At 59.9% G+C, this 57,671-nt stretch carries 48 protein-coding genes and 3 pseudogenes (1 of these 51 running past the window's edge); 31 read left to right on the top strand and 20 right to left on the bottom strand.

The window, feature by feature from the left end:
• The 5 genes from KHO23_RS11770 to KHO23_RS11750 form a co-directional block, all read right to left on the bottom strand.
• Positions 1-827: the start of an IucA/IucC family protein gene (locus tag KHO23_RS11770; protein WP_211611242.1), read on the bottom strand. Its footprint begins 1,081 nt before the window's first position; 827 of the gene's 1,908 nt are visible here — the first part of the coding sequence; it begins with the start codon at positions 825-827; its stop codon lies off the left edge, out of view.
• Positions 828-838: 11 nt separating this feature from the next.
• Positions 839-2,005 carry an NAD/NADP-dependent octopine/nopaline dehydrogenase family protein gene (locus KHO23_RS11765; RefSeq protein WP_236066808.1) on the bottom strand — a complete coding sequence of 389 codons (1,167 nt, stop codon included), beginning with the start codon at positions 2,003-2,005 and terminating at the stop codon, positions 839-841.
• Entirely contained in the window at positions 2,002-3,042 is a 1,041-nt protein-coding gene (locus KHO23_RS11760) for a PLP-dependent cysteine synthase family protein (protein WP_211611241.1), read from the bottom strand. Before KHO23_RS11760 ends, KHO23_RS11765 begins: the two co-directional genes overlap by 4 nt.
• The gene (locus tag KHO23_RS11755) at positions 3,029-4,399 is read right to left on the bottom strand and encodes a Y4yA family PLP-dependent enzyme (protein WP_236066807.1); all 1,371 of its coding nucleotides are present in this window, start codon (positions 4,397-4,399) and stop codon (positions 3,029-3,031) included. The genes KHO23_RS11760 and KHO23_RS11755 overlap by 14 nt, the downstream gene beginning before the upstream one ends.
• Positions 4,400-4,482: 83 nt before the next feature.
• Positions 4,483-6,720, bottom strand: a complete 2,238-nt coding sequence (locus tag KHO23_RS11750; protein ID WP_211611239.1) for a TonB-dependent receptor — start codon at positions 6,718-6,720, stop codon at positions 4,483-4,485.
• 171 nt (positions 6,721-6,891) lie between these two features.
• Between KHO23_RS11750 and KHO23_RS11745 the strand changes: the two are divergent.
• A pseudogene (locus KHO23_RS11745) lies at positions 6,892-7,170 on the top strand (IS6 family transposase); the annotation flags it as partial.
• 85 nt (positions 7,171-7,255) lie between these two features.
• Here KHO23_RS11745 and KHO23_RS11740 read toward each other — a convergent pair.
• From KHO23_RS11740 to KHO23_RS11720, 5 genes and pseudogenes are all read right to left on the bottom strand, one after another.
• Positions 7,256-8,836 (bottom strand): isocitrate lyase, encoded by a 1,581-nt coding sequence (locus KHO23_RS11740; protein ID WP_211611238.1) that lies wholly within the window; start codon positions 8,834-8,836, stop codon positions 7,256-7,258.
• A gap of 1,024 nt (positions 8,837-9,860) precedes the next feature.
• Positions 9,861-10,332: pseudogene (locus KHO23_RS35030) on the bottom strand (YncE family protein); the annotation flags it as partial.
• Between the two features lie 115 nt (positions 10,333-10,447).
• Complete coding sequence (locus KHO23_RS11730) at positions 10,448-10,804, bottom strand: chromate resistance protein ChrB domain-containing protein (RefSeq protein WP_236066806.1); 357 nt, start codon at positions 10,802-10,804, stop codon at positions 10,448-10,450.
• 36 nt (positions 10,805-10,840) lie between these two features.
• Positions 10,841-12,025 (bottom strand): chromate transporter, encoded by a 1,185-nt coding sequence (locus tag KHO23_RS11725; protein WP_268963887.1) that lies wholly within the window; start codon positions 12,023-12,025, stop codon positions 10,841-10,843.
• Positions 12,022-12,999, bottom strand: a complete 978-nt coding sequence (locus KHO23_RS11720; protein ID WP_211611236.1) for a chromate resistance protein ChrB domain-containing protein — start codon at positions 12,997-12,999, stop codon at positions 12,022-12,024. The genes KHO23_RS11725 and KHO23_RS11720 overlap by 4 nt, the downstream gene beginning before the upstream one ends.
• A gap of 149 nt (positions 13,000-13,148) precedes the next feature.
• On the opposite strand from KHO23_RS11720, the gene KHO23_RS11715 reads away from it, so the two are divergent.
• From KHO23_RS11715 to KHO23_RS11700, 4 genes are all read left to right on the top strand, one after another.
• Positions 13,149-13,424 (top strand): metal/formaldehyde-sensitive transcriptional repressor, encoded by a 276-nt coding sequence (locus KHO23_RS11715; protein ID WP_211611235.1) that lies wholly within the window; start codon positions 13,149-13,151, stop codon positions 13,422-13,424.
• Positions 13,425-13,432: 8 nt separating this feature from the next.
• Positions 13,433-14,722, top strand: coding sequence for a CDF family Co(II)/Ni(II) efflux transporter DmeF (gene dmeF, locus KHO23_RS11710; RefSeq protein ID WP_211611234.1), 1,290 nt, complete (start codon positions 13,433-13,435; stop codon positions 14,720-14,722).
• A gap of 3 nt (positions 14,723-14,725) precedes the next feature.
• Positions 14,726-14,923 carry a DUF1289 domain-containing protein gene (locus KHO23_RS11705; protein ID WP_211611233.1) on the top strand — a complete coding sequence of 66 codons (198 nt, stop codon included), beginning with the start codon at positions 14,726-14,728 and terminating at the stop codon, positions 14,921-14,923.
• Between the two features lie 198 nt (positions 14,924-15,121).
• Entirely contained in the window at positions 15,122-15,400 is a 279-nt protein-coding gene (locus KHO23_RS11700) for a hypothetical protein (RefSeq protein WP_211611232.1), read from the top strand.
• 90 nt (positions 15,401-15,490) lie between these two features.
• On the opposite strand, the gene KHO23_RS11695 is transcribed toward KHO23_RS11700, so the two are convergent.
• Both KHO23_RS11695 and KHO23_RS35025 read right to left on the bottom strand, forming a co-directional pair.
• A complete protein-coding gene (locus KHO23_RS11695) occupies positions 15,491-16,702 on the bottom strand; it encodes an MFS transporter (protein ID WP_211611231.1) in 1,212 nt (403 codons plus the stop codon).
• 111 nt (positions 16,703-16,813) lie between these two features.
• Positions 16,814-17,095: an efflux RND transporter permease subunit gene (locus KHO23_RS35025; protein ID WP_236066805.1), complete on the bottom strand. Its 282-nt coding sequence runs from the start codon at positions 17,093-17,095 to the stop codon at positions 16,814-16,816.
• A gap of 396 nt (positions 17,096-17,491) precedes the next feature.
• Between KHO23_RS35025 and KHO23_RS11685 the strand changes: the two genes are divergently transcribed.
• From KHO23_RS11685 to KHO23_RS11610, 16 genes are all read left to right on the top strand, one after another.
• Positions 17,492-17,740 carry a hypothetical protein gene (locus KHO23_RS11685; protein WP_211611230.1) on the top strand — a complete coding sequence of 83 codons (249 nt, stop codon included), beginning with the start codon at positions 17,492-17,494 and terminating at the stop codon, positions 17,738-17,740.
• 675 nt (positions 17,741-18,415) lie between these two features.
• Positions 18,416-20,788 (top strand): bifunctional salicylyl-CoA 5-hydroxylase/oxidoreductase, encoded by a 2,373-nt coding sequence (locus KHO23_RS11680; RefSeq protein ID WP_211611229.1) that lies wholly within the window; start codon positions 18,416-18,418, stop codon positions 20,786-20,788.
• On the top strand, positions 20,785-21,558 hold the full coding sequence (locus tag KHO23_RS11675; RefSeq protein ID WP_211611228.1) for an SDR family NAD(P)-dependent oxidoreductase: 774 nt from the start codon (positions 20,785-20,787) through the stop codon (positions 21,556-21,558). Before KHO23_RS11680 ends, KHO23_RS11675 begins: the two co-directional genes overlap by 4 nt.
• The gene (locus KHO23_RS11670) at positions 21,555-22,112 is read left to right on the top strand and encodes a MarR family winged helix-turn-helix transcriptional regulator (RefSeq protein WP_211611227.1); all 558 of its coding nucleotides are present in this window, start codon (positions 21,555-21,557) and stop codon (positions 22,110-22,112) included. Before KHO23_RS11675 ends, KHO23_RS11670 begins: the two co-directional genes overlap by 4 nt.
• A 26-nt stretch (positions 22,113-22,138) precedes the next feature.
• The gene (locus KHO23_RS11665; RefSeq protein WP_211611226.1) at positions 22,139-22,990 is read left to right on the top strand and encodes an enoyl-CoA hydratase family protein; all 852 of its coding nucleotides are present in this window, start codon (positions 22,139-22,141) and stop codon (positions 22,988-22,990) included.
• 19 nt (positions 22,991-23,009) lie between these two features.
• Complete coding sequence (locus KHO23_RS11660; RefSeq protein WP_407946051.1) at positions 23,010-24,200, top strand: acyl-CoA dehydrogenase family protein; 1,191 nt, start codon at positions 23,010-23,012, stop codon at positions 24,198-24,200.
• Positions 24,197-24,640, top strand: a complete 444-nt coding sequence (locus tag KHO23_RS11655; RefSeq protein ID WP_211611224.1) for an acyl-CoA thioesterase — start codon at positions 24,197-24,199, stop codon at positions 24,638-24,640. Before KHO23_RS11660 ends, KHO23_RS11655 begins: the two co-directional genes overlap by 4 nt.
• Positions 24,637-25,032: a RidA family protein gene (locus KHO23_RS11650; RefSeq protein ID WP_211611223.1), complete on the top strand. Its 396-nt coding sequence runs from the start codon at positions 24,637-24,639 to the stop codon at positions 25,030-25,032. The genes KHO23_RS11655 and KHO23_RS11650 overlap by 4 nt, the downstream gene beginning before the upstream one ends.
• A gap of 79 nt (positions 25,033-25,111) precedes the next feature.
• Positions 25,112-26,752 carry an AMP-binding protein gene (locus KHO23_RS11645; RefSeq protein ID WP_211611664.1) on the top strand — a complete coding sequence of 547 codons (1,641 nt, stop codon included), beginning with the start codon at positions 25,112-25,114 and terminating at the stop codon, positions 26,750-26,752.
• 114 nt (positions 26,753-26,866) lie between these two features.
• Positions 26,867-27,544 carry a glutathione S-transferase gene (locus tag KHO23_RS11640; RefSeq protein WP_211611222.1) on the top strand — a complete coding sequence of 226 codons (678 nt, stop codon included), beginning with the start codon at positions 26,867-26,869 and terminating at the stop codon, positions 27,542-27,544.
• A gap of 191 nt (positions 27,545-27,735) precedes the next feature.
• On the top strand, positions 27,736-29,235 hold the full coding sequence (locus KHO23_RS11635; RefSeq protein WP_211611221.1) for a DHA2 family efflux MFS transporter permease subunit: 1,500 nt from the start codon (positions 27,736-27,738) through the stop codon (positions 29,233-29,235).
• 46 nt (positions 29,236-29,281) lie between these two features.
• Positions 29,282-29,641, top strand: coding sequence for a nuclear transport factor 2 family protein (locus KHO23_RS11630; RefSeq protein ID WP_211611220.1), 360 nt, complete (start codon positions 29,282-29,284; stop codon positions 29,639-29,641).
• 132 nt (positions 29,642-29,773) lie between these two features.
• Entirely contained in the window at positions 29,774-30,607 is an 834-nt protein-coding gene (locus KHO23_RS11625; RefSeq protein WP_211611219.1) for an AraC family transcriptional regulator, read from the top strand.
• Between the two features lie 223 nt (positions 30,608-30,830).
• On the top strand, positions 30,831-32,516 hold the full coding sequence (locus KHO23_RS11620) for a phospholipase C (RefSeq protein WP_211611218.1): 1,686 nt from the start codon (positions 30,831-30,833) through the stop codon (positions 32,514-32,516).
• 117 nt (positions 32,517-32,633) lie between these two features.
• Entirely contained in the window at positions 32,634-34,070 is a 1,437-nt protein-coding gene (locus KHO23_RS11615; RefSeq protein ID WP_211611217.1) for a cytochrome-c peroxidase, read from the top strand.
• A gap of 353 nt (positions 34,071-34,423) precedes the next feature.
• Entirely contained in the window at positions 34,424-35,344 is a 921-nt protein-coding gene (locus KHO23_RS11610) for an SDR family oxidoreductase (RefSeq protein ID WP_211611216.1), read from the top strand.
• Here the strand turns inward: KHO23_RS11610 and KHO23_RS11605 are convergent.
• Positions 35,326-37,260 carry an NHL repeat-containing protein gene (locus tag KHO23_RS11605; RefSeq protein ID WP_211611215.1) on the bottom strand — a complete coding sequence of 645 codons (1,935 nt, stop codon included), beginning with the start codon at positions 37,258-37,260 and terminating at the stop codon, positions 35,326-35,328. The two genes, KHO23_RS11610 and KHO23_RS11605, sit on opposite strands and share 19 nt — an antisense overlap.
• A 919-nt stretch (positions 37,261-38,179) precedes the next feature.
• Here KHO23_RS11605 and KHO23_RS11600 point away from each other — a divergent pair.
• Positions 38,180-38,599: a DUF995 domain-containing protein gene (locus KHO23_RS11600; RefSeq protein WP_211611214.1), complete on the top strand. Its 420-nt coding sequence runs from the start codon at positions 38,180-38,182 to the stop codon at positions 38,597-38,599.
• 429 nt (positions 38,600-39,028) lie between these two features.
• On the top strand, positions 39,029-40,096 hold the full coding sequence (locus tag KHO23_RS11595; protein ID WP_211611213.1) for an SGNH/GDSL hydrolase family protein: 1,068 nt from the start codon (positions 39,029-39,031) through the stop codon (positions 40,094-40,096).
• 9 nt (positions 40,097-40,105) lie between these two features.
• Here the strand turns inward: KHO23_RS11595 and KHO23_RS11590 are convergent.
• From KHO23_RS11590 to KHO23_RS11580, 3 genes and pseudogenes are all read right to left on the bottom strand, one after another.
• Positions 40,106-40,204, bottom strand: a pseudogene (locus KHO23_RS11590) (carbohydrate ABC transporter permease); the annotation flags it as partial.
• 27 nt (positions 40,205-40,231) lie between these two features.
• The gene (locus KHO23_RS11585; protein WP_211611212.1) at positions 40,232-41,593 is read right to left on the bottom strand and encodes an MFS transporter; all 1,362 of its coding nucleotides are present in this window, start codon (positions 41,591-41,593) and stop codon (positions 40,232-40,234) included.
• 141 nt (positions 41,594-41,734) lie between these two features.
• On the bottom strand, positions 41,735-42,598 hold the full coding sequence (locus KHO23_RS11580) for a VOC family protein (protein ID WP_211611211.1): 864 nt from the start codon (positions 42,596-42,598) through the stop codon (positions 41,735-41,737).
• A 732-nt stretch (positions 42,599-43,330) separates the two neighbouring features.
• Between KHO23_RS11580 and KHO23_RS11575 the strand changes: the two genes are divergently transcribed.
• Positions 43,331-44,146 carry a dienelactone hydrolase family protein gene (locus tag KHO23_RS11575; RefSeq protein WP_236066804.1) on the top strand — a complete coding sequence of 272 codons (816 nt, stop codon included), beginning with the start codon at positions 43,331-43,333 and terminating at the stop codon, positions 44,144-44,146.
• Here the strand turns inward: KHO23_RS11575 and istB are convergent.
• Positions 44,133-44,903, bottom strand: a complete 771-nt coding sequence (istB, locus tag KHO23_RS11570; protein WP_093633797.1) for an IS21-like element helper ATPase IstB — start codon at positions 44,901-44,903, stop codon at positions 44,133-44,135. The two genes, KHO23_RS11575 and istB, sit on opposite strands and share 14 nt — an antisense overlap.
• Positions 44,900-46,534 carry an IS21 family transposase gene (istA, locus tag KHO23_RS11565; RefSeq protein WP_211611210.1) on the bottom strand — a complete coding sequence of 545 codons (1,635 nt, stop codon included), beginning with the start codon at positions 46,532-46,534 and terminating at the stop codon, positions 44,900-44,902. The genes istB and istA overlap by 4 nt, the downstream gene beginning before the upstream one ends.
• A 107-nt stretch (positions 46,535-46,641) precedes the next feature.
• Here istA and KHO23_RS11560 point away from each other — a divergent pair, with 107 nt between their 5' ends.
• Positions 46,642-46,857, top strand: coding sequence for a hypothetical protein (locus KHO23_RS11560; protein ID WP_211611209.1), 216 nt, complete (start codon positions 46,642-46,644; stop codon positions 46,855-46,857).
• Between the two features lie 1,250 nt (positions 46,858-48,107).
• Entirely contained in the window at positions 48,108-48,326 is a 219-nt protein-coding gene (locus tag KHO23_RS11555; protein ID WP_211611208.1) for a hypothetical protein, read from the top strand.
• Positions 48,327-49,003: 677 nt separating this feature from the next.
• Here the strand turns inward: KHO23_RS11555 and KHO23_RS11550 are convergent.
• Complete coding sequence (locus KHO23_RS11550) at positions 49,004-51,091, bottom strand: Na/Pi cotransporter family protein (RefSeq protein WP_211611207.1); 2,088 nt, start codon at positions 51,089-51,091, stop codon at positions 49,004-49,006.
• Between the two features lie 409 nt (positions 51,092-51,500).
• Here KHO23_RS11550 and KHO23_RS11545 point away from each other — a divergent pair, with 409 nt between their 5' ends.
• The 3 genes from KHO23_RS11545 (at position 51,501) to arsN2 (ending at position 52,799) form a co-directional block, all read left to right on the top strand.
• Positions 51,501-51,923, top strand: a complete 423-nt coding sequence (locus tag KHO23_RS11545) for an NUDIX hydrolase (protein WP_211611206.1) — start codon at positions 51,501-51,503, stop codon at positions 51,921-51,923.
• On the top strand, positions 51,920-52,183 hold the full coding sequence (locus KHO23_RS11540; protein ID WP_211611205.1) for a hypothetical protein: 264 nt from the start codon (positions 51,920-51,922) through the stop codon (positions 52,181-52,183). Before KHO23_RS11545 ends, KHO23_RS11540 begins: the two co-directional genes overlap by 4 nt.
• A 136-nt stretch (positions 52,184-52,319) precedes the next feature.
• Positions 52,320-52,799 (top strand): arsenic resistance N-acetyltransferase ArsN2, encoded by a 480-nt coding sequence (arsN2, locus tag KHO23_RS11535; protein ID WP_211611204.1) that lies wholly within the window; start codon positions 52,320-52,322, stop codon positions 52,797-52,799.
• A 387-nt stretch (positions 52,800-53,186) separates the two neighbouring features.
• Here the strand turns inward: arsN2 and KHO23_RS11530 are convergent, their stop codons facing one another.
• Positions 53,187-54,938: a methyl-accepting chemotaxis protein gene (locus tag KHO23_RS11530; RefSeq protein ID WP_211611203.1), complete on the bottom strand. Its 1,752-nt coding sequence runs from the start codon at positions 54,936-54,938 to the stop codon at positions 53,187-53,189.
• 1,345 nt (positions 54,939-56,283) lie between these two features.
• On the opposite strand from KHO23_RS11530, the gene KHO23_RS11525 reads away from it, so the two are divergent.
• Together KHO23_RS11525 and KHO23_RS11520 are read left to right on the top strand one after the other, a co-directional pair.
• On the top strand, positions 56,284-57,135 hold the full coding sequence (locus KHO23_RS11525) for a hypothetical protein (RefSeq protein WP_211611202.1): 852 nt from the start codon (positions 56,284-56,286) through the stop codon (positions 57,133-57,135).
• Positions 57,136-57,398: 263 nt separating this feature from the next.
• The coding region (locus KHO23_RS11520) for a DUF1326 domain-containing protein (protein WP_211611201.1) at positions 57,399-57,671 on the top strand (273 nt) is incomplete at its 3' end.

Genomic DNA, 57,671 nt, shown 5'->3' with positions numbered 1-57,671 from the left:
GCATGGATCGGCAACGGCAGCCACTGACGTGCGTCGAGATCCCTGGCCTCCAGGCCCTCTTTCCAGCGTGCCAACAACTGAGGGAACTGCGCGGCAAACCAGTCGTGATAGCTGTCGACGTGCGGCATCCGCTCGATATACGCCATGTCCGCCCGCAGCGCGGCGATACGCACGTCGACCCTGGCGTTGAACTCCGGCGACAGCGCGGCCACCTCGGTCGCGTTCAGATCCGGCTTGCTCTTCCAGGTGGGATAGAACGGATGACCTTCGAGCGCCCCCCACTGATCGAGCAACACGGCGGCATCCCGCACGCTCATATGCTTGCGCAGGTAGTGGATCAGACCACGATCGCCGGCCGCGTCGATATGCGCGCGCAGATCCGTATCCCATGCGTCGCGATAAATACGGGCGAGCGCGTCGTTCTCGATACTGTTGGCCATGTCCGATTTGAGTCCGGCCACGCCGTCGTCGCTCGGCGCAAAATCGAAGCTCGGCCGAAGCAGGTCGATCAGTTGATCGGAACCTTCGATCGCGGTGCGCGCGCCGTTAGAGTCGATCAACGTAATAGCGCCGCGATTGATAAAGGTATCGGCCGGCGCCCGCTCGAGGTTGGCAAAGAACAGCATGGCATGCCGGTTCCAGAGCGGCAACCAGGCGCCGCCGCCCTCGGGCGCGAAGACAAGTGCGTCCGTGGCGACGATCTTCTCGGCGAACAGGCAACGAACGACGCGTCGCAGCGCATTGTGCTGCGCCGACTCGAGCGCGGTTTGCCGACGGTCCACATAGAACGCGTTATCAGGTTGCAATAGCGAAAGAGAGTTCTTCATAAGTTCCGGGCTCACGCTGGCCAGGTTTCGGGAAAGTAGTCGAGGGCGGAACTGCGCAGGCCGTCCATATAGGACACGTTCCAGTGAAAGATTTCTTCGATGTGAGGCAAGCGCATCTCGAGACGTCTGGCCATCTCGACCAGCAATGCGAGGCCAAAAGCCACGTCCTCATGAAATGCGCGGCTCTCCTTATCGATCAGGTATCCGCTGCGATCTCCAGTCGGGATCAGCGGGGCCTCGATCGCGTCGTAGGCCTGATTGGTGCGCAACACCGATAGCATCGTACCGTGGTCGCGAATCTGATCGTCGTACGCCTCGATGATTTCCTGCTTCAACGGCTTGATCGACGATAGATCCACACCCAGCCGCTGCTCGACAGCCTTGCATAGCATGCGGCTCTCTTCGTCGCTGCGTTCGAGGAAATACGCGCCGAGTTCGGGGCAATCGGTCCACCAGCACAGCCGCGTAGAAAACGCCTTGTCGTGCCATTGCCCGTAGGGTCCGATCAGTCCGTAGATCACCGAACTGTGCATGATCGGATTGCCGGGCGTCAGGGTGATTTCCAGAAAATCGTCCAGCAATTCGACGGGCGATGCGTAGAGCCTTTTCAGGTGCGTGAGCAACGCAGCGCGCGCCGCTTCCGTTTCGCGTGCGTGAGTGCCGACGTACAGCGTGCTCTTCGCGCCGCCCATTCTGATCGACACGCCGGGCTGTAAATCGAAAGCGGTATGCGCCACGTCCTTCATGCCCCAGATGACGGCATTGGGTCGTGCCGCCAATGCGCGCTCGGCGAGCCAGTCGAAGCCGCAGAAACCCGGAATCGCGCCGACGTAGACGGGTTTGTCGGCCGGCAAATGCGGTGCGATCGCGTTTAGCAGCGCCGGCCTGACGTGGGCGGGCACGGTGATGATGACAACATCCGCGTCGGCGAGCGCCGTGGCCGGCTCACTCGTGACGGCGTCGAGACGGGCGGCGCACGTCGTGCCATCCGGCATCCATGCCGTGATGCCGTTCTCGCTGCGGCGATAGCGGTCGATCACCTCTTGACTGCCCGTCAGCAGCGAAACACGCACACCGGGAATCTGTTTGAACAACACGGCGGCGAGATGGCCGGTTCGACCACCGCCGCAAATGACCACGTTGAGCGGCAACACGGCGTTCTCCTTCGTCGCCGTCATACCGCGTGCAACCGCGGCAATTCGCGCGGCGTCTCGACAAAGCTTTCCTGGCCGAACCAGCCGTCGAGCCGATCCCAGATTTGCGGGTCGAGCAGATCGCGCTCCTTCAGCCAGCTCTCGCTGAAGACCGTATGCAAATACTTCTCTCCACCGTCAGCCACGGCGGCCACCACATTGCCGCCGATCAGGCCGCTATGGATGAATTCGAGCGCCTTATAGATCACGCCGCCGGTCGATCCGCCGACCAGCAGCCCTGTGCGCTTGGCCATGTAACGGGCCGTCTCGAACGCCTGCGCATCGGAGACCTGCACGCCCATGTCGATACAGCTGTAGTCGAGCACGAGACCCACCGTGTCGCCCGCCGGCGTGCCAGTGCCAGACTGATAATAGGCATGCCCCGGTTGGCCGAATACGATCGATCCGTCCGGTTCGACGGCAATCGTTTTCGTTTTGGGGTTGTGCACTTTCAGCCCGCGAGCGATGCCGGTCATCGACCCGCCCGTGCCGACGCAGCCAACATACGCATCGACACCGCCAACCTCGCCGATGACTTCCCGGACGAAATCCGAATAGCCTCCCGCGTTGGCCGCGTTGTCCGATTGATTCATGAACACGGCGCCTGGAATCTCGCTGGCCAGTTCGGCTGCGAGGCGCTGCCGCTCCACCACCGCGACCTCGTCCTCGCGATAGGTGCCTTCGACATAGCGGATCTCCGCGCCGAGCGCGCGCATCACCGCGATCTTGTCCGGCGCGGCATGGTGATCGACTACCGCAATGAATCGCAGTCCGAACTCCACGGCCGCGATCGCGAGGCCGATACCCGTATTCCCGGAAGACGACTCCACCACTACACCACCGGCGCTGAGCCGCCCCGACTTGAGCGCCGCAACGATCATGTTGCGGGCCATGCGGTCCTTGATGCTTCCGCCCGGGTTGTTCTTCTCGATCTTCAGCAGCAGCCTGGCATTCTTTGCTGGAATGGAAATGCTGAGAATCGGCGTGTTACCGATCAGGTCGGTCACTTTATTCAAAATCATTCCGGTACTCCATTCGATCGTCAGGTGAAATCTGCATGCCGCCCGCGGCGTCGTAGACCACGGAAATCCTGCGCGGCATGGGATGGCGGTGAAATTCGTTTTCGAGCATGTCCATCTGGTAGCCCGCGGTGTTGGCATACACCAGGAGGTCGCCCGCTTTCGGCCTCCTTTGAAAATGAATCAGGCGATTGGTGATGACGTCTTCGTCGAGACAACTGTGTCCGGCAATCCAGGCGCGTACCGGTTGCCCATCGTCCTCGCTGTCGACCTGTGCCGGCACGAGGATTGGGTCCACCAGGTACTCGGAGGCGAACCACGTTTCGCACGCGCTGAAACTGCTGCCTTCCGCGAAAATGACAACCTGGTCCGCCGCCAACGACTTGACGCGCGTGATCCGGAAAACGGAGATCGCGGCCTGATCGGCGAGGCTCCGCCCAGGCTCGATGGCCAGAGTCAGTTGCATCGCGTTGAGATACCTGGCAACTGACAGGCCGTCGGCACACGGCGCCTGGAGAAACCGGTCCAGCCACTCACACGCGCCGACCGGGCCGCCGTACGGATAGAACGACGCGGGCACCTTGCCATTACGGTAGTCACTACTGTGCTGCGCACGCAAAAACGCCCCGTACGCTTCGCTCTCTATGTACTGAACAGGCAGGCCGCCGCCGATGTCGAGGATCGTCGGCGCGAGGCCCATATCGCGCGCGGCGACCACGAAGCGGGCGAGTTCACGCACGGCCTGCACTCGCGATTCATGACCGTAGCCGCCGAGATGGAAATGAAAGCCCTCGAACAGGAACCGATCCTTTAACCCGGTCAGACGCCGCAGGCATGCCAGCAGGTCGTCGGCGCCCATGCCGAAGCGGCTCGTTGCGCACGTGGCGGGCCGATAGCGCAACAGCACCCGCGTCGGGCGATCCAGCCCGATCTCACGGACAAGCGCGTCGAGATCGTTGAACTCCTCGACGGAGTCGACCGCGATCAACGCGCCATTGGCGATAAGCGCTGCGTGAAAAACCCGGGTTTTGGCGGGACCCGTGGCACAAAGCCTGGCTGGTTCGATTCCAGCCCGCAGCGCATCGCGCATTTCATAGATGCTGGAGACATCCACGCCGACGGCAGCTTCGACGGCCACGCGCACCAGACCCAGCGACTTGTTGACCTTCGCGCCGTAGTAGATCTCAGACCGGACGTTGTGCCGGTTCAGCACGGTGCGAAAGGCTTCGACGTTTCGCCGCAGCATGTCCGGCCATACAATATTGAGCGGCGAACCATACTGCCCAACCAGCTTCAGCAACGTGCCTTGCGAATCGAAGACGAGGCTGGAAATGGCTGGATCGAGAAGCGGTTGCAGCACATCCGCTTCATCAACCTCGCCACAATCGCTTCGTTCTGCCTGGAGTAACGTAGTGTCTGGCATTTGCGTCATGATTGACCGGTTTAGAAATCCACGGAAGCCGACAGAAAGATAGTGCGCGGTGCACCCAGCGAAATCGTTCCGTACGAGGCGACACCTGACCAGTACTTGCGGTCGAACGCGTTGAGCAAGCCGGCCCGAACGGTGGTTGATTTGCCGTACAGCCTGGTCTGGTAGCGCGCGCCCAGGTCCACCGTCGTCCAGGACGGTACGGACTGAGTGTTCGCCTGATTGACGTATTCGCGACCGGTGTAATTGACGCCGCCCGTCAGCGTGAAACCGGGTACCCACGGCAAGTCCCATTCGGTGCCGACATTGGCCATCCACGTCGGTACGCCTACAGGCCGGTTACCCACCGTCGCGGCACTGTTGGTCTTCGTGAGCGTGGCGTCCAGCAGCGTCACCCCGCCCAGCAGGCGGACGCCCTTCAGCGGCTCGCCGGATACGTTCAGTTCCAGCCCCTGATTGCGCTGCTCGCTATCGACCGAATAGACGGTGCCGTACAACTGGCCGCTCGGCTTGGTGATCCTGAAGGCAGCCAGGGTTGCCAGCACGCCGCTCATATCGAGCTTGACGCCGACCTCTTCCTGCTTCGTCTTGTAGGGCGCGAAAACCTGGCCCGCGTTCGACGCGGTTGTGGGGGCGATATCGCCTTTGCTGAGACCTTCGATGTAGTTGGCGTAGAACGACACGTTTTGCCACGGCTTCACGACAACGCCGACGAGCGGCGTGGTGGCACTCTCGTTGTACGACGATGTCCGCGCCCCCGTGGTCGCGCTGAAGTTGTCGGACTGGACGTGCTGTTGACGCACACCGAGCGTCAATTGCAGTCGTTCGTTCAACATGCTCATGGTATCGGCCAGGGCCACACCCGAAAGCGTCGAAGCCGAAAGCTTGGGTACGCTCGTCGGCACACTCACGTTTTGCTCCGGACTCGCGATCGGCGAATAGATGTTCGACAGGATCGCTTTACCGGAATTGCTCGCACTCGCGATGCGGTCCTGATAGACGTTCGCCTGCAGCACCACGGCATGTTTGACTGCACCGGTACTGAACTGGGTGCGTACGCCCGTGTCCGCGGTCGAGCGGTTGATCTGGAATTTCCAGTTCTGCGGCGTGGCCGTGGTGTCGCCCGCTGAATTCAGAATGGTCGGCGTCTGATCCGAAAGCCGCGAGACATCCGATTTCGTGCCGCCCGCGTCGGCAAATACGGTGACGTGATCGTTGACGTCGTATTCGGCATGCAGCAACGTCGACGTGTCATTGGATTTCCACCAGCCCCAGGACTGGGTAACGTTGCGGCGGCCGTCCGGCGCACTGGGCACCTGTATGCCCGATGCCACGAGGAATGGGCGCGTCGGTGCGTCGACCCATTGATACTGTTCGATCACGTCGAGCGAAGCGCGGAACCGCTCGCCCTGGTAATCGAGCGACAACGCCCCCACCTCGGCGCGCGACTTCTGGTTGTCGAGCGGCGTGCTGCCTTGACGGTGCAAGCCATTGAACCGGATGCCGAACTGACGCTCACTGCCGAAACGGCGGCTCAGATCGATCGCCTCGCCCACCTGGGAATCCGACGCATAGTCGAGCGTGACGCGGGTCAAATCCTTGTTCAGCGGGCGCTTTGGCACCACGTTGATCACACCGCCGACACCACTGTTCGGCGACATTCCATACAGCAGCGCGGCCGGCCCCTTGAGCACCTCGACGCGCTCCAGATACTCCGTGAACAGATGGTAATTGGGCGAAACGCCATACACACCGTCGAACGCGACCTCGCTCAGATTCCCTTCATTGACCGGAAAGCCGCGAATGAAGAACGAATCGGTCACGCCACCGATCTGCCCGGTAAACCGCGTGGATGGATCCTTGTTCAACACTTCAGCCAGCGTCACCGCCTGCTGGTCTTCCATCCGCTTCGAGGTGTAGTCGCTGACGCTGAAAGGCGTATCCATCACGCTCTTGTTGCCCAGCAGTCCTACACGTCCGTCACGTGCCAACTGGCCGCCCGCGTAGGTTTGGGGAAAATCGCTGCCCGATTCTGCATTGACCGTCACGGCGGGCAATTCCTTCGTGTCCTTGCTGACTTCCTGGGTAGTCCCGATTTGCGCTTGCGCGTAGGCAGAAGTGCCCAAACCCGTTGTCAGCGCTCCTGCAAATGCAAGGCGCACGGACAAAGCCAGCGGGTTGAAACGGTCGGCCGGCGGCTCGAACGGTGAAGCGGATGACCGGCGGGCAATGCGACAAAGGCGGGATAGCATGTTGATTACGTTCGTGTTTTTGTTAAGGAAATCGGTTCCGATGGCAAGCTTTCGATTTTGTTAACATTAACGCGAATGAGAACGATTCGCAATATAATTTGTAGGAAAAATCTTATTCGCACTGTGCAGGGGCTTTGTCAGGGTGCGGAGCCCGTGCCGTAAGAGTGCACGATGAAGGAACCGAAGTCGCTCTATCACGGCCTCCGTTTTCCGGCCGTGGTCATCAGTTGCGCCGTGCGCTGGAGTTTTCGCTTTCAGTTGAGCTTGCGCGACATCGAGGAACGGCTCTTCGAGCGCGTTGTGACCGTGACATACTCCCCGAAGGAAGTCCCCTTGGGGGATGAGACGATCCGACGCTGGTGCGGCAAGTTTGGTAAGGGCTTTGCTCACCGGGTGAAAGCGGTGCGACGCAAGCCGGGCAGTACGTGGCACCTCGACGAGATGTTCGTCCGCTACATGATTATCAAGGCTATCTCGCCGGATAAAAAAACGCCAACCCGTAGGGGTTGGCGTTTTGCTTGGGGTATTGCTGGTATCAGAACTGGTTCATGGTGTTGTCTTTACCCGCCGCTTTCAGGGCCGCTTCGCCGCTGAAATACTCCTTGTGGTCGTCGCCGATGTCCGAGCCGGACATGTTCTGGTGCTTGACGCAGGCGATGCCCTGACGGATTTCCTTACGCTGCACGCCAGCCACATAACCCAGCATGCCCTGGTCGCCGAAGTATTCGCGGGCCAGGTTGTCGGTCGACAGCGCGGCGGTGTGGTAGGTCGGCAGCGTAATCAGGTGGTGGAAGATACCTGCTTCGCGCGCCGCGTCGGCCTGGAAGGTGCGGATCTTTTCGTCGGCGGCGATCGCCAGTTCGGTCTGATCGTATTCCACGCTCATCAGCTGCGCGCGGTCGTATGCTGACACATCCTTGCCTGCGGCCTTCATCGCGTCATACACCTGCTGGCGGAAGTTCAGGGTCCAGTTGAACGACGGGCTGTTGTTGTACACGAGCTTGGCGTTCGGGATTACTTTGCGAATCTCGCTGACCATGCCGCCGATCTGGGCGATATGCGGCTTTTCGGTTTCGATCCACAGCAGGTCAGCGCCGTTTTGCAGCGCGGTGACGCAATCCAGCACGCAGCGCGCTTCGCCCGTACCGGCGCGGAACTGGAACAGATTGCTAGGCAGGCGTTTGGGACGCAGCAGCTTGCCATCGCGCTTGATGATGACGTCACCATTGCCCAGTGCGTCGGCCGATATTTCGTCGCAATCGAGGAAGGAATTGTATTGGTCGCCCAAGTCGCCCGGCGTGTTGGTCACGGCGATCTGCTTGGTGAGGCCGGCGCCCAGCGAGTCGGTACGGGCCACGATGATGCCGTCGTCCACGCCCAGTTCCAGGAATGCGTAGCGGATGGCGCGAATCTTGGCCAGGAAGTCCTCGTGCGGCACGGTGACTTTGCCATCCTGATGGCCGCACTGCTTCTCGTCGGACACCTGGTTTTCGATCTGAATGCAGCACGCGCCCGCTTCGATAAATTGCTTGGCCAGCAGGTAGGTTGCTTCGGCGTTGCCGAAACCCGCGTCGATGTCGGCGATGATCGGCACGACGTGGGTGACGTGGTTGTCGATTTTTTCCTGGATGGCGGCCTTGGCAGCACCAACGGCCGCGTCCAGCTGACGGAACAGGCCGCCCAGTTCACGGGCGTCGGCCTGGCGCAGGAAGGTGTACAGCTCGCGGATCAGCGCGCTAACGGAGGTTTTTTCGTGCATCGACTGGTCCGGTAGCGGACCGAACTCGGAGCGCAGCGCGGCGACCATCCAGCCGGAGAGGTAAAGGTAGCGACGGTCGGTGTTGTTGAAGTGCTTCTTGATGGAGATCATCTTCTGCTGGCCGATGAAGCCGTGCCAGCAGCCCAGCGACTGGGTGTATTTGGACGAGTCGGCATCGTAGGCGGCCATGTCGGCGCGCATGATCCTGGCGGTGTACCTGGCGATGTCCAAGCCCGTTTTGAACTTGTTCTGAGCACGCATGCGTGCGGCAGATTCGGGATTGATTGCATTCCACGCGCTGCCTTGTTTCTCCTTCAAACCAGCAACTGCCTTGATGTCGTCTTGATATTGAGTCATGTGTATCTCCTAAGAGCAAAGCGCATTTGAAAACGAGTTGGGTGTGCCGCTACGTATGTCGAAGCGAACTGCATGACTGAATAGTAGCGCCGTTTGATGCGTTTTAGTGAAGTCTTATATAAGACATAAGACATAATTTATTCTTATTTTTCAATGAGATACGCATGTTTTTTTGCAATGCAAAACATGTTTTCACGCGACGAAAAAATGATGCTGCGAAAATTCGAAGTGAATCCCGCAATGTGAAACGCGCTTTCGGTTGTTGGAGGCCGGACAAGCACGGATGGCTTGAGCAACGATTGCTAGCGGGATAATTTTGTAGACGTCGGTTTCGACGAACCGACGTTCCAACGCTCTGCGCCGCCGACGGTTCACCGCCGATCGAGCGATGCACATTCCGCACGACCAACGACACCAGCGCGCACAAAGAATGATTACGTCACGGTCAAAGTGAATGCATGCCAGCGGTTCGCTCCGGGCAATTGCGGAAACGCGAACCCATTCGGAATACACAATCACCGACACTGAATTCATACTGACCTGGGGACCTTTCCAAAGCTGGGAACCGCAACGGCACGCATGTTGCCTTTTTCAGTGACGCCCAGCGCGTGGGCGCGGCGTACGCAGGCTTCCCGATAGCCGATTAGCCGATTCCCTGCACGTCGCCACGTACGCGCACTGGCCGGGTCTCAAGCGGTTCGTCCTTATCGCCAGATTCCATGGGTGTACTCCGTTGCGTGTTGATATCTGCGAACAACTTTCCGCATTGCGGTCTACCCAGAGATATGCACAACGTTATGCTACCGGCACGCGTCGCGCTACCGCCCTCACTGGATCAGCTCACCGTCGTCCATGAGTGTGTCGATGAGTGGCACGACACCCTGCCTTTCAACGTCGAGCAGCGCTGTATCAGCGTTGCCAACACTGCTTCCAGCATGGACGAATCCTGGATGCGCTTGCGCACATCGACCAGCTTGTGTTCGGCGTTAGCGCTGCGCGACCCAACTCAAAAGTCGATGACCGTACCGACGGCAAACGACGATGCCACGCGCATCGTAGGCATGTCGAGAACGACGAGCCGGTCGTTTCCCTCGCATGCGATGAAGGCCAGTCTATGGTCTGCATCTATCAGCAGCCCGTGGTTGCCCTTAGCGCCCAGTACATCGATTTTCCCGACTATCTGGTCAGTAGCCGGGTCTATTTCAAACAGCTGATTTCTCGTCTGGACGTTGACAAAAATGTGCTTCGAGGCAGGGTCATACTGGGGTTTTGCCAGCCTCTCCGCCGAGCGGGATTGTTCCAGTCCGCCGGTTTCGCGTCACATCAACGACCGTGACGGTGCCGCCGGTCTTATCCGATACATAGAGCTTGTGCGCGCCAGGCACGTAGGTCATGCCGTCCGGATATACGCCTGCAGGTATACGAGCCATTATTCTCAGTGTCGCCATGTCGATGACGACCACCTCATTTTCCCTGGTAGCGGATGCATAGACCCGTCGGACCGTTTTAGACTGACGCAAGTGTGACAATCGCGAGTGCTGCAACAGCGAAGGCTCGCAGCGTCGATGACGTGCCCGACAGGACCATGATGTCACTCCGACGCCATCGTTCCTATGCGGCCGGCGGCCAGCCGTGCGTTTCGCTCTGGCAATCGCGACACCACGCGTAGAGTGCGTCGTACATCACCATGCCATGCGAAAGCATCTCGTGGTCGTCCTCAAAGATTCGCGATAGACCCAGCGATAAGGCCAAGAAGGTGTAGTGGAGTTCAACGGTGCGTGCGTCAATGACCGGTTCAAGCGCATCGTAGGCAAAGGGCAATGGCGCTGCGGCGTATTTGCCATCCGCGTCTGTCAGCTTATCGATGTAGCCGGTCTCCTCTGCGGCATGTGCAGTTTGTGCCTGTGCCAGCATGATTCCCGCACCAACAGCGGCCGAGTTATGCAGGAAGTTACGACGAGTTGCCATGATTGCTTTCCTCGCAGACTGTGAACACAACTACCCTTAGATGCCGTGTGAATGAATCAGCGGATAGACAACAAGACCGAACAAGGCCGCTGCGACGACGACAACCGGCTCCTGCAACTTCTTGAAGCGCCACAGGAGCAGCACGGTCGCGATGGCAAGTGCCACAGTGGGAACGTCAATGAGCGACCGCTTGGCGATAACCAGTACGGAACCCGTAATGGCACCAACGGCGGCGGCTGTGATGCCGTCGACGAACGCCTTGACAGCCGGCAGCTTTCCGTATTTTTTGAAGTACGGCGCTGGCAGTACTGTGAACAGATAACAGGGAAGGAAAGTCCCCAGCGCAGCGACACAAGCGCCAGAAAAACCAGCGACCAGAAATCCAATGAAGCCGACCGTGATAACAACTGGGCCAGGCGTAATCATCGCGACCGCAACAGCATCGACAAACTGACGGTCATTCAGCCAGTGGTGTTCGGTCACGACGCCGCCATACAGGAACGGCACGATGGCAAGACCGGAACCGAAGACGAATGCGCCGGCTTTCGCGAAAAATAGTCCTAACTGTCCGAGCAGTGGAAGGTCCAGGCCGCTGAGCACGCCACTCATCGTCGGCAGGTATCCCGCAGCAAGTCCGTGCATGGAACCTTTGGTGAGCCACTTCGGTGGAGCGCGCCTTAACCACCCGATAACCCCTGCTGCAATGAAGAGCCACGCAATCTCGGACTCCGTGATGAACGTGACGGCGGCCAGCGTCAGGAAAATCGCCCACAGGAGCTTGTCCGAACCGACTGTTTTTGTCGTTAGCTTGTAGGCGCTCATCGCGATGATGCCGACGACAGCCGCTCCCACGCCGTAGAACACCGCCTGCATCCACGACAGGCCGCCAAAGTGGGCATATGCCCAGCCGAGCGCCACCACCATCAGGAATGAAGGGATGACGAACGCAAGGCCGACGAGAGTGGCACCCAACACCCGGAAGTGCACATATCCGAGATAGATGGCAAGTTGCGCGGCCATCGGACCCGGCGCCAGTTGCGCCAGTGCTATCCCTTCCTTGTAGTCTGCTTCGCTAATCCAGCCCAGTCGTTCAACGAGGTCGCGGCGCATGTAGCCGGCCAACGCAACAGGGCCGCCGAAGCCAATGGTGCCGAGACGTAGCATGTAGCGGACGAGCTGACCCAACGTATAGGTGGGTGCGGCGTGCGTGACTGTGCTCACGGACGTTTCCCGGCGTCAGTCTTCCCGGTTGCTGCAAAGTGCGCGAGCAGCGAATCGAGGACATTGCTCATCTCTGCGAGCATTTCGTCGTCGGTCAACGCACGCGCTTTTGCCCCCGCCATCACTGCTTCGAAACCGATGGCTTCCGGTACAACCGGGCCGCCAATATCAAGCGCGTGCACCATCGTGCCAAGCTTGAGCAGCCCCGGTTCGTCTTCAAGGTTGAAGCTGGCTACCAGTACCTCGAAGGTCACGCGCTCGCCGACGTGCGTAAATGCAGCGCCATCGAAGTCGAAGCCCAACGCATCAGCTGGGCACTCGCCCGGCGACGCGAGCCACAGGAACTGTGCCCGGAAATCAATAAAACGCCGGATGAGCCACGCGCTGGCGACGCGGTCGACCCACAGCCGTTGACGGGTTGCCCAGGTCCGGCCCTGGTGGTCTTCGCGACGTAGTACGGGAATTGCGCCTTCGGCCGGATGAGGCTCCCCCGGCGACAGGACAGTGTTCGCCAGTGCGACAAAATCCTGCCAGGCGGCCTCGGCTCGAGTGGATGCCTCGTTACGGAAGAAATCGATACTGGAAATCGCCTCGAAATCTTTGCCAGTACGGCGTAAAAGCCGGGTGATTTCAGCCGGAGAGAGGTCCGACAGCGTCTTTCTCGCATCGGCAAGCGACCGCACGAAAGCACCGTAGTCGTCTGCTCTGTCGAACAGGGACCGGAATTCGGCTTCCTGGTCTGCGTCCCGACTCGGTGCCCGCACCAGATGAGCCGCTCCGCCGGCTTCGCCGATGCTCGCTCCGAGTTCCAGCAATTCAGCTTCGGCGGCGCTGGTCGCGGGCAGCAGGTAGACCCCGTCCCGTAAGACAGCGCAGCCTTTCGCCTTTAGGGCGCGCCAGAAGCGCATCCGGGCCGTGGCGTTATCAGTCGGCAGCGTCAAGACGAGGAGGAGCCAGTCATTCAGTGAGTTCATGTTGTATACGTTACAACATGGTAGTGAACTCTACAAGAATGAAATTGTGAGGGAGAGCGGCGCCGTTGAAATACTGGTCAGTCCATAAATTGATATACCCCTCTACCCTATATTAGCTATACTCCCCCACGGTATATAGGAGGTCATCGATGAGCCACACCATTCGCGAGAAACAGAAACTGCTCAACCGCGTCCGCCGTATCAAAGGACAGGTTGAAGCCATCGAGCGAGCGCTCGAGCAGGAGCAAGGATGCGTCGACGTGCTGCAACAAATTACGAGCTGCCGTGGGGCGATGAACGGCCTGCTGGCGGTCGTGCTCGAAGACCATATCCGCAGCCATCTCGTCGATGCGGAAACTCACGACGAGCCAGCCGGCAGTGCAACCGAGCAACTCATCGAGGTTGTTCACAGTTACTTCAAGTAGAGCAGAACATGAGTGATTTCAGGAACGCCGCGTTTGGCGCAGGACATGACCACATCTTTCTGGGTGCTGGTCATGAAAAGAATGAGCGGAAGACGTGGGCCGTGATTGCACTGTGCAGCGCGATGATGCTGGTTGAAATCGTCGGCGGCAGTATGTTCGGCTCGCTTGCGCTGGTCGCCGATGGTCTGCACATGTCGACGCATGCCGGCGCGATGCTGATTGCAGCCCTCGCGTACACCTACGCGCGCAAGCACGCCACCGACTCCCGTTTCGTATTCGGTACCGGTAAGCTCGGCGACCTCGCAGGGTTCACGAGTGCCATCGTACTCGCGATGATTGCAGTGCTGATTGGCTACGAGGCGGTGTCGCGCTTTCTATTGCCGGTACCCATTCACTTCGGCGAAGCGATTCCTATCGCGGTGGTCGGCCTGCTGGTTAACCTGGCAAGTGTGTGGCTGTTGAGCGGCGGCGACCACGGCCATAGCCATGGTCATAGCCATGGTCATAGCCACGGACACGGCCATGGTCACGACGACCATGCTCATGAAGACGAGGTGCAGAAGATTTTTGCGCCATCCGGCGTGTTTGCCGTTTCCATCTTCGAAGATGACGTGCCGCCCGTTTTCCGGATTACACCTACGACGGAGGGTTCGCGACTGGGCGCTTCGACCGTGTCCGTTACCACGGTGCGACCTGATGGGAGGCAACAGGTATTCACGCTGGCGGACCGTGGCAGCTATCTGGAATCGAAGGAGGACATTCCTGAGCCGCACGCCTTCAAAGCCATCGTGCGGATGCCGGGAGGCGAGCACGAAGTCGAATTCGAGGAACATGAGCACCACGACGACGCGCACGAAGCAGCGACCCGCGACCACAACATCCGGTCGGCCTACATTCACGTGATGGCGGATGCGGCGGTCTCCGTGCTGGCTATCATCGGCCTCTTACTGGCACGCGCATTTGGCTGGCTCTGGATGGACCCGCTGGCGGGTGTCATCGGCGCGCTAGTGATTGCAAACTGGTCGTACGGCTTGATGCGAGACACGGGCGCAATCCTGCTCGACATGAACTCCGACCGACGTATGGCGGAGAACGTGCGGAACGCTATTGAGGACCGTGGCGACAAGGTCGTCGACCTGCATGTATGGCGGGTAGGTCCAGGTCACATGAGTGCCGTGGTGTCGGTGGCAACGGGTGAACCCCAGCGTGATTCGCGGTTCTATCACGCAGTGCTCGAGCGCTTCAAGGGGCTGTCGCATGTCACCGTTGAAGTACAACCTTCACACGCGGCGGCCTAACCCATGGCAGTCAAGTCGCCCTGCATCGATGTCTGTACCTTCGATGGCAAGACCAGATTGTGCGTCGGGTGTTTTCGCACGCTCGATGAAATTCGGGCGTGGAAGAAGATGACCGACCACCGGCGCCATCAGGTGATAAATGACCGGGCTAGGCGACAGGCCAAGCTGCAGCGGGAATCCTCAGAGTTGTCGTCAGAGTGAAGTCCAGACGCCCGGCCTGACAGAACCGCTTTCAACGAACGTGCGTTTCGGATTGGCGGGCAACTCTTCGTTTGGCTTACAAAAGGTTACAGGAGACGCCTCGCCGTTTCACCTGACGTTCGCTCCCTCATCTACCATCGACTTTGGGGGTGTATCGGCCCGCTCAGGCGGACTGTGTAACGTGAACGGAAGAGCATCATGAAACGCGCACTGGTTTTATCCGCTTTGGGAATCTGTGGTACCTGCGCCTCGGGGCTAGCGTCGGCACACGCAGACGTCAACGTCTTTCTCGGCGTGCCCGGTCCGGTATATGTAGCGCCGCCTCCCGTGGTCTATCAACCGCCTCCAGTGGTCTATGCACCGGCGCCTGTCTATGGTTACGGATATCAGGGCGAATACCGTGATGAACGTCATTGGCATGACAACGGCAAACACAAGGGCTGGTACAAGCACCACGGGGACGATGACGAACAATGAATCGTTGCGTAATCGTTATCTGATGTCGCGCAGGGTTCGAAACGGCATTGACCGTGCCCGGTTAGATGCACCGCTCGGCAACGTATTCAACTAGAAGGCGCGCATTCGGCGCAATCCCCCGCGGATAGCAAGGGCACAAAGAGTCAGCACGCAAAACCCCGCACCTGCATAAAACGTTGCGCCAGCCCCGAGCCGGTCCCACAACTCGCCCGCGACGACGCTCGCCACAAGCATCGCCAGGCCGCTCATCAAATTAAAGAAGCCAAATGCCGTACCCTTCAGGTCTGGGGGTGCGGCATGCGCAACCATCGTCGCCAGCAGTCCCTGCGTCAGCCCCATATGCAAGCCCCACAGCGCTACGCCAAGAAGGACGACCGGCCAGTGGCTTCCGTGCGCGAGTACGACATCCGACGCAATCAGCACAATAAGGCCGATGGCGAGTAGTCTGGTGTGGCTCATCGAGTCGGCCAGTTTGCCAAAGGGATAGGCCGACACGGAATACACAAGGTTCATTGCCACCATCACAAGCGGCACAAGCGCAATCGGTACACCGCCTTGCATCGCACGCAAGACGAGGAACGCCTCGCTGAATCGCGCGAGCGTGAATACCGCCCCGATGAACACCACCCACCAATAAGAGCGGCTCAGCTTTTTCAGATTTTCGAACTTCAGCGGGTTGACTCGTTTTGCGCCCGGCTGGTGTACTGGCTCCTTGATACCGACTACCAGTATCGCCACGGCGGCAAGACCCGGAATCATGGCGACCCAGAACACACGGCGAAAGTTATCTGCCCACAGCAGCATCAGCCCGACGGCGAGCAACGGTCCGAGAAACGCGCCGACCGTGTCGAGCGACTGTCGCAAGCCATAGGCGGCGCCACGCAGGTGGGCAGGTGTGATATCCGCTACGAGCGCATCGCGCGGCGCACCCCGCAGGCCCTTGCCGATTCTGTCCGCGACGCGCGCCGTCAGGACGATACCCACAGTTGGCGCGAGCGCAAATAATGGTTTGCTCAACGCGCCCATGCCGTATCCGATGACCGCCAGCCATTTCCGGTTGCCAAGGTAGTCGCTCAGGGCGCCGGAGAACATTTTCACGACAGGCGTAGTCGCTTCCGCGACGCCTTCAATGAGGCCAACCATCATCGCGCTCGCACCCAGACTCGTTACCAGGAACATCGGCAGAAGGCTGTGAATGACTTCCGACGAAATATCCATGAACATGCTGACGAAGCCGAGCATCCAGATACCACGGGGAATCTGGCTGAGCGTGCCCGCGCGCGGCGTGGAATTGGTCTGCATCTTTTCGAGATTCCAGGATTGTCGGGTCCAACAGCGGTACCGTCGTGCGTCGGCGTATCGTCGCCATAAAGCCGTGCCAATGGGGGGCCGTTCCAAGCGAACTCAACGCGTCTACGATATTTTCCGAAGCAGCTTCTCGCGCTTGTACACATAAAGAGCTGGCAGCAGGTTCGTACTGAGCAAGCCACTCCAGACTAACCCACCCAGCGTAACGATGGCCAATCCTTGTTCGGGGGCTGCGCCCTTGCCGAATCCAAGGGCGGTGGGCAGCAAACCCAGTGAAGCGGTCAACGCAGTCAGGAGAATTGGCCGGAAGCGCACGCTAACCGCGTCGCGAACGGCGTCGACCACAGAGAGTCCTTGCGCTTCGTTTCGCTTCACCAGTTGCAGCAATACGATACCGTGGGAGCGAGAGCAACGACAGCTGCGCCGCCCACATTAAGCGCGGCACGTTCGAGTTGCGGGTACAAGCCGCCAAACTTCACCTCGTAGCCCGTCGGTAGCACAAGCGTCACTAGCGCTTTCTTTGACGCAGAAATTACCTGACCGAGGGGTGCAGTGGGTGTCGCCAGTATCTCCACCGCGCGCAGTCCGTTCAGATGCCGTATGACGTTGGGTCCAGTGGTCGTGGCATTGGCGGCAACGGAGTCGTGACTGTTGCGTACTGACTTACTGGCGCACCCCGACGGACCAAGGCGCCTGCTCTCTCAGGCACTTTGCGTTTCAGCGCCAGGTCGCGGAGCGCCTCACTTGCGCTAGACTGGCTTGAGCAACCGGAAGGAGACTTGGATGATACGCAAGACGCTCAATGCTTCGCAGCTACAGCAGGAGGTCAACCGGCGAATCCATCGACTGCAGGAAATCGTCGAGGATGGCGTGAAAATTGGTGTGCCGCGCCCGCAATTGCAAGAGGCTGACAAAACAGGCTGCAACTGGAACATGACTCGCTTCGGCAACGCGGTCGGCTTCGAGCGCGACATCGAGGGCGTGCTCAAGTCTCACGCTCCCAAGGGTCCATCTGGTTTCGATGACAGGTGATGATGTGCGTACGCAGACATCCCCGAAATCAGCACTTCTCTCGTGGCTGACCGCAGTGAGATTACCGAGCGGATGCGACATGTCAATGCGACGTCAGGCCCGTTCTACGTGGCGTCTGACAAACGCACGATACTTCTTGGCCGTGTCTACTCCGAGTTTAAACTTCTCCGCCAGACCGTCCGGGCCCTTTCGAAATGAGTTGCGCCCAAACCCGTCGCACCCAATTTCTCTGCTCGTCCCGTCAGCGAGCAAACGACACCGCCGCCAGATATAGTCGGTCAGTTCCCCGAGCTGTTCTCGCTGTAGGCAACGCATAGTCACCTGACCGCGGAAAACCTTGTTTCGAACGTCGAATGCGTCGGATAGGATTGGTCGGAGTTCAGCGTACTGCGGCCCAACCATCTCCTCAATTGAAATTCTGGAGAGGTCGTTGATGCCTCGCTCGAATCCCTCAAAGTATGCCTTCCTCCTCGCCCCCAACACTCGCTTCATTTCTTCCACATGTTCAGGGCCGAAAGCCGTGGCCTGATAGACAGGGTATTCCCTCATAACGGACTTTATTCTTCCGGATCAAGCGCGCCCGCCCACACCCAGATTCCGCCCAACATTTACTTGACATCTAAACTATCGAAGCCTAAATTACATTCCAGAGCAAAGTCCACGTGGGAGCCAAACATGCGCATAGTCTGTATCGGCGGCGGGCCGGCCGGGTTGTACTTCGGCCTGTTAATGAAGAGCCGGAACCCGGCGTATGACGTCACGGTGGTCGAGCGCAATCGTCCCTATGACACCTTTGGCTGGGGGGTCGTATTCTCCGACCAGACGCTAGGCAACCTGCGCGCCGCCGACGCTCCGAGCGCGAACGCGATTCTCGACGCCTTCAATCACTGGGACGACATCGAGATCAATTTCCGCGGCCGGCAAATTCGCTCGTCGGGTCACGGCTTCTGCGGTATCGGCCGCAAACGTCTGCTGAATATCCTGCAGGCGCGCTGCGAAGAGCTAGGCGTCAAGCTGGTTTTCGAAACTCAGGTCACGGACGACTCCGCCTACGAAGCCGACCTGATCGTCGCCTGCGACGGCGCCAACAGCGCAATCCGTCAAAAGCACACGGCCACTTACAAGCCTGCGATCGACATGCGCGATTGCCGCTTTGTCTGGCTCGGCACCAAAAAGCTTTTCGACGCCTTCACGTTCGCCTTCGAAGAAACCGAGTTCGGCTGGTTCCAGGCCCACGCCTATCGCTTCGACGACCAAACCTCCACGTTTATTGTGGAAACGCCGGAGCACGTGTGGCGCGCCGCCGGTCTCGACGAAATGAGCAAGGAGGACAGCATCGCCTTCTGCGAGAAGCTGTTCGCCAAGTATCTGGACGGCAACGCATTGCTGTCGAACGCCGCGCATTTGCGCGGGTCGTCGCAATGGATTCGCTTCCCGCGCGTCGTCAACGAAGAATGGGTGCATTGGCGTGGCAACGCCGACGGCACGAAAACGCCTCTCGTACTCATGGGCGACGCGGCGCACACCGCCCACTTCTCGATCGGCTCGGGCACCAAGCTCGCGCTCGAAGATTCGATCGAACTCGCCAACAGCATGGCCGCGCATCCGGGTGATTTGCCCGCTGCATTGAAGCACTACACGGACGTGCGCAGCATCGACGTCTTGCGCATTCAGAATGCCGCGCGCAATTCGACGGAGTGGTTCGAACACGTGGATCGCTATGCGTCGTTCGAACCAGAACAGTTCGCCTATTCGTTGCTGACGCGCTCACAGCGCATTTCGCACGAAAATTTGCGGGAGCGTGACGCAAGCTATCTCTCGACTTTCGAAGACTGGCTCGCACACCGCTCAGGCGTTGACCGCGCGCCCGAACAACACTCCGTACCGCCCATGTTCACGCCCTTCAAGCTGCGCGGCGTCACCCTGAAAAACCGCGTAGTCGTCTCGCCCATGGCGCAATACTCGGCTGTCGACGGCGTCGCCGGCGACTATCACCTGATGCATCTCGGTGCCCGCGCCATGGGCGGAGCCGCGCTGGTCATGACGGAAATGACCTGCGTATCGCCCGAAGCGCGCATCACACCCGCGTGTCCCGGCATGTACGCGCCGGACCATCTCACGGCATGGAAGCGCATCGTCGACCTCGTGCACAGGCAGTCGGACGCCAAGATCGGAATTCAGTTGGGGCACTCTGGCGCCAAAGGCTCGACACGCATTGCGTGGGAAGGCATCGACCAGCCGCTCGACGATGGGAATTGGCCGCTCGTGTCCGCCTCGCCGCAACAGTACCTGAACGGCGTCAGCCAGGTCTCGCGCGAAGCCACCCGTGACGAACTGCACGAAATCGAAGCGCAATTCGCACGCGCCACACAAATGTCCGCGGAAGCAGGCTTCGATTGGCTCGAACTGCACTGCGCACACGGCTACTTTCTGTCGAGTTTCCTGTCGCCGTTGACCAACCAACGCACCGACGAATACGGTGGCTCGCTCGACAATCGTCTGCGCTACCCCTTGCAGATCTTCAAGGCGATCCGCGCAGTCTGGCCGCAAGACAAGCCGATTTCCGTGCGTATTTCCGCTAACGACTGGGTCGAAGGCGGCACCACGCCTGACGACGCCGTACAGATTGCGCGTGCCTTCAAAGCCGCAGGCGCCGACATGATCGACGTCTCGTCGGGCCAGGTCAGCAAGCAGGAAAAACCTGTGTTTGGCCGCATGTTCCAGACACCGTTCGCCGACCGTGTGCGCAACGAAGCCGGCATCGCAACAATCGCCGTCGGCGCGATCTCGGAAGCGGACCACGTGAACAGCATCATCGCGGCGGGCCGCGCGGATCTTTGCGCGATTGCGCGGCCGCATCTGGCAAATCCGTCGTGGACCTTGAACGAGGCCGCAAAAATCGGCTATTTCGATGTCATGTGGCCAAAGCCTTATACAGCGGCCAAGTCGCAACTCGAACGCAATCTTGAACGTGAACGCGCTCAGGCTTCGGCGAACGCCGGTCTATCGCCGCAAGAGCGCGCACAACGCGCAGAGGGAACGTCGTGAACACGTCTACCACAACGCTCGCTGGACAACACGCTGTCGTCACGGGCGGAGGCAGCGGCATCGGTGCGGCAGTGGCTGAAGCGCTGCTGCGCGCCGGCGCGCGCGTCACCTTGATGGGACGCAACGCACAACGTCTCGACGCGCAGCGGGAGCAATTCAACGGGCTCGGCGAGGTCGCCTGTATCAGCGTCGACGTCACCAGCGAAGCATCGGTCGGGAAAGCATTCGCGCAAGCCGGCGCAATCGACATCCTCGTCAACAACGCCGGCCAGGCGCAAGCCGCGCCCTTCACCCACATCGACATGGCGCTCTGGCAGCGCATGCTCGACGTGAACCTCACCGGCGTGTTCCTCGGCACGCGCGCCGTGTTACCCGGCATGCTCGAACGCGGCCACGGCCGCATCGTCAATGTCGCGAGCACGGCGGGGCAAATCGGCTATGCCTACGTCGCGGCGTACTGCGCGGCGAAACACGGTGTCATCGGCCTGACGCGTTCACTCGCACTCGAAGTCGCGACGAAAGGCGTCACCGTGAATGCCGTGTGCCCAGGTTATACGGAGACCGAGCTGCTGCACGCGTCGCTCGAACAGATCACCAGCAAGACCTCGCGCACCGAACAGCAGGCGCGCGAGACCTTGCTTCGTTCGAATCCGCAACATCGCTTCGTCAGCCCGGAGCAAGTCGCCAACGCCGTGCTTTGGCTCTGCCAACCCGGCTCGGATGCGATCACGGGCCAATCCATTTCCATCTCCGGTGGAGAAGTAATGTGACCAAGTCATCGAACATCAACAAACCCTTGCCGGCCGACGTCAAGCCGCCGCGCAAAGGTGTCGCGAAACCCGCGGAGAACGTCGTGGATCTGGAAATGAGCACCGGCGCCGATAGTCATATGGGCCTGCGTTTGTGGCTGCGCATGCTGACCACGACCAATCTCGTGCAAGCCGAACTGCGCAAGCGCCTGCGTAACGAATTCAACACTACGCTGCCGCGTTTCGATTTGATGGCGCAGCTCGAACGTCATCCGGAAGGCCTGAAAATGACCGAGCTGTCGCGCCGCTTGATGGTGACGGGCGGCAATGTGACAGGCATTACGGATCAGCTCGAAAAAGAAGGTCTGGTTTCGCGCGACACCGATCCGAACGACCGCCGCTCGATCAACGTGTGTCTGACGCCCGCGGGCCGCAAGGCGTTCGACAAGATGGCGGTCGCGCATGAGCAATGGGTCGTTGAACTGTTCGGCGGCTTGAGCCTCGACGAAAAATCGCGTACCCATCAGCGCCTCGGCAAACTCAAGAAACATCTGCTCGACAGTCTGAAAGACTGATCCGCACCGAATCGGAGAAAACACTCATGACACGATCCAACACCGACGCGCTGCTAGCCGGCAACCGCCTGACGCTCGCCGGTTACGAGGCGCGGCACTTCGGCTGGTCGGTCGCCGACAAGGTCGCGACGATCACGCTGAACCGCCCCGAACGCAAGAACCCGCTGACATTCGAATCGTATGCGGAGTTGCGCGATCTGTTCCGGCAACTCACCTATGCGACCGACGTGAAAGCGGTCGTGATTCACGGCGCAGGCGAAAACTTCTGCTCCGGCGGCGACGTGCATGACATCATCGCGCCGCTGATCGATCTGCCGATGCCGGAACTGCTGCTGTTCACGCGCATGACCGGCGACCTGGTCAAGGCGATGCGCCATTGCCCGCAGCCCATCATCGCCGCGGTCGATGGCGTATGTGCCGGCGCCGGCGCGATTCTGGCGATGTCGTCCGACATGCGCCTCGGCACCGCGCGCAGCAAGCTCGCGTTTCTGTTCTCGCGCGTCGGCCTCGCGGGTTGCGATATGGGCGCCTGCGCGATCCTGCCGCGCATCATCGGCCAGGGGCGCGCCGCCGAATTGCTGTTCACCGGCCGCTCGGCGAGTGGCGACGAAGGCTACGCATGGGGCTTCTATAACCGCCTGTGCGAACCGGCAGCGCTCCTCCCGGACGCGCAAAAGCTCGCCGCCGACCTCGTCGCCGGTCCGACTTTCGCGCACGGCATCACGAAGACGATGCTGCACCAGGAATGGAGCATGAGCATCGACGAAGCGATCGAATCCGAGGCGCAAGCTCAGGCGATCTGCATGAGCACGCGCGATTTCGAACGTGCATATAGCGCGTTTGCCGCGAAGTCGCGCCCGGTGTTCGAGGGAGATTGAATTGAGCACTCACAGCGAAATGGATTTGCACAGCGCACTGGCCTGGCCGTTTTTCGAACCGCGCCATCGCGAACTGGCCGCAGGTATCGAAGCATGGTGCCGCGAGAATCTCTCGCATGTCGCGCACGATGATGTCGATGCGACCTGCCGTGCCTTGGTCCGTGAACTCGGTTCGGCGGGCTGGCTGAAATACGGCGTCGGCGGCGTCGCCTACGGCGGGCATGGCGACACCATCGACACACGCGCTGTGTGCCTGCTGCGCGAAACGCTCGCCAAACATTCCGGACTCGCGGATTTCGCATTAGCGATGCAAGGGCTCGGCTCAGGCGCGATCTCGCTCGGCGGCACGCATGAGCAAAAGTCGCGCTACTTGCCGCGGGTCGCAAACGGCACGGCCATCGCCGCCTTCGCTTTGTCGGAACCGGAAGCGGGCTCGGACGTTGCCGCGATGTCCCTCTCAGCGCGCGAAGACGGCGACTTCTACGTACTCGACGGCGACAAGACGTGGATCTCCAACGGCGGCATCGCCGATTTCTACGTAGTGTTCGCGAGAACCGGCGAAGCGCCGGGCGCACGCGGCATTACCGCCTTCATCGTCGATGCCGACACGCCGGGGCTGGAAATCGCCGAACGCATCGACGTGATCGCCCCGCATCCGCTAGCGCGTTTGCACTTTGCCGGCGCACGCGTGCCGCGCAGCCAGATGCTCGGTGCGCCCGGTGAAGGTTTCAAGCTCGCGATGCGTACGCTGGATATATTCCGCACGTCGGTGGCGGCGGCTTCCTTGGGCTTCGCGCGGCACGCGATGGCTGAGGGTCTCTCGCGTGCATCGTCGCGCAAGATGTTCGGACAGACGCTCGGTGATTTTCAGTTGACGCAAGCCAAGCTCGCGCAGATGGCATTGACGATCGACAGCAGCGCGTTGCTGGTCTATCGCGCGGCCTGGCTGCGCGATCAGGGCGAAAACGTTACGCGTGAAGCCGCGATGGCCAAATGGCACGCAAGCGAAGGCGCGCAACAGGTGATCGACGCCGCCGTGCAGCTCTATGGCGGCATGGGCGTACAAAGCGGCACAGCCGTCGAGATGCTCTACCGCGAGATTCGAGCGTTGCGGATCTATGAAGGTGCGACTGAAGTGCAGCAGTTGATCGTCGGCCGCGACCTCCTGAAGGCTCACGCTGCGGAACTCGCCAAGGACGCAGCGAAATGAACACGACCTTCGAAAGGCCAGTCCGCATCCGCTTCCAGCACTGCGATCCGGCCGGCATCGTGTTCTTTCCGCAATATCTGGTGATGACCAATGCGTTGGTCGAAGACTGGTTCAACGAAGGCCTGCGGATCGACTATGCGCAGATGATCGCGCAACGCCGCATCGGCTTGCCGATCGTCAAACTCGATTGCGAGTTTTCGCGACCGAGCCAGATGGGTGAAACGATCACGCTTTCGCTCACGGTCACGAAGGCGGGGCGCCGCTCGATCAATCTCGAGATCGTCGGCCAGCACGGCGACGAAACCCGCTTCAGCGCGAAGCAGGTGCTGGTCACGACCTCGCTCGAAAGCGGCACATCCATCGACATTCCCGCAGACATCGCGAGCGCGCTCGCGACGTTCGCCCCACAGCCTGAATCCATCGAGGCGCATCGCTCATGAAAAAAGCTCTCCTTCCCGCCGGTTGGATCAAGCCGCGCGGCTACGCAAACGGCGTCGCGGCAACCGGTACGCAAGTGTTCATTGCCGGCCAGATCGGCTGGGACGAACAGGCGCGTTTTCAGACCGCCGACTTCGCGCAACAAGCGATTCAGGCGCTCAAGAACATTCTCGCGGTGCTGCACGAAGCGGGCGGCAGACCCGAACACCTGGTGCGCCTGACGTGGTACGTCACGGATAAGCGCGAATACCTCGCCTCCCTTAAAGATATCGGCCGTGCGTTTCGGGAACTGATCGGCGACTACGACATCGCGATGAGCGCGGTACAGGTCGTGGCGTTGATCGAAGACGAAGCCAAGGTCGAAATCGAAGCGACGGCAGTCGTTCCGCTTTAAGCACACGAAGCACTCGAAGCACGAAAGCCACCAAGCCAACTGAAGCGCAATCAGCCGGCTCATTGCCCGGGAGAACATGATGGAACCGTCAGCACACGTCGATACCTTCGCGCGCGACAATCTTCCGCCGCAGGATCAATGGCCCGTTTTTCTGCTCGACAATCCGGACGTGGCCTACCCGGCGCGCTTCAATTGCGCGACGGAATTGCTCGACGGAACGATCGAAGCGGGACATCGCGACCGTCCGGCAATCTGGTCGGAGGTAGATGGCAAGCCGCAGGCAACCACATACGGTGAATTGCTTGCCCTGGTGAATCGTAGCGCCCATGTGCTGGTCGATGAGATGGGTCTGCAGCCGGGCAACCGCGTGCTGCTGCGCGGACCGAACACCTTGCACATGGCGGTGACGGCGCTCGCCGCGCTGAAGGCCGGCCTCGTCGTGGTGCCTACCATGCCGCTACTGCGTGCGAAAGAACTCAAGCAGATCATCGAGAAGGCGCAAGTCGGCGCCGCGCTGTGCGACGCGCGCCTGACCGATGAACTCGCGCGCTGCATCAATCCTCAGGATGAGTTCTATTGTCCAGGTTTGAAGCAAACGCGCCTGTTTCATGACGATTCCGCCGATTCGCTCGACACGCTCGCGGTCAACAAGCCGGACCACTTCACTGCGTGCGACACCGCCGCAGACGACGTCTGCCTGATCGCCTTCACCAGCGGCACCACGGGCGCACCGAAAGGCTGCATGCATTTTCATCGCGACGTTCTGGCGATGTGCGATCTGTTTCCGCGTCATGTTTTAAAGCCTTCGTCGAGCGATATCTTTTGCGGCACGCCGCCGCTCGCGTTCACATTCGGCCTTGGCGGACTGCTGTGCTTTCCGCTGCGAGTGGGCGCGTCGACGGTGCTGATCGAGCGGCTCACACCTGAGACCTTGCTGCAAGCCGTCGAACGCTTTCACGCAACGATTATGTTCACCGCTCCGACGTTCTATCGGCAAATGGCGCCGCTCGTGGCGCATCACGACGTTTCAAGCCTGCAGAAAACGGTCTCGGCGGGAGAGGCGTTGCCGGATTCAACGCGTCGTTTATGGCACGACGCAACCGGCATCGAGATGATCGACGGGATCGGCGGCACGGAGTTGATCCACATTTTCATCTCGGCGCAAGGCGACGAAATTCGTCCGCATGCCATCGGCCGCGCGGTGCCGGGCTACGTTGTGCAAGCCGTGGACGACGCCATGCAGCCCGTGGCGCCCGGCACGATCGGCAAACTCGCGGTGCGCGGCCCGACAGGCTGCCGCTATCTCGCCGACGCAAGGCAAACCAACTTCGTGCGCGATGGCTGGAACCTTCCCGGCGACTCCGTCTATCTCGACGAGGACGGTTACGTGTTTTATCAGGCCCGCGCCGACGACATGATCGTCTCCGCCGGTTACAACATCTCCGGGCCGGAAGTGGAAAGCGTGCTGTTGCAACACGAGGCGGTGGCCGAATGCGGTGTGATCGGCGTGCCCGACGAAACACGCGGGCAGATCGTCAAAGCTTTCGTGGTGCTGAACCCGGGCTATACGCCGGACGACGAACTGGTCGCGCAACTGCAGGATTTCGTGAAGAACAGCGTGGCGCCGTATAAATACCCGCGCGTGATCTCCTTCATCAAGTCGCTGCCGCGCACGGAAACCGGCAAGCTCAAACGCTTTGAGTTGCGTACGCTCGTGTAGCCCGTCGCCCTTCTTTGTTCGAGGGCGGACGGATACGGAGGCAGGTAAGTAGAGCCACACCTCGGCGCAATATCCCTATGATGTGGCGCTTCACTGGCCAACTTCCCTCGACCCATGCTGATCGTCCATCATCTGAACAACTCCCGCTCGCAACGCGTGTTGTGGCTGCTCGAAGAGCTCGGCGTTCCATACGAGATCAAGCGCTACGAGCGCGACTCAAAAACGATGCTGGCGCCGCCCGAGTTGCGCGCCGTGCATCCGCTCGGCAAGTCGCCCGTTATCACCGACGACGGCCAGACGCTCGCCGAATCGGGTGCGATCATCGAGTATCTGGTCGGCAAATATGGTCAGGGCCGTTTCGCGCCCGCAGCGGGCACGCCCGAACATCTGCGCTACACCTACTGGATGCACTACGCGGAAGGCTCGGCAATGCCGCCGCTGCTGCTCAAGCTGATCGCTCTGCGCATCGCCAGCGCGCCCATGCCGTTCTTCGCCAAACCGATCGCCCGCAAGATCGCCTCGACGCTGCAATCGAGTTTCATCGATCCGCAGTTGAAGCTGCACCTGGGCTACATCAATAAGGAATTGAGCGCGACCGGCTGGTTTGTCGGCAACGATTTCACGGCGGCCGATGTTCAGATGAGCTTTCCGCTCGAAGCCGCCACTGCGCGCGGCGGCATGGAAGGGCAGATTCCCGCCGTCGTCGATTTCCTGAAGCGCATTCACGCGCGGCCCGCCTATCAGCGGGCGCTGGAGCGCGGCGGCAAGTACGAACTGCTGCATGGCGATTGACGGCCCATGCCGCCCAGGAATTCGTAGTTGTGGGTCAAAAGTCGCGGGTGCTAGACTAAAAATTCCCATTGCCATCAACGGGTTGCCGACCGGGTTTCCAACTTCGTGCCGAGCGGCGACGCGTCTGGCACCCCGCTTGCATCTGCTCGCACCCGGCAGCATCCGCTTGATCAAGGCAAAGGAGTCCCTGCATGACCCATTCCATCCACGGCAACAAACGCTGGCTGGCGCTGATCGTTCTGTGCCTCGGCGTACTCATGATCGTGCTCGATACGACGATCGTGAATGTAGCCTTGCCGTCGATCGCCGCGGACCTCGGCTTTACCGAGACCTCGCTGGTGTGGGTGGTCAATGCGTACATGCTCACCTTCGGCGGCTGTCTGCTGCTTGGCGGGCGGCTGGGTGATCTCTACGGCCACCGCAAGCTGTTCCTTGGCGGCATCACGCTGTTCACGCTGGCGTCGCTCGCCTGCGGCATGGCGAATTCGCAAATCCTGCTGGTGTGCGCGCGTGCCGTGCAGGGTCTGGGTGGCGCGGTCGTCTCCGCTGTTTCGCTCTCGCTGATCATGAATCTGTTCACCGAGACCGGCGAACGGGCCAAAGCGATGGGCGTATATGGTTTCGTCTGCGCGGGCGGCGGCAGCATCGGCGTATTGCTCGGCGGTCTGCTGACCAATCTGCTGAGCTGGCACTGGATCTTTCTCGTCAACCTGCCGATCGGCATCGCCGTCTACGCGCTGTGCGTCGCGCTCCTGCCGTCGGCACGCGGTCATGCGCATGGGGAACGGCTCGACGTGGCCGGCGCGGTAACAGTCACCGCTTCGCTGATGCTTGCCGTGTACGCAGTCGTGAACGGTAATGAAGCCGGCTGGACCTCGGCGCAGACGCTGGGCCTGCTGTTCGCCGCGCTCGCGTTGCTGGCCTTGTTTCTCATTATCGAAGCACGCGTGCAGCATCCGTTGATGCCGCTTGGTCTGTTCCGCCTGCGCAATGTCGCGACCGCAAATGTGGTCGGTGTGCTTTGGGCGGCGGCAATGTTCGCGTGGTTCTTCATCTCCGCGTTGTATCTGCAGCGCGTGCTCGGCTACCGGCCTTTGCAGGTCGGGCTCGCGTTTTTGCCGGCCAATCTGATCATGGCGTTCTTTTCGCTGGGACTGTCGGCGCGCGTGGTGATGCGCTTCGGTCTGCGCATTCCGCTTGCCGCCGGGCTGCTCGTCGCGGCGTGTGGCCTCGCGCTGTTCGCACGCGCGCCGGTCAACGGCAACTTCGTGCTCGACGTACTGCCCGGCATGATCCTGCTCGGCTTCGGCGCGGGCATCGCGTTCAATCCCCTGCTGCTGGCCGCCATGAGCGACGTCGATCCGAACGATTCGGGTCTCGCCTCCGGTATCGTCAACACGTCGTTCATGATGGGAGGCGCACTCGGTCTCGCGGTGCTCGCGAGTCTCGCGGCCGCTCGCAGCGACGCGATGCAGGCCTCCGAAAGCGCCGTGGCTGCACTCAATAGCGGCTACCACGTGGCGTTCCTGTTCGGTGCGATCTTCGCGGCGGCGGCGGGTGTGCTGGGCGGTTTATTGTTGCGCCCGGGTCAGCCAGGCGGCGCTCAAGCGGACGCACACGGTCACGGCGCATCTTCTGCATCGGAACATCCTCACGCGGGCGGCAACGAGGCGGCAACAGAAAACTATTGACCTGCGCGGGCCATCGACGAAGCAAGCATACGAAGGAGCTCACATCATGGCGACCGGCACCGACATTTCCACGCTTATCCGCGACTACTTCGCCGCGTATGAACGCAAAGACCGCAGCGCAATCGAGCCGCTCCTCAGCGACGACTTCGCCTTCAGCAGCCCGCGCGACGACCACCTCAGCAAAGCGGCCTACTTCGAACACTGCTGGCCATTCAACGAACAGATCGAACGCATCCACATCGACAGGCTGTTTGTCGAAGACAACGAGGCGTTTGTCACGTACGCCTGCAAGCCGGGAGGCCGCACGGCGTTTCGCAATGCCGAGTTCATTCGCACGAGGAATGGTCAGATTGTGGAAGTGACGGTGTATTTCGGTTCGTCAGCCGAAGATGTTTCGCCGACCTGAGCGTGCTGCCATGACGGCCGAGCACGGCCCATCGCAAAGCCATCCGAGAAATCAACTACAAAACCGCAAGCGCGATCAAACGCGCCGGACCTTGCCTGGCTATGCTGGCTTCATGCAGACATGAGAGCCGATATGAACCCCGTTGGAAAAGCGCTCTGGTTTATCGAAAGTCATTTTGCCCGTGAACTGACGCTCGACGACATCGCCAACTGCGGATGCGTGTCGCGTTTTCACCTGGCGCGTGCTTTCGAAGCGGCCACCGGGCTTTCGGTGATGCGCTACGTTCGCGCGCGCCGCTTGAGTGAAGCGGCACGACACCTCGCCGACGGCGCCCCGGACATTCTGACGGTCGCCGTCGACGCCGGTTACGGTTCTCATGAAGCATTCACGCGGGCGTTTCGCGAGCAATTCGGTCTCACACCCGAAGCGCTGCGCGCGCGTGGTCACCTCGACAACCTTGCTATCGTGGAGCCGATCAAAATGGACGAAACCCTTCTCGCGCATCTCGAACCGCCGCGTTTCGAAGACGGCACAGCTTTTCTCGTCGCGGGCCTAAGCGAGCGCTGCACCAGCACAACGTGCGCCGCGATTCCTTCGCAGTGGCAGCGCTTTGGTGACTACATCGGCAAAGTGCCGGGCCAGGTCGGCAACGTGACGTATGGCGTCGGCTACAACGCCGACGACGCCGGCAATATCGACTATCTGACCGGCGTCGAAGTCAGCGACTTCTCGGCATTGCCCGCCGAACTGAGCCGCTTGCGCATTTCCCCGCAGCGCTACGCCGTCTTCAGCCACCGCGAGCACATCTCGACCGTGCGACGCACCTGGAACACGATCTGGAATCAGTGGCTGCCGGCATCAGGACATATTCCCGCCGATGCGCCGAACTTCGAGCGCTATGACGAGAAGTTCGATCCGGTTAGCGGCATGGGCGGACTCGAAATCTGGCTGCCGTTGAAGGCTTGATTGGAGGGCTCGGTGCGTTGCCTCGCCCGCTACAGATTCTTTCAATATCCTTTTTAAGGCTATATAGCGTAATAACCGAGTAAGCAAAGCGCCACTCCCCGGTAATGCCCGGATGTTCCAATGCGCGTGGGTTTGTGAAACGGTCCCCACGCGCCCGCTCATTTCGCGATGAAACAGCGGACGAAAAACAACTAGCAAAAAACGAAATCCGGAGTTAATACCTATGCTTTCTCGAACTCTTCTATTGGGCTTGTCAGGCATCGCATTAGCCGTCTCGCTGTACGCGTGCGGTGGTCACGATGTGAATTCGAGTGCCCCCGCGTCAGTACAGAATCAATTGACGACAACAACGCCCATTAAGCACGTGGTTGTGATTTATAACGAGAACGTCTCGTTCGACCACTACTTCGCGACGTACCCGGTTGCAACGAACCCGTCGGGCGAACCGGCATTCACGGCTGCTTCAGGCACGCCGACGGTGAACGGTCTGAGCGGCTCGCTGCTGACCAACAATCCGAACTTCATCAACACACTGAACGGCGCGGGCGCTGCGAACCCGTTCCGACTGGACCGCACACAAGCGGCGACAGCCGACCAGAACCACGCCTACACGGCCGAGCAGCAGGCATATAACAACGGTGCCGCCGACCTGTTCCCGTTGCATACCGGTAATGGGTCGAGCGGTGGCGCTGGCGCATTTGGCACGAAGGGCCAGGTCATGGGCTACTTCGACGGCAACACAGTGACGGCGATGTGGAACTGGGCGCAACACTTCGCGATGAGCGATAACGCGTATACGGACACGTATGGCCCGTCGACCCCTGGTGCGCTGGAAGTTGTCTCCGGCCAGAATAACGGCGTGCAATTGGTCAAGACCAGTCAGCAGCCGTTCAATCTGACGACGGCATCCCACTCGTATTACGTCAACGATGGCCAGGGCGGCATCACGCTGATCAATGACGCGGACCCGGCGAACGACCTGTGCTCCAGCGCGACAGACCAGATCCTGATGTCCGGCAAGAACATCGGCGACCTGCTGAATGCGAAGAACATCACATGGGGCGGCTTCATGGGCGGCTTCAACCTCGCAACAGCCAACGCCAATGGCACGACTGGCTGCAAGCGCAGCACGGTGTCGCCGGTGGTCGGTCAGGCAACGTCAGACTACATCCCGCACCACAACTGGTTCCAGTACTTCGCGTCGACGGCAAACGCGCAGCATTTGCGCCCGAGCTCGACGGCTGCCATCGGCCACACGCTTGAATCCGACGGCAAGACGACCGACCCGGCGAATCACCAGTACGACACCGACGATTTCTTTGCTTCGGTGAAGGCGGGTAACTATCCGTCCGTCAGCTTCATCAAGGCGCCGGCGTTCCAGGACGGTCACGCAGGTTATTCCGATCCGCTCGACGAACAGGCGTTCACCGCCAAAATCGTCAACTTCCTGCAGCAACAGCCTGACTGGAACAGCACGGCAGTTATCGTCGCGTGGGACGATTCGGACGGCTGGTACGACCATGCTTATGCGAATCCGACGACCTCGTCGTTCGATGCTCAAGCGGATCAGCTGACCGCCGCCGGCAAGTGCGGTTCGGGAGCGGCTCCGCTCGGCGTGAACGGTGGTGTGGTCAACGGTCGATGCGGCCCGGGCACGCGTATCCCCTTCCTCGTGATTTCGCCGTGGGCGAAGGTCAATTATGTTGACCACACGAGGATTAGCCAGGCATCGGTGGTGCGCTTCATCGAGGACAACTGGCTGGGCAGCCAACGCATCGGTGGCGGCTCGTTCGACGCATCGGCCGGCAGCATCATGAGCCTGTTCAACTTCAGCGGCTTCGGCAACAACCCGACCGTGTTCGTCGACCCGAACCTGGGCTCGGTGGTCCCTTCGGTACCTGCCATCTAAATTCCGCCATTCACATCGGCGCCTGGCGCCGATGTGAAGCGGAGAAGTACTCCGGTGTTGCCATCCCTTAGGGGATGGCAACATTTTTCGTTTTCAGATTCCCTTGCCGTTGCTCATATGCCAGCCTCCCCAGCTCATCCGACGGAAACAAGTCCTATTCAGAGCCAACCCCAGTTCAGCGCCCGGCGCACGCTTAAGCGGGCTGTCGCTGCCGCGGCTGTCGTCGCAGTCGGCCTTTGCGGCTGGGCGCTGCTGTATCCGTCACGCGTGCCTGCAACAGTGGGGGCGATTGTCGAAAACCTCACAGGAGCGAACGCGCATCCCATCGAGCTTCAGCGTCCTGTAGCACCGCCTCAGTTGAGCGCAGTGGCGCAACTTGGGAAGAAAATATTCTTCGACCCGACGCTTTCCGCCTCGGGCCGTCAGTCATGCGCTTCGTGCCACAGCCCGGAGCATGCCTATGCTCCGGCCAATAATCTGGCTGTCCAGTTAGGCGGCCCATCTTTGTCGCAGCAAGGCTACCGGCCACCGCCGTCGCTGATGTACCTCTACCGGCAGCCGAATTTCAGTATCGGCCCAGATACTGGCGACGCGGACAACGCTCCCGATCTGGCGCAGATTGCGAGTCAGGCTTCTGGTGTAGAGCGGGCGCAAAAGAACGCGGGCGTCGCACCCGCAGCGCCTGCGATGGTGCCGCAGGGCGGGATGTTCTGGGACGGCCGCGCGGATACGCTGCAGGCACAAGCATCCGGTCCGCTGCTCAATCCGGTCGAGATGGCGAACGCCAGCACGGCGGATGTCATGGCGAAGCTCGCGCGCACGCCGTACAGGAACGACTTCATCCAGCTTTTTGGGGCGCATGTATTCGAAAACACAACGCTTGCGATGTCCGAGGCAATGTTCGCGGTCGCGCGCTATCAGGTGGAAGAGCAGTCGTTCCACCCGTACACCAGCAAGTACGACTACTGGCTGGAAGGCAAGACACGGCTCAGTCAGGCGGAGCTGCGTGGACTGCGTCTGTTCAACGACCCGGACAAGGCGAACTGCGCCGGCTGCCACCTTTCGAAGCCGGGCACCGACGGCCTGCCGCCGATGTTCACGGACTATCAGTACGAAGCGCTCGGCGTGCCCCGGAACACCCATCTTGCGGCTAACAAGGACCATGGCTTCTTCGACATGGGCATTTGCGGTCCTTTCCGAACGGACCTGAAAGACCAGACGCAATATTGCGGGATGTTCCTCACGCCGACGCTGCGCAACGTGTCGACGCGCAAGGTATTTTTCCACAATGGCGTCTATACCTCGCTTGAGGATGTCATGGCGTTCTATAACGAACGCAATACCGCTCCGCAAAAGTTCTATCCGCGCGGCGCGGATGGAAAGATTCAGAAGTACGATGATCTGCCGATGCAGTTTCACGCAAACATCGACGACAAGGACGCTCCTTTCGACCGGAAATTCGGCGACAAGCCCGCGATGACGGATGCGGATATTCGCGACATCATTGCGTTTCTGAAGACGTTGAATGACGGATATCAGGTAGGCGCGCGCTAAGCCATAGCGACTACGCTGGACCCGAAGGGCTGCGCCGATATCGTCGCAGCCCTTTTTTTGAGCCTGCTTTTCATCCAGCGTCCGAACGAGACTGCGAGCGCCGCGTTACTGAGGGGTGCCAGCATTTACCGAACGCAACGCCCCGCTCTGAAAGAGCCTGACATTCTTCTGCCATTTGCACTCCATCATCAGGGAGAGCGGTACGTGGCGACAATATCGGCATGGCACGAACCGAAGCGCATCCGGGCGGCCGACCTCGGGATCCTGTTAGTCCTTTTAATATGATGACGTCACTACTTCAACGGAAAAGGAAATGGTCGGATAGTACCGGTGACAATCAAGGAGGTTTCACCATGCGTATCTTTCTGACCGGTGCGACAGGCTTCATCGGTGCGACCATCGTTCCCGAACTCATCAAGGCGGGTCATCAGGTGATCGGCATGACGCGTTCGGACGCGGGAGCGCAAGCGCTTATCAATGCAGGGGCCCAGGTGCATCGCGGAACCCTGGAGGATCCGGAGAGCCTGCGCAGCGGCGCGGCAAAAGCAGATGCCGTCATCCACACGGCATTCGATCACGATTTCTCGAGATTCGCGGAGAATTGCGAAAAGGACAGGCATGCGATCGCGGCACTCGGTTCCGCGCTCGCTGGCTCCAACCGCCCTCTGATCATCACCTCCGGGACCGCCTTTGGTAGCGGTGAGGATGGTCAACCGGCAACCGAAGATGCCTTCAATACCAGTCGTCCACATCCGCGGATCGCATCCGAGCTGGCTGGGAATGCTCTCCTGGAGGCAGGTGTCAACGTGTCGGTGGTCCGGCTACCTCAGGTTCACAACCCGTTCAAGCAGGGTCTCATCACGCCGCTCATTGCTATCGCTCGGGAGAAAGGCGTCTGCGCCTTCGTGGGCGATGGCAGTAACCGCTTTCCGGCAGGCCATGTCTCCGATGTGGCGCGTCTCTATCGGCTCGCCCTAGAAAGACGCGAAAAGGGGGCACGGTATCACGCGGTCGGCGAAGAAGGGATCAGTACCCGCGAAATCGCCGAGGCGCTTGGCCGGGGTCTGAACTTGCCCGTCGTTTCGATCAACCCGGATGAAGCGGCGTCGCATTTCGGATGGATGGCAATGTTCATCGACCAGGATATGCCGGCCTCCAGTGTCCAGACCCAGGCCCGGTTGGACTGGCATCCAACCGGCCCGACACTCATCGCCGACCTCAACGAGGCGCGGTATGTCATGGACGAAACGCGCGATCAGGGCGTCCAGCGATAAACGGTGACGCTGGAGCCCTTGACGTTGTTCTTCGTGACCACGTACTCGCCCGTCGATCGAAGGTATGCCCTGATGCCGTACATCGAATCGATGGCGCTGCTGGCATCCACGGCACCGCTATTGGTGTCGACCAGCGTGGCGTCGAGGTTGCCGGTAGCGAGATTGAAGGCGTCGATGTTCGGCAAGGCTTGCCCGCTGCCGCTGAACCAGTAGCCGACGAAGAGATAGCTGCCGGCCGCGTCAATCGACTTGGCGCCGGCGTGGGGGAGGTTGATCACCGGATTGGGTGCCGTGGTGTTGCCCGCGCTCCAGCCGTGATACACCTCGATCCGCGTGCCTATCGACGTCCAGTCGGTACTCCCAACGACGCCCTGTCCGAGAATCATGGTGTCGCTGTCCGCGAGGTAGACGATGCGCGTCAGCGGCTTGATGCTCTCGGGAATCCGGATAGGGATACCGGGCCCCCAGGTTGGCTTGCCGCTGGCATCGAAGCCGGTCAGCGGGTAGTGGTAGATGTAACCGGTCTTGTCCAGGCCAGCCCACACGCCTCCCTTGCTGTCGATGCAGAATCCGTCCCTGACCGATGCGGTCGTCTTGAACGCCGTACCGGGAAGCGTGGCGTCCGGTATGGCGATGTAGCCATTCGCAGCATTGAAGTGGAAGAAATAGAAGGTATCGGGATTCTGGCTGAACGCCACGAGGATCCGGTTGGCACCGACGGCGGCAAGTTGACTGAAGTGCTCATCCCGTGCGCGATCGTTCATGTTGATGCGCGGGTCAGACGGGTAGGTGAACGGATCGACGGTGTTCGCGACGAAGGTGCCTCCAGCGCTCCCGGTGTAGATGTTGGTGCCGCCATAGAACAAGGCACCATCCGTGGCCGGGTCCGGGGCGGCGATGCCCTCGAAGTTGAGGGACTGTAGCGTCCACCGCAGGCTGCCGGCAGTGTTATACGCATGAATGTCGGTGCCGCCGTTGCGGCCCAGGTCCCAGCTGCCGCCCCACGGATTGTTGAGCACATAGAGGTTGCCTGCGGTGTCCTTGCCGATGCCCGTGACACGGGTGAAGCGTTTCGCGCCGACCTGGCCTTTGATTCCCGTCGTGGTGTCGAGATAACCGCCCTGGATGCCGAATGTGCCGGCCAGCGTCGGCGTGCCCGAGAGCTTGTAGCGCTTGATGTTCATGTCGGGGCCTTCGTCCCCGACCATGAGCTGCCCCGACGACGCATCGAAATAGAGCGCCGACGGCTGCGACCCGCTGGGCATCCGGATGGTATTCAGCAAGGCGCCGGTTGGACTGAACTCGACGATCGAACCCTCGCTCTTCTGTGCGGCCCAGAGGTTGCCTGCGCCATCCAGTGCGAGGGCGCCCGGGCCCGAGACGTTGACGTCCCGCTGCCAGACACCGCCGGTCGTGAAGATCCGGACGCGATTGCCATAGAAGTCGCTCGCATAGAGGAGCGAGCCCGCCGTGGCGAGTCCGGTGATGACGTCGACCCGAGGCTGGTTGCTCAATGCACTGACCTGAATCAGAAGATCGCGAGCCCTGGTGGTGCGGTTGTATCGTCCCACCGCGCCGCTTCCGTACGACCCGCCGGGCTGCAGTGCCACGAAGATCGACGTCGCGTTGCCCGTGATCGCGCTGCCCTGAAACTCGCCGTGCGCGCCGATCGAGCCGAAGCTTTTGCCGTTCTGGTAGATTGCGACGCCACCCTCGTACTCGTCCCACATGGAGGCCGTATAGATGACGCCTTCGGGCGCGACCCACATGGAACGCGCGGTGTTACCCACGTGGGCGGCGAGGGTGCCATAGGTGTTCGCCAGCCAGTCGGTGGTGTTTTGCGCCTGACAGGCCGGCGCGATCGTGGCGATCGCTGCGGCGAGAAGCGCAGCATGAATTCGTTTTCTTTCGACCATGACTGCAGCTCTCCAGAATGTAGCGACCATTCACGTAAATGGTCGGCCAGCCAGATTTCTTGAAATACGTGATCGGTAAAAATTTTCTCGAGACCATCTAGCGCGGTCTTTATTACATGCAGCGTACCGTCGACAAGTTGCAGGGCGATGAAAACGCATGCTGAAAGTGGCGCGCAAAAAAATTGCCCCTCCGCATCGCACCATATCATCTACGCGATCCCCGATGGGCATCTACACCGCTTCATCAAATGAAGTACTTCACGTCGGCTTCTCTCACGCGTCAAGATCCCTGGCCATGGCCGCAAACCGTTTGCGCGCAAGGTCGAGCGCGTCAGCACCCAGCAGCAGATGCATGAGTGGCCGCTTCGCCTTTAATGCTTCAGTGATTGCAAGCGCGCCTTTCGCCGGATCGCTGTGTTGCTCTCCGTGTGAATCGAGCAGCGCATCGCATTGCTTGCCCAGTTCCTCTTAAAACTCAGGAATACAAATTATTTATTGCTAGATTAACCGGCCACAAGAAACAGTCCTGAACGTACAGGGTTCGACTACCGTCACACCGATAAATCACTTACGAAAACCAGGTTCTCCTGAGAAACGAAGCGAAAGCGAAGATCAATCAACGCCCGCTGCCAATGCCGGAATCGGTTAGACGTCGCTCGGTGCGCCGATTGATTTCGTTTGCCTGAATGCGCTGTGAGACCCAATGAAACCATGTCCCCAGTCGGGATGTCGCGAGTGCGGCGGCCACCCCAAGGCAGTTTCATCGCTGAAACACTTTCGCTGAAATCCGCCGCTCGCTGGAGAGCCATCGCCCCGTCCCGCGCTTTCCGTCAACCATGGCCCGGTTGTTGCTTGATTACTGACTTTCACGCGTCCATGCCGATCCGGTCTGGAGCAACGCCAATAATGGGTGACGAAAATGATCTCGCCTTACCGCTTCGCCGCAGCAGCATCGGCACTCCTGCTTGGCTGCATCGCTTCTTCTGCGCTAGCCGATGACGAGCAGAAGCTGTCGAAAGAAGACCTGATGCAAGTTGTTCCGGACTCGAAAGTTCTCAGCACCAGCCCGAAGGGCAATGTCCGGCGCTGGACGAACGACCCTTCGGGCAATTTTGTCGCTAACTGGGAGTCGCCGCCGCAGGTCAAACACTCGACAGGCAACGCTCAAGGCACCTGGAATGTGAACGACAAGGGGCAATATTGCGTACACATCGAGTGGGAACACCTACAAACCGAAGGGTGGTGCGCGTTCCTGCAAAAGACCGCGGATGGGAAGTACGGTATCGCCAGTGAGGGGCACAGCACGTGGATACCGACCACGTTCGAACTCAGCAAGTAGGCGGCTGGATCGGCAGAGGACCAACGGTCCGCCGCGAGTCGCGGCCGGGAGCAGGCCATCGTGTGCACATTATCAGCCCTCGGGAACCAGGTGCTTGCCGGACAGGTTTGCTGACGTGAATGCTTGCTTCGGCCGATTGGCAGTCGGTGCGCGCGCAACCATCGCGCGCGGCTTGTTGGCCACTGCGGCCAATCAACTACTGGTCAAGGGTCGGTTACGGGAAAGTGGAATCCTCGTTGGCAACCCTGCTGTAAAGGATTTGTAGGATACCTAGCTGTGTCCATGCCGGTTACTCACTCTTCGAACACGCACGATCGCCCCAAACGCTGACCGCCCCCAGTTCCGCCGTGCAACGTTCAAGCATCGAGGTAGTGCTTACCGCGCAACAAGGTTATTCTTCGCTACACCACCACTACCCCGGAGCGTCCCATGCAGACAGTCCGTCGTTTCGCGTTCCTTGCGTTGACATGCAGTGTCATCGGTTTGTCCCATTCATCGAACGCATCGGCCGACTCTGCCGATCCACAACGAAGCCTCATGCAGGTCGTCTCGTTCGGGGACAGTCTCTCAGACGTTGGCACCTACGCGTACGCCCGACAATTTGGTGGCGGCACCTACACCACTAATCCGGGCGCTATCTCCGTACAGGTGATCGCGGAACATTATGGGTCGAGCCTGACGCCCGCGTTGACGGGCGGCTTCGGGCAACCGAGCGTCGTTCATCCCGAAGGATTTGGCTACGCCCAGGGCGGCGCCCGAGTCGCCGGGCCGCCGAACCCCGGCGACGCAACGGGCGACACCGGCGAGTTACAGACTCCACTGACCTCACAGGTGGCCGCCTATCTCCAGTTGCATAAACGCTTCACCGGCCAGCAACTCGTACTGATGCAAGGCGGAGCCAATGACGTTCAGGACGCCTATGGCGCATGGGCGGGAATGGTGGCGAATGGCGGCGATCCGGGCGCCTCTTTGCAGGCAGTGCTACCTTCACTGAGACAGGCAGCGCAACAATTTGCTGGACTGGTGCACAACGTGCAACAACACGGTGCCACACATATCGTTTTACAAAACGTGCCGGACATCAGCAAGGCGCCGATCGCAAACCTTCTCGAGCAGCAACTACCCGGCTCCACAAAAGTGCTTCGGCGTATGGCGCAGGCATTCAACGCCGCGCTGGATGACGCGCTCCCTTCTTCGCCGGCCGTGCTGCGGATCGACGCGTTCACCTTCATTGATGACGTATCGAAGAACTATCGCCAACTTGGTTTTCGCTTCGACGGCAGCATCGGCACCAACGTAGCATGCGCGCCGGCAAACCTGCCCCCGGCATTTCAGGCCGATGACACGAGCGCGCTCTTCTGCTCGCGCTCGACGTATGTCTCCCCGCATGCTGACAACATCTACATGTTCGCCGACGCTTACCATCCGACGACTCACCTGCAAAAACTCATAGCGGACTACGTCGTGGTGCGAATCGACACGTGGTTGCACGAATAGGTTACCGCCCTAGCCCTTCGTTGCCCCGAACGTGATCCCGGCAACGAAGGGCCACTGCACGGCGAAGAACATCATGACCGAACGCAGCGCCGCCAGTATCGATGCCGCTGGCATCTTTTCGGCTCTGACGATGCTCTAAAGCTTGACGGAACCAGGGAGTGCTCGAGCAATTTCAGCCGCCTTGAGCGTGGCCTCATGGCGTCCCATGCCAAACATGCTGAGTGCAGCGACGATAGCGGGAATCGCTATCAGCACGAACATGATGGGCAGGCCCAGATGCATGGCTAGCAGCACTCCACCGACCATCGAACCTACGATCGAACCCACCCGGCCAATGCCGAGTGCCCAACTCACGCCGGAGGCGCGGCTGGCGGTTGGATAGTAGGCCGCCGCCAGCGCATTGACGCCGGTCTGCGAGCCGCCGGTCCCAAGACCCGCCCCAAAGACTGCCAGCACCAGCATCGGCAACGACGAAGCGACGCCGATGAACAGGATAAACATGGCGGCAATAAGGTAGGAACTCGCGAGCACCAGACAGGGACTGTGCCTGTCCATCAAGCGGCCGATCAGCACGGCGCCGACCGTGCTGCCCAGGGGCAGCGCTGCGGCGATCAGCGCAGTCATACCCAGAGGGACGCCTGTGTTGTTAATGACTGTCGGCAGCCAGCTCGTAAGCAGGTAATACACCAGCAGACTCATGAAGAAGGTCAGCCAGAGGCAGACGGTGCCGACGATCACGCCTTTGCTGAAAAGATTGCGGACCGCAGAGCCCTTGACCTTGTTCTCGGGGACAGTGAACGTTGCGTGGTCGAGCGGCTCCTGCGGTGCGATGCGCCGGAGCGTGCGAGCCACCTGCGCCTGCTTCCGGCCGGACAACGCCAGGTACCGGACAGACTCGGGCAGAAGCCATACCAGAACCGGCACCAGCATCAGCGGCACTGCCCCGCCGAATAGCAGCACGCCCTGCCAGCCATGCAGCGGAATGATCTGCGAGGCGACCACGCCCCCCAATGCCCCGCCTAACGTGAAGCCGCAGAACATGCTCGTCACTAATAACGAGCGCTGTTTCTCGGGACCGAATTCGGATGTCATCGTAATGGCCGTCGGCATGGCCCCGCCAAGGCCCAGGCCAGTCAGGAATCGCAACAGGATGAGTTCGCGCAGAGAAGTCGCGTACGCGGACCACAGACACATGGCACCGAAAAACGCCACGGAAAGGCAGAGTATGGGCTTGCGCCCAAACCTGTCGGCAAGCGGACCAAACAGGAGCGCGCCTATCATCAGACCAAACAGGCCGCCTCCGAACATAGGCGCCAACTGAAGCGCGCTCAATGCCCATTGCTTCCTGATGACAGGCGCGATAAATCCGGCGCTTGCCGTATCGAAACCATCGAAAGCGACTGTCAGGAAACACAGGGCTACGATCAGAAGCTGATACGTTGACAGCTTGTGCGAGTTAATGAAGTCCTGAACATCAACCGTTCTGATTGTCGCCATGGCGTTCTCCCTGCAGTCGCGCAATCCGGGTCCTCTGTTCGAGTTGGGTGCCAGCAGGAAGCCTGCGTCCGTGCGTTCCCAACACGCCGTCTTCGGCGGCCTTGATGTTCTCGCGCGATCAACAATGAATCTGCTCACGCGTCAGGTTCGAAATTCTGGAATGTCGGGTTTGGCGCCCCACATGCAAAAGCCGGTGGCATCGAACGGGAACTGGCGAGGACACCAGGTCGCCTCCTCGTCCGGCTTGATCAGGCGAACGCCTGTCGAATATTCATAAGTCATGCCGTCAGGCCCCTCGAAATAGAGAAAGACGGCGCCCGAAGTCGGATGCCGCCCGGGTCCGAACCGAATGGGAATGCCCTGTTCACGCAGGGTGTACCAGGCGCGCATGAGGTCGTCGATGCTTTCAACCTGGTGATTGATATGTTGAATGCCGGCGAACGAGGATGGAAAGAGGGCGATCCTGTGATGCACCTCGTCGATCCTCAGCAGCGGTGCAGGCCCGATCCAGTCGCTAACGCGCGCATTGCACAGTGTCGTCCAGAACATCTCGTCGCGCCGTGGATCGCTGGTGCGCAGGCCCACATGGCTAAAGCCGGTGATTCCGGCGTCGCGTGACGGAAAAAAACGGCGGCCGCTATGCAGAGCACCGAACACCAATTCGATCTGGTTGCCCGATGGATCTCTGAAACTGATGAAGGCGCGTACCCGACGTTGGTCGCACTCGTCGCGACTGCCGGTGTATATGCGGAAACTGTTCTGCTCTAACACCGCGCACGCATGCTCGAGCGCCTCGTTCGTGACGACATCGAACGCGATGGTCTGGTCGTTTGGATCACCCTCAAAGTAGACCAGCGTGTGATCGCGCTCATCGGAGCGCAGGTAGGTCCACCCGCCCTCGCGGCGCACCAGCTGTAATCCAAGAATATCGGCGGCATACTTCGTCGCGGCGTCAATGTCGCGGGTACCGAGCCGAACATACTGGAGTTCGTGCAAATTGATCATGAACGAGATCCCGCGGTTCGCCTATTTCCAAGAATAGGCGGCATTACCCCTGTGTGCGTGTGCAATGTTCGTGGTTATCCGCCCTGGGGCTGCTTCGGGCTGGAGACGGACAGAAAGGATGGGCGATGAAGGGTTTGATGCGGCGCCGCTCCCGGCGGACGAGCGGAAGCTCGCACGATCATCAGCAATTGTCTCGAGTCGGTGTAGAAGCGGACGGTCGCGAGGTTTGGTTGAGCGACAGTTCCTGGCCGGACTGCGACGGACGAGGACCGTCTGAGGTCGACCCGTTTGAGTCAGTCAGAGGACGCTCCCGAGCGTCTGTTCTTCGGTCGACAGAGGTCGATCGCCGATGGCGGTCCGTCCGGCCGCCGGCTACTCGGAACATTCGTGCCCGGTGCAATCCATCCGATCCTTGAATTGGGCAGCCGCTTATTTGATAGAGCATGTATGAACGAGAACCCTTGAATGTTCATTGCTTTGGCTCCCACCGGCAGTCCGGCGCTGTCAGGGCCGTTTGCATCGCCTAGAATGTATTAGGTCCTGCGTCGTAAGGGTCAGCCCTAGCTAGATGACCAGCGGCGGCCGGTGGGTTCGTGTCGAGTGGTCAATGTGGGAGGACTAATCTTGATGCCGTCCGAAAGACATCCGCCGAGCCTGCGTCAGCTTGCGCTCGTTGTCGTGCTCATTCTCGCGACTGGCCTCTCACCTGTTGCTTGCGCACAGGTTGCGCGAATGGAAATCGTCACTTTTGCGTCAGTTACGCTGACCGACCAGGAATTCTTGGCGGGACGCGAGGATGGCAAACCGGTGACTGTGGCTGGCGAACTCCGCCTGCCGCGTGCAGGCAACGAGAGATTCCCGCTGGTCATCCTGCTCCACGGCTCGGGAGGCATAGCCGGGTATGTGACGGACTGGGAGCAGGAGCTTCTCGCGATCGGGGTTGCCACCTTTGTCATCGATAGTTTCACCGGTCGCGGCATCACCAGTACAAGTAACGATCAGAGCCAGCTTGGCCGGCTAGCGCAAACCGAAGACGCGTATCGTGCGCTGGCGGTATTGGTTAAGCATCCCAGGATCGACCCAAGCCGGGTCATACTGATGGGATTCTCGAGGGGTGGTCAAAATGCCCTCTATGGAAGTCTGACTCGATTTCAACGAATGCATCTTTCCGCGTCTGGAGCTCGCTTCGCTGCTCATATTGCTCTCTATCCAGACTGCAGCTACACGTACCGCGACGACGAGGATCTTGCTGCTCCCGTTCGGATATTTCACGGAATCGCCGACAATTACGACCCCGTTGCGCCGTGTCGCGCCTACGTCGAGAGGCTAAGAGCTGAGGGCAAGGACATCCAGATTACGGAATACCCCGGGGCAGCCCATGTGTTCGACGGGCGGGCGTACAAACCGGCAGTGCAGCTCCCCCAGGCACAAACAACGCGTAACTGCCGGTGGGAGGAACCCGGATGGTCACTTCAAACTCCCCCACTTGTGGTCGCGCAAACTCCTCCACCCGACAGCAGGACAAGGTTGTTTTTTAGCTCGCTTTAGTTTTGCGCGCAAGGGTTTCAGCAGCCTCCTTTAGGCGGTAACTTCGGCCGTCGAATTCAAGCGAGTGGCAATGGTGCATGAGTCGGTCGAGAATGGTGCTGCTCATGGTGTTATCACCGAGGTAGGCACCCCAGTCCTGGACAACGCGGTTGGACGTGACCATGGTGCTGCGGCGTAGTTTGTATCGTTGATGAACGAGGGTTTGCAGTAGAGCACCAGCGGCATCCGGAATCGATCGTGACAGAAACAGGTCGTCCAGAATCAGCAGATCGCAGTCGAGAATGTTGCGCAGACGTTTCTCCTGCTGGTCGGGTTCGCTCAGGCTGAAACGCGCAAAGAAGTCGTCGGTCTCGAGATACTGGACCTTATAGCCCTGCATCACGGCCTGGTTGGCGACGGCCTTCGCGATGTGCGATTTGCCCGTGCCAGGTTTGCCGATGAGAAGTGCATTCTCGCCAGCAGAAACGAACTTCAGCGTTCGCAACTCCAGACACGCCTGACGCGGGAGTTTCGGATTGAATGTCCAGTCAAACTCGGCGAACGTGAGCTTCTCGTCAAGGCCGGACTGCTTATGCCGACGTTCGATCAGCCGGGACTGGCGACGGTCCAGCTCGTCCTGCAGAATGATCGAGAAGGTTTCGAGGAACGGTTGATTTGCCGCCTGCGCCTGCAATACGCGGGTCTCCAGCGTGTCGCGCACGCCAGACAGGTGGAGCTGTTTGAGCGAGCGCTCGATTTCGGGCATCGACATGGTCATTCGTTGGTCTCTCCGTTGTTCACCGACAATGGGTTGAGTTGCTGTCGCGCGCCGAGACTGAACAGTTCGCCGTATTCGGCCGCTGGACGGATTAGCGCGTGATCCTGGGTAAGAGGCAAAGCGAACTGGGGCGCCTGATCAAGCTGTTCCAGCGCATGCTCGAACAGTCGCTCGACCAGCTTGCGAACCTGTTTGTAGGATTGAAGGTGATACTGCAGTGCCTGGCCGCAGGCTTGTTCAACGATGCGGGTGGGGTATCTCTTCGCGAGACCGACGATGCCCCACATACCCCGCTGGCCAACGCGTCCCTGGGCGTCAAACATCCTCTGGCAGAGTGCCTTCGTTTGCGGCCCGATGTCCCCTGCAGCTGAGAGCAGGAAGGCCGTTTGCCGGGACGGGTTGAACGGACGCTCGTCCTCGGGTAGTAGCAATTGACCGGGCTCGGTGAAGCGCGGGTGAATGCGTAGCAGCGCTTGTGTCTGCCGATCGCGAACTTCAATGGTTGAATCGAAGATGCGCACCAGCACCGTGCTGCCAATCGCGGCAGGACGGGCCGCGTACCAGCTGTGGTCGATGCGAACGGTAGTGTCGTCGGAGACAGTGCGAACCACCTGTTTGAAGTAGCGGAATCCAGTCGGGGGCAATGCCCGCAAGTGCGGCTTCTCCTCCTCGAACATCGACTCGACCTGACGGCGGGCGCGCCCATGCAAGCGCTTCGATGCCCAGTTCGCCTCCCAGCGCGCGAGGAACGCGTTCTGCTCTTCGATTGAGTCGAAACTCCTGCCACGCAGTGCGGTGCCCTGCGTATGCTGGATCGCATTCTCGACCGTACCCTTGCGGTTCGGATCCCGAATGCGTGCAGGGTCAGCGACGACACCATAGTGCTCGAGCATCGCGGCGTAAAGATGATTGATCTCCGGCTCGTACAGGTCCGGCGTAATAACCCCTTCCTTGAGGTTATCGAGGACGACGTACTGAACACAGCCACCGAAATAGCGGAACGCTTCTTCGTGCAGTCGCGCCCACACCTCCTGCCCGGATTTCCAGACAACCCGCCGGAAACTGTGGCGCGAATAGCGCAACGTCATCACGAATAGCCGTGGTCGCCGATAGCGTCCAGTCTTCGGATCGCGGGTCGGAGCGCCCTCGCCATAGTCAACCTGGGCCTCCTCGCCGGGCAGGAAATCGAGCCGGTCAAATTGCGCGGGATCGATGTGTCGCAGCGCGCGCACGAACCGTTTGACGCTCTCGTAGCTCGCAGCAAACGAGAACTCGTCGACGAGATCCTGATAGATAGCCTGGGCGTTTCGCTGCAGGCGAACCTGTTCTTCGATCCATTTCCGGTGCGGCTCGCACAACGAGCGGGCAAAATCGAAGCTATGCGTTTCGGCAGGCGCGGCCTGAAAAGCCGGTGGTCGCGGGAGTGGAGGAGTTTGATCTGAGGGGCCCAAGCCGATGGTCGCGGGGATGGGGGAATTTGCGGACGCAGTTGCGCGCGCAGCGAAGATCGCCGTGTAGCGGCGGATCGTCTTGCGGTCGATTCCAGTGATCCGATGAATCTCGCGCTGGCTCTTGTTGAGTTCCAGCAACGTGAACACCGTACTTTGCTGATGCGGCTTCAAGACGTTCAACTCCCACCTCCCGGGCTGGCCAAGGAGGTAAAAATAACGTCCTGCTACGTGGTGCGATCGGCGACGTCGGCTTGCTCAGATCGGACCGCAAGGTGGGGGAGTTTGAAGTGACCACACCCGGAGGAATTTGGGTGACCGCCCGGGGGGAGGAAGGAGAACACGGGCAGCTTTTCAACGCCAAAACCAAGCAACCTTTCTCCTACGGCGATCCGTGCGTCGAACGCGGGGTAACCATCGCTTACGACGAAGAAGCAGCAACAGAAGCCAGAAAGGCTGTTGAGGAGTTTGTTGCCGCCATGCTCAAACCGGCACGCTCTCCGTAGCGGGTTGCGCAAAGGCGGTTGGTTCGCATTCTTTGTTACCTGAGGCTGAAGGCATTAGAGAAAGCAGGCCGACGCTTAAAAACACATGTGCTTGTCAAAGCTTCGCGTGGGAATCTGCGTGTTGATATTCATGCGCGACACCGAGTACGCGCTTGATCCACATTGGGAAGCAAGCGAAGAGTTTACTGAAGCAGTCCTTGACCGTCCGCAGGTGACCCAACTTAGCCGTTGACCGATTGCGGTCGAGGGGCGCGTCTAGTCTCGGAAAGAGACATTGGTTTTAGAGACGGACCAACCTACTTTAAATCTGACGGCCAGTTCGCCAAGTCCCGGCCAGACAGCGGCATATCGCCCGGCGTTACCTTTGGTCGCCATCCGACCTTTGCTTTTAGGCCGGAGCGATTCCCTACGCCGTACCCGTTGGCAACCCGATTCGATAGTTTTTCCAACCCGAGCGGCTATGTCTCGTAGTTCAAATCGCATGTGCCATGGCCACCATACTAGATCGAATTATTCTCGGGGTCGTCGCTCCCCAACTTCCCGATTCTCCGTCACGGCTCGGCGAACGGCTTCCAAAAGGTCGGGGCGTGCCTCGGGGTCGGGGACTTCGATCAACTTGCGCGGAGCCTTGGCTTGGGGCTTCAGCGTCACACCGTAAAGTTTTTGCGGTGCAGTCATAGTTCGTCTCCGGCTTCGATCAAAGCTAATTCGGACGGCAGGCTCGGTCTTGCTTCTGGTTTCCGAAAATCACGCCTTCGGATCTTTACTGGGTAGGGAACTGTGAACTCCGTGCGTCGTGCGTCTCCAGGCTTCGTCGGCGCGTTGCTGGGCCCATTTCACGGTATATGCAACCCCTTGCTTGCCTTTCGGCGCAGGCGAAAACGTCGAAGTCAGACCGGAAAATGTCCGGCGGACGGTCTTGCTGACCATGGCGCGCTCCGCGTTTGTGTCGGAATGGTAAGTCTAGGTCTTTACGCGCAACTCGCGATACTGTACGTTTACACAGTGTTTTGGCGAGTCCACTATGGACGCGAGAGAACGTCTCAAGCGAAACCGTGCCCGTACGATCACGTTGCGCCGAGGGAGTCCGCGTCAATCCACTACGCCCTTAAGAGAGTGCTAATGGGAATCAGGGAAGCTCGCCGGATTATCCGCAGCCTTCGGGCATTAGCAACGGGAGCCAGGCGCACTGGAGTCGGTTGAGCGTGTCCAGTGCGAACAGGACGCGTTCGTCCGTCAGGAGGATTGAAATGACCGATGAGTTGCGACGGCAACTCCGCGAAGTTGAGCAAGCCCTGGTGGCGCTTGACGGCGTGATTGCAGTGCGAAGGGAGTACATTTCGCTGCTTCTGCGTTTGGGATCTCGTGACAAGGAGCTTGCATCCCTCGACGCGCTTGTGACCGCCTGGTCACGTCTGCAGTCGCAGCGGAACCGCCTCGCCGCGGCCATCGCCAGCGGGGCCCGGTGACTAGCGTCGAGGAATGTCCAGGTCGCATGTCGGTCAATATCGATTGCGCTTGGGCGCAAGGTGATGGCATACGCGCCCTAGGGTGCTGGACCGTCGAAACATGCGGATCAGTGGCCTTGCACGGTGCTGAAGGAGCAAACGGATCCCACGAGTGTCAGCGTGACGCGCTCGGCGCCAAAATCAACGCGCTCCGGCATACCTGGTAGTGCCACTTAATCGACAACATCCTTCGTCCTGACAGGCGATCTACCGACGTTTGTGACGGAGTTCGCGCCCCGCGTAGACGGCAGAAAACAGGCCGACGATGACGGCCGCTACGGCCAACGATTCATCTTGTCGTCCGGAGGGGGCCGACGACGTCGCATAAAACCAGAGGCCTATTCCAATTGCCGTCATGAACATGCCAAAGACAAGCCCCCACACCGGCCCCGCCGTATCGGGGCTTCCTAATCTGTGAGACATTTTCATCGCTATACTCCCCGTCCCGTACCGACATTTCCTGATTGCCGCAGCCTGCGAGTTCCGCATTGGCACGATCTTACGGTAGCGTACGCGGCCAAAAAGAAGTCATCAACAAGCTAAATTATCATCAAGGTTATTTAGAGTCTTGCGATCAAACGGACAGGCAGCAATGCAAGAGAGGGCAACTGCCGTACGCGAGCGAGTCAATGGTTCGATCATCGATTTTTGAATGCGAAAACAATAACCAGGACGGCGACAAGTACCGCAAGCCATTTCAGGCTGACGACGAGCGTGCCCAGCCTCTCGACAAGTGCATTCATCGAGGTTGCGTCACCAGCGTTTGTTTGCTGTTGATCCTCGTGTGAGCTGTCGCGTTGACCGGGCGCGTCGAAGCTGATTTTTCCAAAGTCGAGAGCGAGATGAACAACGTATCCGCTCGCAATTTCCGGCGATTCCATCGCGCTGCCTTCCTTACCCGGTCTGAGGAACAGGTACGGCTCCCCAGGGAAATCAGCCGACACCTGCCCCGGCATATAGACGTTCTTCAGGCACAGGCCGACCTTGACCGCGGTAAGCCGGCTGGCCTCAATGCCCTGCATGAGCGCCATCATGCTGCTCTCCGGCACGTGGCAAGACGCCCACCACTGGTCAGGTTCCTGCATCTCCCGGTCCGTCGGATTGTAGCCGAGCCTTGCCGTGCCAAGCGGGACGTCCGAGAACGTCGTACCAAGCTCGTCTTGCCATTCGCGCAGGCCCTGCCGGTCTGCCGAACGGATTTCTCTGGCCGCGAACGAGATCTGGACCTTGCGGGTGCTGTTCCCCTGTTCGCCGATGATTGACAGGCGAACGTCATCAAAGAAAGCGGTCCCACGGACACAGGTGGTCAGGGCGGATTGCGTTTCTCCCTCAGCAGGTTCCAATTGCTGAACGACCTGGAGATCCTGCAAGGTGAGCCAGAGGGAGCTTGCGGGGCAATACGTCTTTGCGTTGCCATCCGGGCCGACGTGTTCTAGCGAGTGGCCAGGCCCCTGCTTTACATCGATTCGCTGGCCCTCGCCGCGATAGAGCACGTCGATTCTCTTATCGAAGCGCGGATGCGTCGCCGCCTCGATCTGCCCGGCACCGGGAGACGTCCGGTAAGTTCTGGCAGCGCCATTCAGGCTGTCCAGAATATCGTCACGCGGACGTACCTGCGCGATGAGCTTGCGCTCGCGATCTGACGGCATTACATGGGTACCCGACATCATTTCGCCGAAGCGGTCGGCGAACCGAAGTACCCTCGGTGTGGTCTGCGGCGCCTCAACTGGAATCCGGTCGGAGGCGGCGTCGAGGCAAGGCGATCGCGGCGGATCGGCGACTGCCACGGGTGAAGGCAGTAATCGGTTCAACAGGCTCGCATACAGCGGAAGCATTGGCAGGAATACGCAGGCGAGAAGCACGTTGAAAAACGTATGAAAATCCGCAACCACTCGCGCATTGTCCGGTTCCATCGTGACCATGAATCGACCGATTGGTCCGAGGGCCGCGAGGGCCAACACAACGCCGGCTAACCTTGTCAGCAGGTTCCCGACCGGCAACCGCTTCAAGACGGGATCGTAGGGTGCCGCCCCTGCCAGCACGGGGTTGATGGCAGTGCCGAGGTTCGCACCCATTACCAGCGCAAAAGCCGTATTGGGCGGAACGACGTTCCGTGCACAAAGTGAGGCGATGAGCAAGACCGCCGCAACGTTCGAATCTGCGGCCCATGTCAAACCCGCAGCCAGCAGGACATCGACCACCGGTACGGTGGACGCGGCGCCCAGCAGCATGCGAAGGCTCGGTGCATCCTCGTAGTCGGTCATCAACTCGAGCAGATGATGCAGCGCGAGCAGCATCAGGCCCAGACCAATGAACATGCGTCCCAAGTCGTGTGCACGCGTGTTCGATACCTTGCGGAACATCAGCGCGCCCACGAGGATCAGGGCCGGCGAAACGGCGGCCGCGACATCGAGTGACAGTACCTGCACGATCAACGTGGCGCCGACGTTTGCGCCCAGCATGACGGCAAGCGCAGGCACAAGCCCGACGAGGCCCTCCGCAGCGAAGCCCTCAACCATGAGTCCGGTCGTCGCGCTGCTTTGCAATGCCGCCGTCACGCCCATTCCGGCCAGGAAGGCCCGGAATCGCCCACCCAGCGATCTGGCGAGGAGCGAGCGGAGACCGGCGCCGAATGCCCGATGCATGCCGGTTTGGACCATCTGGGTGCCCAGCAGCAGCAGCGCAATGGAGCCGGCAAGATCGATCAGCGTGAACGTCGTTATCATGATTCGGACTCCTGGCGTCCAACCGTTTGCCCATACGACTTCGGCACTTCCCTGAGTTTGAGCGACTGAGCGTCGCGGAGAATCGACGCTCGTAGCCCGAACCCGGTTTGAGCATGACCAGCACTCACTCGACCCCGCGCGCGGCCCCATGCCGGGTTGCATCAGTAAAAAGTGCCCGACCGCGTGGTGAGCCAGTTTAGCGCGATACCTTGCCGACTGTTGGAGTGGAAAACAACAGTTCTTCTTGGACTACGTCGCTGGATACTGCGATGCCTGCTGCTACGGCACCTGTAAGATCCGGGCGCAGAATTTTGGACAAGACTTACAATGCCGCAAAAAGGTCGGTTGCGTTGCTTGCATTACCACCGGTTTCGACAGATGTTCAAGAGATCAAGTGTGCAGGGAGAGGATGAAAGACAGAGCGAGCGTGGTATGCGTGCGGGAAAACCGGATTCTGCTGGTTGCCAGAGAACGATCAAGATGGGCGTTACCTGGCGGGAGAATCCGTCGAGATGAGACGCCCCTGGAAGCTGCTCTACGTGAGTTGTCGGAAGAAACGACGCTTGCGGCTATTGAGTTGACATACCTCTTTCAATTTACCGGTTTCAACACCTTGCACCATGTCTTTTTCGCGGATGTCGCGCATCATGCAAGCGTACAGCCCAGCAACGAGATCGCGAAGTGCAGGTGGTTCGCGCCGGTCAAGATAGCGACGCTTTCCGCCAGCATTCCTACTCGTGGAATCGTCGCGCTTTTCTTCCGGTATATCCGGACTCCGGAACCCGACGACGTCCAGCGGATTTCGCAGCAGGCGGAACGGGTGAACCCATGAACCGCACTTATCACTATCACGGATTCGATGTTGAGGTGACCGTCGAGGCTGACTTCGGCTGGCAGGTCGAACGCAGTGCGTTATCCAGCGCGGGATATGTCGCGGTCGTGAGGATCTGCAAGGCCGGTGCCGCTCTTGCCGTTTTCTCCCCGCTGCGTTTTGGTGAAACGCAAGGCAGGCCATTTTTGAGCGAAGCCGACGCGCTCATGGGCGGCTATAGTGCGGGACGCCGTATCGTCGATGACTTGTTCAGTTCGTAACCCTGTGCCGCGATGGCCTCGCCGCGTAGGAAACTATAGCGTTTCGTCCATCCCGTTATCCGACGGGAAACGTTCGGAACTCTCGAAGCCGCACTGGTCAGTAACCAACAATTCAAGTGCGAGTGAGGAAACAGCCATGGACATGAGAAAGGCCAACGACGCTGATCTGAGCGAAATCCAAAAGCTTCTACTCGACAGTGGCCTATTAGTGGAAGACGTTTCAGCGTCGCTCATCGAAGAGTTTCTGGTCGCAGAAGATGCGAGCGGATCTGTCATCGGCAGCATCGGACTTGAGCAGCTCGGCTCCCGCGTGCTGTTGAGATCGCTCGCTGTCGCGCCACAAGTACGCGGAATGGGCATCGCACGGGAGCTGGTCGTACGGCTCGAAGACAAGGCGCGCTCGTGCGGTCAACTGGATGTCTGGTTACTAACAACGACAGCGGAGCGTTTTTTTGAACGAGCCGGCTATGAGCGGGTAGCCCGGAACGACGTGCCAGGCGAAGTGCAGCTATGCAGGCAATTCGCCGTTCTGTGCCCTGCGACGGCCACCTGCATGCGAAAGCTGCTTCGCCCGATGCACTCCTGGTCCATCCTCGAACGGCAGCTATCGAACTGATTTCCGCCCTTCGACGTCAGCTTGCCACCGGCTCTTGTTGGCCGCACGCGGTCTATTTACGAAGGGCTGAAATCGACCCAGCTTGCGTAAGCTTCCGACCCACCTCAGCCTCGATGCGCCTACTCCCCAAGCACTTCGACGTTGCGCCGACAGAAAAAACCGGCGCGTACACCGGCTGAAAGTTCGGTCACTTCCGAGGGTTAACCGAACCTGAGAGAGCCTCATCCTATCCCCAGACACGGGTCGCAATCCACCAATAAGACGTCTATTCCGGCTGCATTTCTCCGAGCAAACGTTCCTGAGGACTAGAGCAAGGCAAGCTTGCGTACGCTGATCTTTTCGATTGTCTCTATGGCCGGCTCCGCTGATTATTTCGTTCAACCAGACTCAGAATTTGTCCCAGCCATCGCTATTACCGGCCGTTGTTGCTGCGCGTGCTGAGGCAACCGACGCAGCGACCGGACGGGCCGTCGCTGCGGTGTTCCCCATCGTCCGCCGTGCGGGTTGTTTACGTGGCACCTGACGATTGGCTGAAGATGCCTGTCCATCCGTTACAGGCGAAACCGCGCCGGCATCCAGACGAAAGAACGAAATAGCCTGATTAAGCTTTCGCCCCTGGTCTTCGAGCGACTTGGATGCAGCCGCCGCTTCCTCCACCAGCGCAGCATTCTGCTGGGTCACCTCGTCCATCTGCGTGATCGACTGGTTGACCTGTTCGATGCCCCTGCTTTGTTCGGTCGACGCAGCGGCGATTTCGCCCATGATGTCGGTCACCCGAGCGACGGCTTGCGTGACCTCCGACATCGTCTTTCCCGCCTGATTCGCGAGCAACGATCCATCCTGGATTTTCTGGACGGACGCGTTGATCAGATCCTTGATTTCCTTCGCCGCGCTGGACGAACGCTGCGCGAGGCTGCGGACTTCGCTTGCCACCACCGCGAATCCACGACCCTGTTCGCCTGCCCGGGCCGCCTCCACCGCCGCGTTCAGCGCCAGGATGTTGGTCTGGAACGCGATGCCTTCGATGATTCCCGTGATCTCCGCGATCTTGGTCGAGCTCGTGCTGATCTCGCCCATCGTACCGACGACCTGACTCACTACCTCATTGCCCTTCAGCGCCACTTCGGACGCGTTGGCAGAGAGCGAACTCGCCTGCTGCGCGTTCTCGGCGTTCTGCTTCACCGTCGAAGTCAGCTCCTCCATACTCGACGCAGTTTCCTGCAGCGAGGCGGCCTGCTGTTCGGTGCGGGACGAAAGGTCGACATTGCCGGAAGCAATCTGACTGGAGCCGGTCGCGATACTGTCTGCGGCGGTGCGCACCTGACCGATCAAGCTGACGAGACTTGCCTGCATTTCACCCATTGACGCGAGCACGCTCCCGGCAGGCGCATTCTTCGCACCTGCGACGGGACTCAGATCGCCAGCGGCTACGCGCTGCGTGACTTCACCGAGGGCAACCGGCTCGGCACCGAGGGCACGCAGCAATCCCCGCGTGATGACCATGCCTGCCACGACCGCCATCGCGACAGCGGCCAGACAGATGGCCATCAGCAAGTCCCGCTGCGTCGCATAATGTTCTTCCGACTCCCGAACGAGTCCATCCGCACGGGCACTCGTGTATTGCGCGTAGTCGTTCGTTGCCTTGACCAGGGCGGCAAGCAGCGGCCGACAGTCGTCGTCAATTTTCTTCACCGCCTCGTCGCGCTTCCCTTCAACCGCAAGACCAACGATCGCTTTGGCAACAGGTGCATAAGCGGCCTCGATCCGGTTGATTTCGCCCACAAGGCTGCGGGTCTTTTCAGTCGCGTCGGTCGCGGACGAAACCATCTCGGTAAGCTTCGCAAGGTTCGACTGGACATCCACCTGGGCCTGCGCTTCAGCGGTCTTTTCCATCTCGAAATCGCCCCGCGTGGTGACGAGCGCCATGTTGCGTGCGGCAATCGCACGCCGGTCAACCGCGGTTCGAACCTGTTCAGCCATCTTGGCGCGGGCATTGATACCTGACACGAAATGCGCAAATCGGTCGTTGGCGTCGTTCAGTGCGGTCAGCGAAATGCCTGACACGATCAGGACAATGGCGGCCAGCACGCCAAAAGCCCCCGTGAGTTTTGCCTTCACTGACAGATTGCTGAGATTCATGTTTCAACTCCAGTTGCCAATCGTTGGTACACGGGGAGAGGATTCGAGCCGTCGGGTATGTCAGAAGGCGTGCGCCAGGCAGCGCAGGGCAAAACCTTCACGCCCATGCATCTGGCATTACGGCGCGTTGTCGCATCGCTGAAGGAGGGCAAACACTGCACAGCTTGACGCAAAGGTTTGCGCGCAATTGATTTTTTAAATGGCCAAATCAACGCCATTCATCAGAGGATTGCCCAGACTGGGTCCGTTGAACGCCTCGGAACGCTGGACGATTCCGGAATCTCTATGAAGCTTGAATTTGCAACGCGGCAACCGGCGCAAATCAGATTCACATGCACTGTCGCGCCGGGATTGATAGCGTCGTCGAATAAGCGGCGGCACTGACTTTTGGATTATTCGAGCGGTGTCGAACGTGAGTCCATAGCCGGGTTGGACTCCGGCGACCAGAACTTTCGTGGTGCTGACTGCTGAAGGCCGACCGCCTGCCGGCCTTGCCAACTGTAGCCATGGCCGCGAAAAAGCCAACGCCACACACGAACGGCGTTGGCGCAAGTTGCTGCTTCAAACACACACAAGGTAGGATCAGCTACCAAGTAGTTACGATTACGGCGTCGCACGCTGATTCTTTAGGTTCCTGATTCAGACAGCGATGTCGAATCGCAGCAACTGACGAATCTTATCCAGATGCCCGCTCCCGCTACCAGCGACTTGTATGGTCGGCCACCTGTTGTTCCAAGCTGGCTCGACGCTGAACTTCCGTAGCCGACCCTGAAGCGACTTTCGATCTTCGGACTCGCAGGCGTCAAGGGGACCTTCGAGCTACTAGCGTGGCGACCTGTGCATCGGCCAAAGCCGCCAGCCGGCATCAGGCGGTCGGGTCCATCAGGAGCATCACTTGAAACGTTCCCAACTGCTGCCCCCCGACACGAGGCGGACTTCCGGGATCGTATCGGGCGGATGACGGCGTGCTCTGAAGAAAGCGTATCGAAGGGCCTTTCGGCTTGCACCGACGGCACCGCACATACTCCCGGCGCGTGCCTCTCCCTGGGAGACGTCAGCCACGTCCCTCTCCAACCCTCGATCATTGCCTGGATCCGCCGCTCCCCGCCCGGTGCAGGAACCGGGCAATTATTTGGAACGCGTGCGCGTCAGTTCGAAAGAAATTGCCATTTATGTGTGCTCTTCCTAATACCCGCCAAACGTCAGGATGGGTAGAATTCCTACCATCAGCATGCTGCATTGCAATACGCAACCGTCGGCGCTTTGACCAAACGCTCAGGCGGACAATGCACACGCCCTTGTCCTCTATCGCCCAAGGGTTTGAGGCAATCACGGGGGGAGCGCCATGGAGTTTTTGGAAAAAAACGTCGCGACGGAATTAATTGAGCGGAAGGATCACACTCTCGAACATGTTGGGTTGGATGGCGAGAGGCAAACGTATTTTCCGGCCAGGTCAATGTGGTTGAGGTTGGAACAGCTTCATGTGACGCAACAGCTCGCAGAGCCGCTGGACGCAGACAAACAGCCAACACTTACCACGTCGCTGCACGGAGTGGCGCGTCTCGATGGTCAGGAGCTGTCGATCATTGGCGACGCTGGACACGCGATGCGCGCCGTTGAAGTGTCCTTCGCTGCACGCGACGTCAGCAAGGCTGACCGGTTAGGTCTGCGCGAGTTGGAGGACGAACTCGGCATTTCGTTTGCCGACGTGCCGCTCGGTACTGCTCGTCTCGGCGCCAATCGGGCCGACGCAGAGACCGGCGAACCCGATCAGTGGTGGCTCGCCTGCCACATTCCCGAAGCCTGCATACATGCGCTTTCGAAGGCGATGTCTGATGGTCAGTTTGGCGCAGTCGAGTTGGGACTGGCGCTGCGACACCTCTACACAACTGAAAATGCTATGGCTGACCCTCGGCGCGAGCCGAACCTTTTTCTCAGGCCCAACAAAAGCGACGGCGCAATTGAATGTCCGGAAATTGCAATTGGCTACGTCACCCACCTTCGTATTGACCTCGCAACGGCTCAATTGCGTACCGCGGCGGAGAGCGGCGACCGTGGTGATGAATTAATGGCGAACCCTGTCGCGGACGCAGTGAACTCACTGGGCATTAAGCTCGCTGGCCTCATGACCACGGTAAGATGGATTGGCTTCTTCATCCTCATATTGCTCTTTCTTGAAGTTCTCGAGAGGCTCTGATCAGGCACACACGGCCGCACAGTCCGACGCGGCCGGCTGGCTCAGTTCGACCCGTATTTGCCTGATGAAATTCTCAAGGTCGACGCCAGGTTTGGGATCAGGTAGCGGCCGTTCTGACCGCTGGCTCCTCGGTCAAAACATCGTATGTAAGGCCCGTCACAATCGCCCGCGCGTCCAGCCAACCCGAACTTTGACTTCCCTCCCCCCTGCCATACACTAGATTCGAAGCACGTTACTCGTCTCGGAGTACAAGGAGAACAACCATGACTCCCTGGGAAATCCAAGGCACCGAACTGATCAACTGCAATTGTTCATACGGTTGCCCGTGCCAATTCAACGCACTGCCAAACAATGGCCTCTGCGAAGCGATGGGCGCCATCTCGATCAACAACGGCTACTACGGCGACGTGCGACTCGACGGCATCAACATCGCGGTCGTATTTCAGTGGCCGGGACCGATCCACGAAGGCAAGGGCAAGTGCCAGCCGATCGTCGACGAACGGGCCAGCCCGGAGCAACGCGAAGCCATTCTGAAA

The sequence above is a fragment of the Paraburkholderia haematera genome (assembly GCF_905220975.1).
In the GTDB taxonomy this organism is placed as follows: domain Bacteria; phylum Pseudomonadota; class Gammaproteobacteria; order Burkholderiales; family Burkholderiaceae; genus Paraburkholderia; species Paraburkholderia haematera.
Note: the sequence above shows the minus strand (reverse complement) of the source record. Positions and strands in the feature narration are given on the sequence as shown.

Bases quoted from the DNA above. Each gene is read 5' to 3' on its own strand.
- KHO23_RS11765 (WP_236066808.1), bottom strand. From the start codon at position 2,005: ATGACGGCGACGAAGGAGAACGCCGTGTTGCCGCTCAACGTGGTCATT.
- KHO23_RS11760 (WP_211611241.1), bottom strand. From the start codon at position 3,042: ATGATTTTGAATAAAGTGACCGACCTGATCGGTAACACGCCGATTCTC.
- KHO23_RS11750 (WP_211611239.1), bottom strand. From the start codon at position 6,720: ATGCTATCCCGCCTTTGTCGCATTGCCCGCCGGTCATCCGCTTCACCG.
- KHO23_RS11740 (WP_211611238.1), bottom strand. From the start codon at position 8,836: ATGACTCAATATCAAGACGACATCAAGGCAGTTGCTGGTTTGAAGGAG.
- KHO23_RS11730 (WP_236066806.1), bottom strand. From the start codon at position 10,804: ATGGCAACTCGTCGTAACTTCCTGCATAACTCGGCCGCTGTTGGTGCG.
- KHO23_RS11720 (WP_211611236.1), bottom strand. From the start codon at position 12,999: ATGAACTCACTGAATGACTGGCTCCTCCTCGTCTTGACGCTGCCGACT.
- KHO23_RS11715 (WP_211611235.1), top strand. From the start codon at position 13,149: ATGAGCCACACCATTCGCGAGAAACAGAAACTGCTCAACCGCGTCCGC.
- dmeF (WP_211611234.1), top strand. From the start codon at position 13,433: ATGAGTGATTTCAGGAACGCCGCGTTTGGCGCAGGACATGACCACATC.
- KHO23_RS11705 (WP_211611233.1), top strand. From the start codon at position 14,726: ATGGCAGTCAAGTCGCCCTGCATCGATGTCTGTACCTTCGATGGCAAG.
- KHO23_RS11700 (WP_211611232.1), top strand. From the start codon at position 15,122: ATGAAACGCGCACTGGTTTTATCCGCTTTGGGAATCTGTGGTACCTGC.
- KHO23_RS11695 (WP_211611231.1), bottom strand. From the start codon at position 16,702: ATGCAGACCAATTCCACGCCGCGCGCGGGCACGCTCAGCCAGATTCCC.
- KHO23_RS11685 (WP_211611230.1), top strand. From the start codon at position 17,492: ATGATACGCAAGACGCTCAATGCTTCGCAGCTACAGCAGGAGGTCAAC.
- KHO23_RS11680 (WP_211611229.1), top strand. From the start codon at position 18,416: ATGCGCATAGTCTGTATCGGCGGCGGGCCGGCCGGGTTGTACTTCGGC.
- KHO23_RS11665 (WP_211611226.1), top strand. From the start codon at position 22,139: ATGACACGATCCAACACCGACGCGCTGCTAGCCGGCAACCGCCTGACG.
- KHO23_RS11660 (WP_407946051.1), top strand. From the start codon at position 23,010: ATGGATTTGCACAGCGCACTGGCCTGGCCGTTTTTCGAACCGCGCCAT.
- KHO23_RS11655 (WP_211611224.1), top strand. From the start codon at position 24,197: ATGAACACGACCTTCGAAAGGCCAGTCCGCATCCGCTTCCAGCACTGC.
- KHO23_RS11650 (WP_211611223.1), top strand. From the start codon at position 24,637: ATGAAAAAAGCTCTCCTTCCCGCCGGTTGGATCAAGCCGCGCGGCTAC.
- KHO23_RS11645 (WP_211611664.1), top strand. From the start codon at position 25,112: ATGGAACCGTCAGCACACGTCGATACCTTCGCGCGCGACAATCTTCCG.
- KHO23_RS11640 (WP_211611222.1), top strand. From the start codon at position 26,867: ATGCTGATCGTCCATCATCTGAACAACTCCCGCTCGCAACGCGTGTTG.
- KHO23_RS11635 (WP_211611221.1), top strand. From the start codon at position 27,736: ATGACCCATTCCATCCACGGCAACAAACGCTGGCTGGCGCTGATCGTT.
- KHO23_RS11630 (WP_211611220.1), top strand. From the start codon at position 29,282: ATGGCGACCGGCACCGACATTTCCACGCTTATCCGCGACTACTTCGCC.
- KHO23_RS11625 (WP_211611219.1), top strand. From the start codon at position 29,774: ATGAACCCCGTTGGAAAAGCGCTCTGGTTTATCGAAAGTCATTTTGCC.
- KHO23_RS11620 (WP_211611218.1), top strand. From the start codon at position 30,831: ATGCTTTCTCGAACTCTTCTATTGGGCTTGTCAGGCATCGCATTAGCC.
- KHO23_RS11615 (WP_211611217.1), top strand. From the start codon at position 32,634: ATGCCAGCCTCCCCAGCTCATCCGACGGAAACAAGTCCTATTCAGAGC.
- KHO23_RS11610 (WP_211611216.1), top strand. From the start codon at position 34,424: ATGCGTATCTTTCTGACCGGTGCGACAGGCTTCATCGGTGCGACCATC.
- KHO23_RS11605 (WP_211611215.1), bottom strand. From the start codon at position 37,260: ATGGTCGAAAGAAAACGAATTCATGCTGCGCTTCTCGCCGCAGCGATC.
- KHO23_RS11600 (WP_211611214.1), top strand. From the start codon at position 38,180: ATGATCTCGCCTTACCGCTTCGCCGCAGCAGCATCGGCACTCCTGCTT.
- KHO23_RS11595 (WP_211611213.1), top strand. From the start codon at position 39,029: ATGCAGACAGTCCGTCGTTTCGCGTTCCTTGCGTTGACATGCAGTGTC.
- KHO23_RS11585 (WP_211611212.1), bottom strand. From the start codon at position 41,593: ATGGCGACAATCAGAACGGTTGATGTTCAGGACTTCATTAACTCGCAC.
- KHO23_RS11580 (WP_211611211.1), bottom strand. From the start codon at position 42,598: ATGATCAATTTGCACGAACTCCAGTATGTTCGGCTCGGTACCCGCGAC.
- KHO23_RS11575 (WP_236066804.1), top strand. From the start codon at position 43,331: ATGGAAATCGTCACTTTTGCGTCAGTTACGCTGACCGACCAGGAATTC.
- istB (WP_093633797.1), bottom strand. From the start codon at position 44,903: ATGACCATGTCGATGCCCGAAATCGAGCGCTCGCTCAAACAGCTCCAC.
- KHO23_RS11555 (WP_211611208.1), top strand. From the start codon at position 48,108: ATGACCGATGAGTTGCGACGGCAACTCCGCGAAGTTGAGCAAGCCCTG.
- KHO23_RS11550 (WP_211611207.1), bottom strand. From the start codon at position 51,091: ATGATAACGACGTTCACGCTGATCGATCTTGCCGGCTCCATTGCGCTG.
- KHO23_RS11545 (WP_211611206.1), top strand. From the start codon at position 51,501: ATGAAAGACAGAGCGAGCGTGGTATGCGTGCGGGAAAACCGGATTCTG.
- KHO23_RS11540 (WP_211611205.1), top strand. From the start codon at position 51,920: ATGAACCGCACTTATCACTATCACGGATTCGATGTTGAGGTGACCGTC.
- arsN2 (WP_211611204.1), top strand. From the start codon at position 52,320: ATGGACATGAGAAAGGCCAACGACGCTGATCTGAGCGAAATCCAAAAG.
- KHO23_RS11530 (WP_211611203.1), bottom strand. From the start codon at position 54,938: ATGAATCTCAGCAATCTGTCAGTGAAGGCAAAACTCACGGGGGCTTTT.
- KHO23_RS11525 (WP_211611202.1), top strand. From the start codon at position 56,284: ATGGAGTTTTTGGAAAAAAACGTCGCGACGGAATTAATTGAGCGGAAG.